Genomic DNA, 55,309 nt, shown 5'->3' on the forward strand with positions numbered 1-55,309 from the left:
GCCGGGTGGTTGAGAGCAAAGAGCACGGCAAAGGGCTGATTGCGCGGCTGGATGACTGTGTGGATCGCGATCAGGCAGCGCGGCTGGTTGGGCAGGAGATCGCCATCCATCGCGCGCAACTGCCACCCCCGCGCCCGGATGAATTCTACTGGCTCGACCTGGAAGGCCTCGCGGTCGTCACGACCGACGGGATCGAACTGGGTCGGGTGGATCATCTTTTTTCCACCGGCGTCAACGATGTGCTGGTGGTCAAAGGGGAGCGCGAACGTCTCCTGCCCTTTGCCTGGGGCGATGTCGTCAAGGACGTGGATTTCGAGCGCGGGCGGATTGAGGTCGATTGGGATCCTGAGTTCTGATGCGCTTCGATGTGGTGACCCTGTTTCCGGATCTGTTCCGCATTCTGTCGGATCAGGGTGTGACCGGGCGGGCCATGACACGCGGTCTGGCAGAGCTGCATCTCTGGAATCCGCGCGATTACACCCGTGACGTGCATCGCACCGTCGATGACCGGCCCTATGGCGGCGGTCCCGGCATGGTCATGAAGGTCGAGCCGTTGCGCGATGCCATTCTGGCTGCGCGTGCCGCCGCGCCGACCAGCCGGGTCGCTTATCTGTCCCCGCAGGGACGGCTGCTCGATCAGGCCGCGATCAGCGGGATCGCCGCGCAACCCGGTTGGATTCTGCTAGCCGGGCGTTATGAAGGCGTCGATGAGCGGTTGATCGAGGCCCAGGTGGACGAAGAGTGGTCGATCGGCGACTACGTCCTGAGCGGCGGCGAGCTGCCGGCGATGGTCGTCATGGATGCGGCTATCCGTCTCCTGCCAGGGGCGCTCGGGCATGCCGACTCCGCGCAGCAGGATTCGCATATGAACGGGCTGTTGGACTGCCCCCATTACACCCGCCCGGAACGGATCGACGGACGCTCGGTTCCCCCGGTGCTGATCGGCGGCGATCATGCCGCGATCAAACAGTGGCGGTTGCGTCAGGCGCTCGGGCGCACCTGGCAGCGCCGTCCGGATTTACTGACGCGGCGCGGCCTGAATGCAGCCGAGCAGGCGCTACTCGATGAATTTGTACTGGCTCACCCTGATGGTGACGCCGGGTGAGAACAGGAGCCTTAAGGAAACCATGAGCAACATTATTCAAGCGCTCGAACAAGAGCAAATGACCCGTGAAGTCCCTGATTTCGCCCCCGGCGATACCGTCGTCGTGCAGGTGAAGGTCAAGGAAAAGGACCGTGAGCGTCTCCAGGCGTTCGAGGGCGTCGTCATCGCCATCAGCAACCGTGGCCTGAACTCGTCCTTCACGGTGCGCAAGATTTCGCATGGCGAGGGCGTGGAGCGCGTCTTCCAGACCTACAGCCCGGCGATCGGCGATATCGAGGTCAAGCGCAAGGGTGATGTGCGTCGCGCCAAGCTCTACTATCTGCGCGGACTGACCGGCAAGGCTGCCCGCATCAAGGAAAAGATCTAAGACGCCCGCGCGGTCATCTCACGGGATGGCCGTGTGCGGGCGAGGACGGGCACCCGCTTGTCTCAGACCTTCTACTGGCACGATTACGAAACCTGGGGCGCCGATCCCCATCGTGATCGTGCCTGTCAGTTCGCCGGTCTGCGCACCGATGCCGATCTGAATGAAATCGACGCGCCGCTGGTGCTCTACTGCCGTCCGGCGACCGATCTGCTGCCCCATCCCGATGCCTGTCTCCTCACCGGTATCACGCCTCAACTCGCCGAGCGCGAGGGTGTGATCGAGGCCGAGTTCGCGGCCCGCATCCTCCGTGTTCTGAGTCAGCCCGGTACCTGTGGGGTCGGCTACAACAGCGTCCGCTTCGATGATGAAGTCACCCGCAACCTGCTGTATCGCAATCTGTACGATCCCTATGCCCGCGAGTGGCGCAACGGCAATTCGCGCTGGGATCTGATCGATACCCTGCGTCTGGCCCATGCACTGCGACCGGAGGGGATCGACTGGCCGACCCACGCCGATGGCACGACTTCGTTCAGGCTGGAACACCTGACCGCCGCCAATGGTATCGGCCATGCCCAGGCGCATGACGCCCTGGCTGACGTGCGGGCGACCATCGCCATGGCGCGTCGGTTGCGTCAGGCACAGCCCCGACTGTTCGACTATGCGCTGACCCTGCGCGACAAGCGCAAAGTCCGCGCGTTGCTTGAAAAAGGCGAGCCGCTGCTGCATGCCTCGTCACGCTTTGCGTCCGCGCTGGGCTGCATCGCGCCGGTGTATCCTGTCGCGTCGCATCCCACCAATACCAACGGCGTCATCTGTTTCGATCTGCGTGCCGATCCGGCGCAACTGCTCGATTTGCCGGTCGATGAGATCCGTTTCCGGCTTTTCACCCCCGCCGCGCAACTGTCGGACGGACAGGAGCGCATCCCGCTCAAGACGATCCATGTCAATCGCGCCCCCGTGCTGGCGCCGCTGAAGACCCTGACCGCTCAGGCCGCCGAACGCTGGCGCATCGATCCGCGTCAGGTTGCCGAACGGGCACAATGGATCGCGGCATCTGCTGCCGCGATCCAGCGCCGCGTGCAGGATGCGCATCAGATGTCCGAGACGTCAGCGGAAACCGATCCGGATCTGATGCTCTACAGCGGCGGCTTTTTCTCCGACGCGGATCGGCGCGCGATGGACGCCGTCCATCGTCTTGCGCCGCACGACCTGGCGGAGCATCCGCCAGCCTTCGAGGATCCGCGTCTGACCCGGATGCTGTTCCGTTATCGCGCCCGCAACTGGCCCGAAACGCTCACGCCCGATGAACGCGCCGACTGGGATGAGGACCGCTTCGCGCGACTCACCGATCCAGCCGCCGGTGGCGGCATCCAGATCGACCAGTACGAACAGCGTCTGGTGGAGCTGACCGAGGCCCATGCCGACGATCCGGCCAGATTGCAGATTCTGGACTCACTCTCGGACTGGGCCGAGCAGATTTTTGATGCAGGGCTTTTTCAGTCGTAATGGTAGCGACAGGCAATGATGACCAGCTCATTGCCATCCACCCGGTAGATGAGACGATTGGATTCATCGATGCGGCGCGACCAGAAGCCCGAGAGGTTTTCCTTCAGGGGTTCGGGCTTGCCAATGCCGTCGAATGGACGGTTTCCATCAGACTGTTGAACGTATCGAGCGACATCAAGACGGCATTGGGCGCGTCACGCCGGGCAATCACCGTGTAGTCGGCATCGTCGATCACCTGATCGATCACGTTTTTGAGGCTGTTGCGGGCTTCCGAGAAGTTCACGACGCGCATGACATCTTACCTGTGCTATTGATAGCACAAGTCTAGGGTATCCCGTTCCCGGGTACCAGAAGCCATGCCGACCAAAGAACGATCAGTCATCGCCCGCCCCGTCGCTGCAACAGGGCAGTGCATCGCTGTTCTCTGCATCATAGTAAAAACAGCGGTTGCGTCCCTCATCCTTGGCCCGGTACAGGGCGAGATCCGCCTGGCCGAGCAGGCTATAGGCAAGCTGCTCGTGAGTCGGGATCATGGCGGTGACGCCAATGCTGACCGTGACCACCTCGCCGCTGTGCGAGGTCGGATGCGGCAACTGGAGTTCCTCGATCCACCGTCGTAGACGTTCCGCAATCGTGCAGGCTGTCGCGCGTCCTGCATCTGCCAGCAGCAGCACGAATTCCTCGCCACCATAGCGTGAGATCCGATCCCCTGTATGGCGCAGCGTATCCTGCAGGGCGGTTGCCACCCTGATGAGACATTCGTCGCCCTTGAGGTGACCGAAATGATCGTTATAGGCTTTGAAATGATCCACATCGATCATGATCAGAGCCAGACTTTGCTGTTTTTTCTGAGCATCCCTGAAAGCATTGACCAAATCCTGATCGAAGCGGCGGCGGTTGCCGACCCCGGTGAGTGCGTCGCGGTAGGTCGTGGCCATCAGTTGTGAGGATTGATCGCGCAGCCGACGCTCCCGACGCACGGTGGCGGTCATGTCCTGAACCTGAATCAGGACGGCGCACTGCTCATGATGCAGCGGCGTCACATAGATGAGCTGCTGCATCCGCTGATCGAGCCTGCGATCCATCGCTTGTTGATAAAGCGGCAGGATGGCGCCGTTCAGGCCGGGGGCAAGCATGGATGACAGCTTGAAACGCACGGCCTGTTCGATGCCATCCTGGAGACGGGTCTGCGCCGTTTCGGGGAACACCTCTCCAAGATGCCGGGTGACGACATCGTTCAGGGTCAAGCCGCTGTATTTGACCATCCAGGCGTTCCAGGACAGGATCCGCCCCTGGCGGTCGAGCAGGATCACGCCGGTTTGCAACCGATCAATCAGTTGCGCGCTGAGCAGATCATCCATCCGGGGCACTCCTCACTGCATGCCGAGACGTGATAGATAACCATCGACGTAGGTCAGCAGGGCGTTCAGTGAACTGACACTGAGCAGAAAGAGCAGATGACCCTTGATGCGTTCCTGACGGATGGCAAGATGGATCTGCAACACCAGAATGACCTGATCGTCATCCTGGTCGAACAGAGGCAGGGCACCGGGGGTGTTGAAATGATGCATCGGCAGGTCGCCGTGGAATTCGACGCCGAATTCATCAGCGAGCGCACTGATGCAGGCATTGAGGATGATATTGCCGATTTCGCACATGGCCTCCTGCTCGAATTCGGACACCTCTTCCGGGAGCAGGTCGGGATCGAGCATGTGGCTGACGATGGCCAGGGCATTGCGTTCGGGAAAGAGCAGGATGGCCTGCGCATCGAATGGGCCGCTGAAGCGGATCGACACCATGCTCAGTTCCTTGAACTCCGAGCCGAGCAGATCGGTGGCGATCGTGCTGGACCGGACCAGCGACACCAGCGGGGCGGACAGATGCACCTCATCCCGCACGATCTGGCTCAGGCTGCGCGCCGCCCGCCCGACGCCCAGATTGAAGAGTTCGCCCAGCGCATCGCGCTGCAAATCGCTCAATTCAGCCATGTGTCGTCCTCGAACAGCGCCACCATGCCAGCCACCGATTCTGGCGTGATCGGCTTGGCAACAAATTTGATGCCGGCCTTTTCAGCCGCCTGTCGCACGGCGTCCTGAATATTGGCGGTGCAGAGCACGACCCGGATGCTCGGGTGATGCAGACGAATCCAGCCGGCGACCTCCAGTCCGTTCATACCCGGCATGTTCACATCCAGGCTGACCAGCGACGGCGGTTCCTGCTCGATCATGGCCTCCGCCTCGGCGCCGTTCGTCGCCTCGGCGAGCCGCCAGTCGGGGCGCAGCGCATTGACACAACGGCTGATCATCATGCGCGACATCTTGCTGTCATCGACAATCAGAAGGAGTGGGTGATTCATCATGGGTAGAGAGCCGTCAGTGAGTGGTTTGCGGTGGTCAGTCAAGCGGGGAACGCTGTGTCTGCAAATGTGCGGTGCGTCACATCTTACTCAGTCCGGGATGACGGCGTCTCCGCTGATTTGCGCCAGCGACAGGCGCTCATCATCGGGTTCAGGCGGGTTCGGCAAAGGGTTCGATGGCGATCACGCTCAGGCCGTCGGGATCGATCCGCCAGCGGATATTCTGATCGAAGAGCCGGATGCCGAAGTCGCGGCGTTGCGGATAACGATCCATATAGCCCGGTCGCGGATCCTGCGCCAGTACCTGTTCGATCAGGGCGCGTAGCTGGCGTTCGCCGTGCGGATCGGCCCGATCCAGATCCGTTTGCGCCTGATCCGAGAAGCGTACCGGCAGCGCCACCGTCGCCAGCGGCGGCGTCGCAAAGCCGCTCGACGCCTGCGGGAATGAATCGGCATAGGGCACATAAGGTTTGATGTCGAGCACCGGCGTGCCATCAAGCAGATCGATCCCGCGCAGTCGCAGCGCCAATCCGCGCGCATCTTTGACCAGCCCCAGATGCTCAACGGCTGAGAGTCCGATGGGATTGGGCCGATAGGGCGCGCGACTGGCAAAGACCCCGACCGTTTCGCGTCCGCCCAGTCGCGGCGGACGCACTGTGGGACGCCAGCCAGCGTCCAGACAGTCAGCATGAAACACAAACAGAATCCAGACATGCGAGAAGCCCTCAATTCCCTTGAAGGCTTCTTCGCGCGCGAACGTTGGCAGCAATTCCAGGCGTGCCTCGGCGGCTGTCACCAATCCGGGTTGGCGCGGAATACCGAATTTATCGGTATAGGGCGAGCGGATAAAACCAATAGGGTCGAAATGCATGGTCTTGGCTGAAGGGGGTGTCGCCCAGGAAAACACCCTATTTCTGTATCGCCCGCGCATTGAGCGGCTGGACCGGGCGATTGTTCGGATGTCCCATGACCTTGGCAAACTGCTGGATCTGCCCGGCGGAGGCCGTGATTGGCTCCCTCATGACCAGCCAGATCACGCCTTCCGTGCAAGGTGGCGTGGTCAGTGAGCCGGTGAAACGGTAATAGTCGCGATTGGCCGGCAGCAAGGATTCGGGCGACAGTTTGGTGGACAGATGCACCGTGCTATCCGGCTGTGTCGGCATGGCGTCCCAGGCCGCTTTCAGTGCGGCGTCTTCCGCACCTTCCTTGAACATGACGCCGATCACGGCAAGATGACCGTCCCGATCCGCGTGCACCAGGTGCATCTCCATCGGGAACTCCTGTCCGTCAATATGGTTCTCGCTCGGCGTGTGGAAATGGAATTGCTTGAGTTCGTAATCCTGTCCGTCGAGCGTGATCCAGTTGCCGGGCCTTTCATTGATCTGGATCGTATGTCCGTTGTTGACCTCGTCGGCCTCGTCGGCGTGGTAATGAAACTCGATGGGTGACAGTTGGGTATCCACGGCGCTGCTCAGATCGACCGGCGACTGGTTTTTGCCCTGCTGGCAGAGCGTGAAATCAGGGGCGAGTTCACCCCAGTGCTCCGGTCCCTCAGCGCCTTCATAACCCCAGTGCGGGCCATGTCCGGCCAGCGCCAGTCCGCTGCCGACGAGGAGTGTCATGGTCAGGACAGTGATGGATTTCATGCTCTTTGCTCTTTGCTCGTTGCTCGTTGCTTGAATGAGATTCCTGAGTTGCTTGCCGGCAGGGCGAACGGCGCCGCACGGGTGGACAGATTACGATAAAGCGCAACGAAAATCCGCTCATCGCCCGTCGTGCAGTCAATGTCATTGGCGCGCCTTGCCCAAGATGGCGGACAATGCGCGCCGGTTCGACAGATAACGACTCATCATGGGGCTGTCGGGGTTTGAATGCGCGGAAATGACGACTGGGAGAGAACATGCAAAGTAGAATGGATTGGACAGCGGCGGGGTGGTCGTGGGCGACCGCTCCGCTGCGTCTGGCGCTGGAGTGCCGTGTGGGGGTCGAGTGGGGGGCGATGGTCGCGGCGCAGCCGGTTTTGCGCCGGATGCCTCAGGGCGACGGACACGCGGTGCTGGTGCTTCCCTATCTGTTCGGCTCGGATCTGACGACCCAGCCGTTGCGGACATCGCTTGCGTGCCTCGGTTATCAGGCCGTCCCTGCCGGGCTGGGGCTGAATCTGGGGCCGCGTCAGGGGTTGATGGACGCCGCGCTGAAGCGTCTGCTGGATCTGCGCCGTCGCTCCGGTCGTCCGGTCAGTCTGATCGGCTGGAGCATTGGTGGCCTTTATGCGCGCGCGCTGGCCAAAGAGGCGCCGGACGCGGTGCGTCTGGTCATCACGCTCGGCACGCCGTTGAACGGCCAGCCATCGCCCGCCGAGATGTGGCGTCTGGCCGAGCAGGTCACCGGGCAGCCGTTCGGTCTGTCTGCGGCCCATGGTCCGCTGGACGAGCCGCCGCCGGTGCCGACCACGGCGATCTTCAGTCGCACCGACGGCATCGTGCCCTGGCGCGACAGTCTGCAACCGGAAGGTCCGCTCAGTGAAAATATCGAGGTCGAATCCAGTCACTTTGGACTTGGTTTGAATCCGCTGGTCGGTTATGTCATTGCGGATCGTCTTGCCCAGCCCGAAGGGGCGTGGCAGCCGTTCCGGCGCGAGGGTCTGCGTGCGCTCATCTATCCCGATCAGTCTCGTTGACGTCTGACCACAGTCTGATCTAGGCGCCTGCCGATGGCTTGCGTCGCCGGATGCCCCCGACGACGGCCTGTGCCTGAGTCGGATCCTCCGGCCAGTGATGCTTGGGATAGCGCCCCCGCAACTCCTTGCGCACCTCGGCATAACCGCGCGCCCAGAAGCCGGCCAGATCCTGCGTGACCTGCATCGGACGCCGCGCAGGGGAGAGCAGATACAGCAGCACCGGCACCCGTCCGCCGCAGAGACGCGGGGTGTCGGCCAGTCCGAAGAGTTCCTGGAGCGGTACCGCCAGGATGGGGATGTCGCCGCTGACATAGTCGAGCATCCGCTGATTGCCGGCGGGCGTGGTCAGCGTCCGGGGTGCCTCATGCTCCAGTCGCTGCTGCTGCTCCCAGGACAGACGCGCCGTCAGAATCGCCGTCAGATCGAGCCGCTGCACCTCACTGAAACGCGATTTGCCCGCCAGCCAGGGGCCGAGCCACTCCGCCAGCGTGTCGTGCAGCGCGGTATCCGAGAGATTCGGCCAGTCGCCTGCGGAATCGTGCGCCCGCAGCAGGGCGACCCGCGCCTGTAACTGACGCGCCCCATCGGTCCAGTTCAGCGCGCACTCGAACCGCTCGCGGATGCGGTCGAGCAGCAGGCCGGCGACATCCACATCGTCACCCAGCGGAATCGGTCGCGAATTGAGCACAATGGCATCCAGCCGGCTGATCTCACGCGCGGCGACGGCCTCGCGTTCGCTGTCCCAGGCGACCTGTCGGCTCGTCTCGATCCGCTCCGCGAACAATTCGCGCAGTTCGGTTTCGCTGATCGGCAGGGCCAGTTGAATACGTCCGTCCCGACCGCGCGCATCCATGGCCGCCACCACCAGATAGGGATGGATGGCGAGCGCATCGTCGCGCGGCAGCACCGCACCCGCACCGGAGGCCAGCAGATAACGGTCATCCGCGCCATCGCGACGCTGCGCCACCCGCTCGGGACAGGCCAGCGCCAGCAGCGCGCCGGGCGTGGTCGCGCCATCCGGCGACGATGTGCCAGCCAGTCGCCGCAACTGCTCCGCGACCCGTGCGATGGCAGCGAGACGGTGACGGTCCATGTCGCGCGGCTGGTGTTTTTCGCGACTTTCCTGCAACGCCTGGAGACGCAGGCCCAGATCGGCGGGACGACCCGCGCCCGGTTCATGGATGAAGGGATCGCGCTCCGAGATCAGCGCGCAGAGATCGGCGGCGGTCTGGCGCGCGCTGGCAGCGGCACCCAGCAGCATGGTCGCCAGCCGTGGATGGATGGGCAGCTCGGCCATCGTCCGCCCGAGTCGGGTGAGCCGCTGCCCCGAATCCAGCGCGCCCAGGGCGTGCAGCACGGAGACCGCCTGCTCCCAGGCTGGCGCAGGCGGTGGATCGAGCCAGCTCAGGTCATTGGGGTGCCTGACGCCCCAGAGCGCCAGTTCCAGCGCCAATGGGGTCAGGTCCGATTGCAGGATCTCGGGGGTTCGATGTTCCGGTCGGCCATGCTCCTGAGCGCGGGTCCAGAGACGGTAGCAGACGCCCGGCCCGAGCCGTCCGGCGCGTCCCGCGCGCTGCTCGGCGGAGGCGCGCGGGATGGACTCGGTGACCAGCCGGCTCAGGCCCGCACCGGGATCGAAGCGCGGCTTGCGCGTCAGTCCGCTGTCGATCACCACGCGGATACCCTGAATGGTGACGCTGGTTTCGGCGATGTCGGTCGCGACGATCACGCGCCGCTGGCCGGGTTCGCCGGGGAGCAGCGCCCGATCCTGCGCGGCGGTCGGGAGTGTCCCGTGCAGCGGCAGAACCAGGATGCCGTCGTCCGCGAGCCGGGCAAGCTGTTCCACACAGCGGTTGATCTCGCCGACGCCGGGCAGAAAGGCCAGGATGTCGCCCTCGTGCTCGCTCAAGGCCGCGCGCACGCCAGCGACCACGGCGCGGACCGGATCCGCATCGGGCGCGCGCTCGGCGTAACGGATCTCGACCGGATAGCTGCGTCCTTCGCCACGGATGATCGGCGCATCGCCCAGGATCTGTGCCACCGGCGCGGCGTCCAGAGTCGCGGACATCGCCAGCAGACGCAGATCCGGGCGCAGATTCGCGGCGACATCCAGCGCGAGCGCCAGACCCAGATCGGACTGGAGATTGCGTTCATGGAATTCGTCGAAAATAAGCAGCCCGATGCCGTCGAGTCCCGGATCGGACTGGAGCCGTCGGGTCAGAATGCCTTCGGTGATGACCTCAATCCGGGTGCGCGGGCCGACCCGCCGCTCGAAGCGGACCTGATAACCGACACGCTCGCCCACCGACTCATCAAGCATTGCCGCCATCCGCGCCGCCGTCAGACGCGCAGCGGGCCGGCGCGGTTCGAGCATGAGGATGCGCCGATCCGCCAGCCAGTCGGCGTCGAGCAGCGCCAGCGGTACCCTGGTCGATTTGCCCGAGCCGGTCGGCGCCTGCAAGAGTGCATGGCCCCGACGCAGCGCGGCGCGCAGTTCGTCCAGTACGGCGTCGATGGGGAGCGATTGGGCGATGGTCAGGGGCATAGGAACAGTCGTCAGATCGTAGGTGCGAATTCATTCGCACGGGCGTGGTCGGTCGTCAGTCTGCCAACTGCTGAAATGTCTATACTTGGCCGCATCCATCAACCGACCGGATCCGACCCCATGGCGCGCCTTCCCCGCTTCGTCCTGCCCGGCTATCCCCAGCATGTCATTCAACGTGGCAACAATCGACAGCAGATCCTGTTCGAGGAGGAGGATTACTGGTTCATCTGGGAAAAGCTCGGCCTTGCCGCTGAACAGTTTCAGTGCGAGATCCATGCTTACGTGCTGATGCCGAACCACTTCCATCTCCTGCTCACGCCGCATCTGGAGAACGGCATCGGCAGGCTGATGCAGTCTGTGGGCCGCTATTATGTGCAATATTTCAATGCCCGCTATGAGCGTACCGGAACCCTCTGGGAAGGGCGTTATCGCGCCACGCTGGTTGATCCCAAGACCTCGCTGCTCCCGGTCTGTCACTATATCGAAGCCAATCCGGTTCGCGCCGGTCTGGTTGCACAGCCGGCCGATTATGCCTGGTCGAGCTATGGGGCCAATGCGGAAGGCAATGATGACCCATTGGTCACGCCGCATCGCGAGTATGCGCGTCTGGGCCGCAGTCTGAAGGCACGTCACGCCAGCTACGCCAGAGCCGCCGCTGTGCCGCTCGCTGACAGCGAACTGGCGACGATTCGTGACGCCACCAACAAGGCTTGGGTCTTGGGGGGCGCGCCCTTCTGTCAGGAGATCGAGGGCCAGCTCAACCGTCGCGCCCTGCCACGACCGCGCGGCGGCGATCGTCGCTCGGCGGCCTATCGGCGCCGCGCGGGGCTTGCATGAGCGGCGAGCGGGGCCGGGTTCACCGACCGGATGAAGCGGACGAATTCTACATCGACGAGGGCTGTTTCATCCTGGAATCCTGGAACCGGTCGGATGACCCGGCGGTCTCCATCGCCCGCGCCCGAGTTGCGCCCGGCGTCACCACCCGGCTGCATCGTCTGGTCGGGATTGTCGAACGCTATCTGATCCTGAGCGGTGCGGGCGAGGTCGAGGTTGAAGGCATGGATCCCACCCCCGTGCAGCCCGGCGATCTGGTAGAGATCCCCGCTGGTCTGGGGCAGCGCATCGCCAACCGGGGCGATACCGATCTGGTCTTTCTCGCCATTTGCACCCCGCGTTTCGTGCCTGGGGCCTATCAGGACATCGATCCTGATCCCTTCGTTTCATAGCGTTGGCGGCGGAACGGCAGAGTCGGTTCTGGCATGCGCGCGAAAAATCGAATCAGCCGAAATGCGGCCTCAGTTTGCGGTTTTTTGCTTGACATCGCCGAACGACATTGATTAAATGCGCAGCTCAATTTGGACGTAAAGATTGCATCCAAAGATTTCCTCGGCCCAGGTAGCTCAGTTGGTAGAGCAGAGGACTGAAAATCCTCGTGTCGGTGGTTCGATTCCGCCCCTGGGCACCAATAAAATCAGCCGGTTACGTCGAAAGGCGAACCGGCTTTTTTCGTCGGGTTCTTTTTGGGTGCGAACAGCCGCAGAATTTGCCGCCCTAAACGAGAAAACCCGCCACTCGGTCGGATCAGGCTGATGGCACTCCCCTGGTCACGCAATCAACCCCTCGTCCTGCATCCATTCCTTCTGCCTGTCACTCGCCATGCCGGCCTGAACCGCCAGCGCCAGCAATTCCCGGTGCGCGGGATCGGTGCGGGCCTCCCGGCACCGCAAGCCCAAGACCATGCTGGCGCGGGTCACATCGTCCAGGCTCTGACCTGGGGCCGGTCGGTCGGAATCGTCGCGAGTTGCTGCCGCCAGTGGCCGACACTTTGTCCGGTCAGACCACGGATGTAGGCATTCAGCAGGATCCAGCGCCTTTCCGGGCAGTGCCCGCGCTGGTCGGCCAGACGCTCGCGCTCGGCTTCCAGGCGGGCGATGCGGCTTCTCAGATCGCGCATCGGTTGCCGTGGAAGTTCAGCACGACGCGGGTGTGGAAGGATTCAGCCGGACGCTTCCAGGCTGGGGCCGTGCGTTCCAGCGCCTGCTCGCTGGTCTCGCCGGGTCTGGCGATGGCGACCAAGACGTGCGAGGGCCGGATGCGGCCTTCCATCTTCTCGATGCGGGTCTTCAAGCTGCTCATGGTGTCGGGGTCTCCGGTGGGGTGTGGCCTCGCTCCAGGGCGTCGATGCGACGGGCCAGTTCATCGCTCTCGATCACCTTCCCGAGTTGGCTCAGACCGCTCATCAGCGTGCTGCCCTCGCTCGGCGTCAATCGGCCCTGCGCCACGGCCTGCATGACGGTGCGCCCGACATCGGCCAAGCTGTCGGCAACCGGGAAGACCACGGGCACATCGACCGGGCGGAGTGCCCGCAAGCGCCGCTTCCTGCACGGTGTCCAGAATCTCGCCGGTCTTGATCCGCTTGCGCAGCGTGGCGAAGTTGGTCGATCCGGGTTTGCGCCCAGCCGGATTACCGCTTTGCCCCTTCTGGAAGGTCATGTGTCCTGCTCCAACTTGCTGTCATCAACGGCGTCAATCTTGCCCGGCCCAACGGCGCAGCGCACGCGCCAGATGCGCCGCTGAGGGCGACTTGCCGCACACCTTCACCAGCGCGGCGCGGATCTCGGCAGGCGGGCATCCTCTCGCCCGCATCCCCAAAGCCATGTCCCGCGCCAGCGGCGGATAATCCTGCCCCTCGCTTTCCATCGCTGGCGCTTGACCCTCCAGCAGCGATACGCGCCGCTCCAGATCCGCCAGCCGCTCATCGGCCAGGGGTTGCCCCGGCTCGGCGTCGTGGGCCGCGCTCTGGCCTTCCAGCGCGGCGAGACCACGCAAGACGGTCGCCGTCATGCTCTCACCCTCGCGGGCCACAGTGCGGATGCGTTCGCGGGTACCGGCAGGGACGCGGAAGGCAAGTTGTTCGGCGGGCTCGCTCATGGTCTGGCCTCTGTATAGCAGGAATCTAGCGCCATTCTAGCATCTGTCTAGCCTGACGCTAGATTTTTGCTAGATCGCTCAATGTCGGGTCTCGGCGGGTCGCCCCAAGCGCCCGTCCAGCAGCAGCGCGAGGGCAAAGACCAGCAGCCCCATGAATGCGGCGCGGTCGTCAGCGTCCGTGATGACGATCCGCTCGGCGTCAAGCGCCAGCAGCACATCAGGCAGCGTTGCATCGATACCGTCCTTGACCTGCTCGCTGTCCGTGAGGTCCAACGGCATGCCTGAGGCCAGATCCTCCAAGATTGCCAAGGTCGGACTGGTCCGCAGTGCCTCGGTCAGCGACCAGTCGATGCCTGGGCAGGGCGTGGCTTTCGTGGTCATGTTGCCGCTTGCTCCCGGATCAGCGTGACGAACCCCAACAGCGACAGATCCGCCGTCCACTCATGGCCGGGCCATGGCTCCAGGCTTGGCACCAGCGCAGCCAGGGGCAGGACCACACGCCAATCCTGCCGATCTGCGCGGTAAGCGAGACAGGGCCGCAGCCCTGCCCGTTGCGCCTGGACCGTGGTCTGACTCCACCATTCCCGCAGCAAGCCCTGTGTCGCCTTGCTGTGGCGCTTCACCTCAATGCCGTACCGTGCCAGTTCACGGGCCACGGGTCCGCCCTCGGCGTTGTCAGCGAGGGTCAGGTCATGGCCTCCTGCCCGTGACTGCTCCAGATTGCGCAGCAGCTTCACGCCAAGGTGGGCGTGGATGGCCTGGATCAGTTCCCGTTCGCCTGAAGCGCCCTTACTCCGCTGCATCCGGCTCATGCCCTGCCTCCGCAACGTCCGGGTCGGTCTGTGGTCCCGCGCCAGCTTCGCGCATCGCCTGCAAGCGTGCCGCGAACGCCTCGCGCGCAAACTGTTTATCGAGAGGATCAGCGATTTTCCCGGCCAGATCGGCGACCGTTTTCAGGTCCGCTTCGGTTTCGGCCTCATCAATCCGCGCCAGCACATCGACGAGGTTCGCGGCCTCGGGCTGTTTGTCTGCCCCGTTTTTTCCTTGCCATCACTGCCAACGCCGCAAAGCCGTGGAGATGTGTTTCAGGGAGGGCGCCCGTCCGCAAGCCTCGTAAATCGCGGATCGGATCTCAGCATTGCTTTTCCGCTGACTCTTGAGCCACAGCGCCATCATTCGGACGGCAGGGGGATATTCGGCGGACTCATCTTTTTGCATGAATGCCGTCTTCTGCCCGATAGGCGAGGGCATTTTTTCCAGCACGGCCACGCGCCCCGTCAGAGCGGCGATTTGCTCCCGTAGATCCGGGTTGTTCGTCGCGGAAATGGGCGATTCCCCTGAATCGGCCAAGCCCCCAAGCGCCCTAAGAAGCGTTGCGGTCATCGTCTCGTCTGATTGGCTCAATGCTCGGATCTTGGCCTTCGTTCCGTCTGGAACTCTGATAGCAATCTGTTCAGTCATCGTCTCGCCCCTGTTTTCCATTGATCTAAAAGCATTTTATCAATTTCTAGCTACCTGTATAGCGGTCAGCTAGACACCCAGCTAGACCCACGGGGGAGGGAGCCGTGAACCTCGGCGCCGAACATTCAAGGCGCTGGGAGGATCGATCCAAGGGGGGCGACAAGCCTGGATCTCGACGCCTTGCCGGCGCTGGCCGTGGTCCTGGTGGCCGTGGTCCTGGTGGCCGTGGTCCTGGTGGCCGTGATCTCGGTGCCCGTGGTCCTGCCGTCGGGACCGCTCCGACAAGCCTGGATCTCGACGCCTTGCCGGCGCTGGCCGTGGTCCTGGTGGCCGTGATCTCGGTGCCCGTGGTCCTGCCGTCGGGACCGCTCCGACAAGCCTGGATCTCGACGCCTTGCCGGCGCTGGCCGTGGTCCTGGTGGCCGTGATCTCGGTGCCCGTGGCCGATCTCCAGCGGAGGGGAACCCTCCAGGGCGGGTCAGTCCTTCACGATCTCGTTTCATGGCTCAACCATCCTCAACCGATTTTTGGCAGTCGCTCAGGACGGCGTGTCAGCCCCGCCGCTCGATCAGTTAACCAAAGTCAACCAAAATCGCCATGCTTGGTATTTTCGCCACCTTTTCCCACTGCCTTTTTCCTCCCGCATCCCGCGCGCCCCGTCGTGTCCACTTGCTTGTGGGATTTTTTTGGACTCCGAATCCGCATCCCGCACGCGCCTATCGTGTCCCTGTAGAAACACCCAACCCCTGCGGCATTTGCGGCAGTTGCGGCACTTCGCGCAAGCCATTGATTTAATAGGCTGCAATATCGCCCCAAGTGCCGCAACCCACTTGCGGCACATTGCGGCACTTGCGCGCGCGATCCGACCGCTTACGCACGGAGCGCCCGCCAATCCCGGCACCGATGTTCGGCCGATGGCCACAGCGCCGGGGGAATCAGGCTGGCGGGCGCCTCGATCCGGCAGCGCCCAAGCCCCGCCGTGGGGCTTGTCGTGCTCGGCGTGAAGTGCTGACAGCGATCACAGGACACGGGAGGGGGATCGCTGGCACGGGCGGGTTGAGGTGGCGCGGGGCCATTCTCATCCAGGGAGGGAGAAGGAGGAGGAGCAACCGCGCCTGATACCGGGTCAGGCTCCGACTCGGCCCTGACCGCCTGACCGGGATACCAGCGCGCGAGGTCCGCCCGGCTGGCCGGGGGCGTGAAGGAATGCGACAGCCAGCCCTCGGGCTCCGGGTGCTGGATCCACCACAGCCGGGAGGTTTCGCCCGGCTCGGACGCGGCACACGTTTCGACGGATACCCCTTCATCTGCCGCAACTGCCGCAACTGCCGCAACGGTTCCGGGATTCTCAGGGAGGATAAAACGGTCTAGAACGCTCATTTTAGAAGAAAGAAAGAGTCTTAAATTTCACTTATCGGGAGGGCTGCGGCAGTTGCGGCAGTTGCGGCACTTCTTTCAAGTTGTTGACGGCAAAGGGACTGATCCTTTCCCAAGTGCCGCAACCCAGTTGCGGCACATTGCGGCACTTAGGAATCACTGTGGAGTCAGCAGCTTAGGATTCACCTGGATCCGTTTCTGCTTGCCAGCATCGCACCGCCGCAAGTGATTCGCCTCGGCCAGAATGTCCAGCGCGTCATCCCGCCGCACGGTTTCGCGCACCCGGTTGGGGCCGTACTTCGAGATGTCCCGGAGCGACACGCCCCCCTCGCGATCCATGATCGGCTCCCCGTGGCGGTCGGCCAGTTCGCGCGCCTTCCCCGACAGCCAGGCCGATAGCTCCCGCGCGTCCAGGGTCTCGGGTGGCGTGTCGATCTCCAGAAACAGCCGCCGCGCCTCGTTCAGATGCCAGCCCGCGACCGCAATACCCGCTTCCATGTAGCTGGACTCGATCAGCTTACCCACCCGCCCTTGATCGAACAGCTTGAACACCGCCGCGATCCGGCAGGCGTTTTCCGCCGTCTTGCTGGCCACGTCGCGCACGCTGGCAAACTCCCCGAAGTCGCACAGCTCCCGCTCGATGGCATCGTGAAAGCCGATCCAGGTTTGTTTCGCGGCCGGGTCGAGGTGCATCACGGACGGATCCAAACGCATCATCGCGCCGCGATCCTCCCCGCTGCAATCGATGGGCAGGGGGAGTTCCAGCAGGGACAAGATTTGCCGGTCGAATGCCTCCAGCGCCGTCCAAGACTCGGGAGGCTCGCGATAAAGCCGGGTGCCCATGGTCGAATCTGGGTGGCAGATCAGAAACCGCGCGAGGAATCCAATGTTGCGCGCGCCCTTGTCGATCAGCTTGGGCAACAGATCAGGTTGCAGCATCAGAAAGGCCGAGAACCGCCGCCCACGCAGCTCCGCGACGGTCGCCTGTTTGCGCGTCGGCGTGAAGTCCCGCCCATCCCACAAAATGTTCAGCAGCGACAGCAGTGAGGTCGCGTTCTCCTCCCCGAGCCCCGGGGAGCCGATGACCGCGCCCGCCTCATCCGAGAACAACCCCGAGCTTGGCCAGCCGCTCGCGACCGCAAAGGCCAGACTCGCCGGGTTCACATCCTCGTGGGTCGGAGAGGGCAGCGGCTTCGCGACGATGGGGTTTTGCTCCAGCTCGATCAGTCGCGCCTGCAACCGCTCCAACTCCTTGCCCGCCTCCTCATCGTCCACCTTGCCGGATAGCGTCTTGATCTTGGACTCGACACCCGACATCCGGGCCTTGTGGTCCTTGGCCATCGCGACCGAGCGGCGAAATTCATCCGCCCGGTCCTCCCGCTCGCGCCGCACCCACGCCCGGATAGCCCGGCTGAACTGCTTGTCCGCCGCGCTTTTCCGCTCCCCGGATTGCGCGACGGCTAGCAGGTAGAGACTGCACGGCGAGCGCAGATGCTCGTTACGCGCGACATCCGCGAGCCCTTGAGCGGCGAGGGCCATCTGACCTAGGGCCGATGACGCGACCAACGGGAGGGGTTGGCGCCCGAAGGCCGCGTACTCACGAATCGCCAGTTGCGCGACCGCTGGGAAGAGTGGCAAGGGATACGGCAGAGCATCGGCCGGTGAGGACACGTCCGACGGCTCCGGCCACGGTTCCTCGCGCGCAGTCGCCGTGCCCTCCCATCCGGGAGGCGGTTCCGCCCATCCTGGGAGATCCGCCGACGTCTCGGGGCGAGTCTTGCCGGCGCGTGGAGCCTCAGCGCCAGTCCCGCGATTCGGGCCGGAAGCCTCACCCTGGACGGGCGAAGGTCGCGCGCTCCGCTCGATCCAGCCTTGCGTTGCCGGATCGACGCCCATCTGACGACACAGCCACAAGGCCGCCTCGCGCGCGTTCGCCGCCTCGCTCCACTGAACCACAAGGTCAATCGGCGATTTGCCGCACTCCTCGCCAAAGTCGCGAATCCCAGCCGGAAGGATGCTGATAGCTTCCTCCAGGTCACGCCCCAGCGCGGCGGATTCGATCCGGAACCCGTCATGGTAGGGTCGCGCCTTCGGGAACAGTTGCGGCACCCAATCGCCCAGCCGCGACATGGCTAGGGTGTTGACCCGCGCAAAGAAGCTGTCACCCGCAAGCGGGGCGACAGCCCCGCTTGGCGAACGGGGCGATGACGCCTTAGCATGCAGCGGGGCCAGTGTGCCGGTGACGAACCCCGCGAGGTCTTCAAGCTCGCCCCGGATCGCCTCCCCCGTGACGGTGAAATACCTCCCCGCCGCGTATGCCTCGATGCCGCTCGCGTTTGAGCCAAGCGACGGGAAGGACGCGCCCCGCCCGATGGCGTGAACGCCCTTACCTGACGGCGAGACTTCGACATAGCCCGGCAGCTTCTCGGCCAGCGCCGCCAGTTCGGGGCGGACGTCGGTTCCATCCAGATCGACCCCTTGCCAAAAACTCCCGTGGCCGTCCGGTCCCAGCGCGAAGCCCAAGCCCGTGAAGTTGCCGCCGCGCAAGACCTTCTCGGCCTCCTCGAAGGTGACGAGGCGCGCCACATCTGCCGGCGTGTCGAGCGCGCCTTGACGCGGTTCGCCATCGGCATAGAAGGGAACTTTCCGGGGCTTTTTCGATTTGTCGCGATTGGCCAGGCTCCGCCAAAGCAGCCAGCGCGGAGCCGCGCGCATCGCGGCCGGGAGATGTTGAAACGAGCGGTCGGGCAGCGGGACCGCTGATTGAGTCGTCGTCATGTCCGCCCCCGACCGCAAAGGATCAAATCCTCGGGAAGCGGACACCGATAGGCACCGCGCGGGGTTCGGATGGCTCGGTACAGGCGGACGTGATCGGAGATCGTCAGCAATCCGCGCGCCCGCCGCCAGGCGTAGCCGCCGATCCCTGACCGTGCCGCATGGGACGCGATGAGTCGGAGCGGAGGGGGCAAAGCCCCCTTTCCAGGGGGGTGAATCATTACGCCGTACCCTCCTTGGCAACCCCCAGCCGCCCGCTGGTGCGCCTCCTGAATCGCCGCTTCAAGGGCATCGTTCAGGGTGGCGCCATCGGCAAGGTCGAAGAGTTGCTGGCGCTCGATCTCGGCGGCGTGGCGTTGCCGCTCGTCCAGTTCAGCCGGTGAGGGTGGAATGGGCGGCTGTTCTTCGGGTGTGGTGCAGGGTGCGGTGTCTTGGTAGGCGCTCATGCTGCACCTCCATTGCCGGTAGCGGCTACGTCCAGCGGCAAGCAGGAATTGACGAGGGCATGCGCCATTTCCAAGCTGTAGATGGCGCAGTAGATCGCAGTCGTTTCCGAGCCGGGGGGCAGATTGCCAGCCGCATCCACCAGGGATTGCAGCGCCGCACCCATGATCGTGTCGGCCAGTTCAAGAGCATGGCCGGATGGGTATCCGGCATTGACGCTGAACGCGAAGGCGTCAGGGCCGGCTGACAGATCGCGGTAGAAGGGGGTCTGTTTGGTTTTCACGGGTCGCCTTTTTTGGGGTGAGAGCCGACCAGCAGGCGTAAAAGTGCCCGTGACGACATGCGCAGCGGCATGTATCATTTACTGGTCGGTCGGGTCCGGTTCGGTATGCTCCGGGGTCCGGTCTGGCTTTAGCTCCTGATGCGGTTGTAACGCTCAGGCGGCATACAAAAACGTCTTGCTTGTCTGAACCCGACGCCTAAAACGTCGGGTTTCTCTTTTGGGCGATACCTCTCTGCGCTTTCTCGTTGCGAGTCGTGCGACTGTTGATCGGCGTCCGGTTCATTCCATTGATCTCCTACGCCGCTTCTTGCTGGCGCTGATACGTCGAATGCGTCTCTGCGAAGTCTCGAATAGCCTCATCCGAAACGCGATAGACGCGACCGAATTGAACTGCCCTCAATTCGCCGATTGCGATCATGCGCCGCACATGGCGCGGACTCAGGTCGAAAAGCTCGGCGACAGCTTCTGTTGAATGCCAGCGCGGTGCGGCTTGGATGGTGCTCATTGGTTCCTCACGGCTTGGGTTGCGGTGTGAGGACTTTAGCAACCAAAGCGGCGAGCAACGCCTTAATTCCCTTAATTCCGCTAATTGCCGGTTAATTGCTTCTTAACGTATTGAAATCGCCTGCCGAATGTTTGGCGGTCGCGTGGCTCGCCATTAACGAGCATTTTCCCCTCGCTTCTCGACCATTTAATGCCACATGGCGTTTGCCAGTGATTACCGAGCCGATCCAAGCACTGATGAGCCGTTTGGGGATATTCGCCCTTCTCCCGACGGTAGGCATCGAAGCATTCGCGGACGACAGTGGTTAAAGGATCCCTTTCGCGCGTTTTTATGGCTGTCGCTTCCATAGTCGAATGATGCCCGGATGCCTCGTCTGCCCTTGGTGCGGCTTGTGGTTCCCACCACAGATGCAGATCCGCATCCATCGGCAGCGGCCATTCGCCTTCCTTCTGAAGGTAGATCCGCAAGTCGTCGCGGTGGATGAGATAGAAATGCCCGTTGTACGGGTTGCTGTCCGGCGGGTCGATCTCATGCAGATTCGGGTGCTCGCGCATTCGGCGCATCTGCGTTTCTGCATCCACCTCGTCAAAGCGCAACCCTTCACCAGCCTCGGGCGGCGGCGGCGAGAAACCGGCCTCAACATCATCAATCGGCAGGCCGTTGCCTTGGCGGTGCATGTAGATCGTGCATTCCTCCAGCAGGGTCTTGGCGAAGTCATCCCCCAATGGGTGAAGCTGGGCGATCTCGGCAATCGACAGGCGTTCGGGCAGTAAGCCACGCTTTGCCTGCTCAATGATGGGCCAATGTTTCGCTGACCATCGAAGCGACATAGCGACATCCTTCTGTGTCACCTTCAGGAAAGGAGCCAAGCCAGAGCGGTGAAGGATCCGCCTTTTCGGGAGCTACCCTAGACTTGGCTGGAACTCACGCCAGCGCCCTCGCGCCAATTTCCACAACCTCCCCAGCCGTGCCGTTCGCCATTCCCTCCAGTGCATCGGCAATACGCTGCACATGCGGCGCTAGATCATCTGCGTCGAAGTCGATATAGCCGTCATGCGCGTCACGCTGATTGACGACATGCCCGGTCAGTCGCCGCACAGCCGCGCTCGGCACACCAATAGCCTCGCCAACACTGATGAATCCGCGCCGCAGATCATGCGCGGACCACTCCACGCCGGATTGTTCACGATGACGGATGATCGCCTTGCTTGGCAGAACCATCGGGCCGATACCGCCGTCTCGAAGCGGGGCAGGGAAGACCCAAGCGGTATCACGGGCCAGGGCTGAGAGCGCGGCCACAGCTTGGCGCGCGAGGGGTAGATGATGGTCGCCGCCAGTCTTGACGCTGCGCAGCCAGACGCGCCCGCGATCAAGATCAACGTCTTCCCATCGTAGATTCATGGCTTCGCTGATGCGCCAGCCAGTGAAATAGAGAAGGGTGAACAGCGCCCGGTCGCGCGCGTTGACCCATGATTGAGTGACCGCCATCCAGGCAGGCGCGGACTCACGATTCAAGCGGCGTTTCCGACGATTGGACGGACTCCATTCTTTCTGTTTGCTCCACCTTGCCGTGGGCCATTCCGGCAGTTCGAGCGCGGGCAGTTCCTCCCTGGTCCAGTTCCACACAGCACGCAGATAGCGCGCTTCGCAGTCGGCGCGGACCGGCGCTTTCTCCTTCCGTTCGCGGTGCCAGCGGATCGCGGTATCGGCGTCCAGCGTGATCAGCGGCTTATCCATGAATTCCGCTAGACCGTAAGCCATCTGCGCCCGCATGTCTTTGGCCGTGCTCGGTTTCATCGGTTTCGTCCCGCGCGACCGAGCAGCCAAATACAGATCCAGCGCCTCCCGTAGCGTCGTGTTGCGGGCCTTGGCCGCCTGCCGGGTTGCTTTCACATCCTCGCCGCCCTTGTACCGCTGGCGCAGTTCCAGCGCCTTATTCCGCGCTGCGTCTGGCGTGGCGAAGTCGGCAACATTGCCGATGGTCTCCAATCGCTGAACCGCCTTCCCGCTGGAATTGGTGAACGTGATTCGCAGGACGTATGACTTCACGCCAGACGGATAGACGCGAAGACCGAAATTCGGCGTTGACTCATCCCAGACGATAAACCGCTCAGTGCGGGGCTTGATGCGGGTGACGGCTTCTTTCGTCAGGGACCGGCGCTGGTCGGCAATGCGTGGCATGTCTCTACCTCTGTCGCTTTGAGCCGGGTTCTTATCGGGTTCATTTCGGACCCAAGGAACCTGTTAAGGACAGGATAGGACAAGAAAGACAGAAAGGCTAGAGAGCCTTGTAGATAATGGGCTTAAAAAATGGATTCAAGACCGATAGGGTTCTTTGTGGCTCGCGGACAAGAAGACTGAAAATCCTCGTGTCGGTGGTTCGATTCCGCCCCTGGGCACCAACAAGACCATAAAAAACCTCACGTTTTGCTGATCGTGAGGTTTTTTTTCGCCTGCTGATTTCTACTCCTGGTCAATTTCTGGTCCGCTGCGGTGTCTTGTAGTGTGTTTCTACGCGGGTTTGATCCCTGTTTTCCTGACCTCAGTGGTTCCGTCCAGGTGTCAATGTTAGGATGCTTGACACAAATCGAATGAGTGCTCAGCGCTGGTGCCCAACCCGGATTCGGATGCCATGGATAACCCCTTTTTCGATCGCCCCATCCTCAACTCCCCCTATGCCTATCCGGTCTGCCATTGGGAGCTGGATGCTCAGGGCCAGCCGACCCAGAAGATCATCGAGACGCGCCGTCGCGCCGAATTCATCACCCCGATCCCCAAACCCAAGAAGCAGAAAGGAGCCGGTCAGCAGAAATCGCTGCTCTTCGATGAGGGACTGGGTCTCAGCAGCGAGCAACAGCGTTACGACCACACCGCCATCATCAACGCTGTGCGTGCGGAGGTTGATCGGTGGCGACAACTCCCGGCGGATAGCTGGTGGGTCACGCCCGAAACCGCCCGCCTGCTCGACCACTGGCGTCATCATCCCTTTGCCGGTCTCCGCCCTTTCTTCTGTCAGATCGAAGCCGTCGAGACGGCGATCTGGTTGACCGAGGTTGCCCCTCAGATGGGTAAAGCGGGGCAGCGTTTCATCGAACATCTGGAACAGGCCAACCAGGAGGCCAACCCTGGTTTGCTGCGCCTGGCGTTGAAGCTCGCCACTGGCGCGGGTAAAACCACCGTCATGGCGATGCTGATTGCGTGGCAGACCGTCAACGCGGTACGCCGACCGAACAGCCGGAAATTCACTCGTGGCTTCCTGATTGTCGCCCCCGGTCTGACGATCCGGGACCGGTTGCGTGTCCTGCAACCGCATGACCCGGACAGTTATTACGCCAGCCGCGAACTGGTGCCGGGCGACATGCTCGGCGACCTGGAACGGGCCAGGATCGTTATCACCAACTATCACGCCTTCAAACGTCGCGAGCGTTTGGATCTCTCCAAGGGTAATCGCCGTTTACTTCAAGGTCGTCATGGGTCGCTCCTTGAGACGGTCGAAACCGAAGGCCAGATGCTCCAGCGGGTCATGCCGGAATTGATGGGGATGAAGCAGATCCTTGCCATCAACGACGAGGCGCATCATTGCTATCGTGAAAAGCCTCACAATCGCGAGGACGACGGACTCAAGGGCGACGAGAAAAAAGAAGCCGAGCACAACAACGAGGCCGCCCGGCTCTGGATCTCCGGGCTCGAAGTGGTCAATCGTCAGCTTGGCCTCGCCCGTGTCCTTGACCTTTCCGCCACGCCCTTTTTTCTGCGCGGCTCTGGATACGCCGAAGGCACCCTGTTCCCCTGGACCCTCAGCGACTTCTCGCTCATGGACGCCATTGAGTGCGGCATCGTCAAGCTGCCGCGCGTCCCGGTCGCGGATAACATCCCCGGCGGCGAGATGCCGATGTTCCGCAATCTCTGGGAGCATATCCGCACCAAAATGCCGAAGAAGGGCCGGGGCAAGACCGATGCGCTCAACCCGCTCGATCTCCCGCCCCAGCTTCAGACGGCGCTTGATGCGCTCTATGGTCACTATCGGCAAACCTATGACCTCTGGGCGCAAGCAGGCATCCCCGTGCCGCCCTGCTTTATCGTCGTCTGCAACAACACCTCGACCTCCAAGCTGGTTTACGACTACATCTCCGGTTTCACCCGTGAGAACAAGGATGGCACCAGCCAACTGGAGTTCGGTCGATTGCCGCTCTTCCGCAATCATGACGAACACGGTAATCCGCTGGCCCGCCCGCGCACCCTGCTGATTGACAGTGAGCAACTGGAATCCGGCGAGGCATTGGACGACCAGTTCCGCGCCATCGCCGGCCCCGAGATCGAGCAGTTCCGCCGCGAAATTTTCGAGCGCGGGGGTCGGCTCGCCGATGAGCTGCGCGCCGGCAAGACCCTGGACGATGCCGCCCTGCTGCGCGAGGTCATGAACACCGTCGGCAAACCCGGACGTCTGGGCGACTCCATCCGCTGCGTGGTCTCCGTGTCGATGCTCACCGAGGGCTGGGACGCCAACACCGTGACCCATGTGCTCGGCGTGCGCGCCTTCGGCACCCAACTCCTGTGCGAGCAGGTCATCGGTCGCGCGCTACGTCGTCAATCCTACGATCTCAATGAAGCGAATCTCTTCAACGTCGAATATGCCGACGTGCTCGGCATTCCCTTCGATTTCACCGCCAAGCCTGTGGTGGCGACGCCTCAACCGCCGCGTCAGACCATTCAGGTCAAGGCCGTCCGGCCTGAACGCGATCATCTGGAGATTCGTTTCCCGCGCGTTCAGGGTTATCGCACCGAATTGCCCGCAGACCGGCTGACCGCCGTGTTCAATGACGATTCCGTCCTGGAGCTGACCCCGGATCTGATCGGTGCGACCAGGACGCTCAACGCTGGCATCATCGGCGCGCCGGTCGATCTCAACCTGATTCACACCGGCGAGGTGCGTCCGTCCCAGGTGGTCTATGAGCTGACTTCGCACCTGCTGACGAAGCACTGGCGCGATGCCGACGGCGAGCCCCAGCTTCATCTCTTCGGCCAGCTCAAGCGGATTGCCCGGCAGTGGCTCGATACCTGCCTCGTCTGCAAGGGCGGAACCTATCCGGTCCAACTCAAGTACCAGATGCTCGCCGACATGGCCTGTGAGCGCATCACCGCTGGCATCACGCGCGCACTGGTCGGCACGCGCCCCATCAAGGCCGTGCTCGATCCCTACAACCCCACGGGCTCCACCCTCCACGTCAATTTCAACACCTCCAGGACCGACCGCTGGGAGACCGCCGCCGACCACTGTCACCTTAACTGGGTCATCCTCGACAGTGACTGGGAGGCCGAATTCTGCCGCGTCGCCGAACAACATCCCCGCGTCATCGCCTACGTGAAGAACCATAATCTGGGTTTCACCGTGCCCTATCGCTACGGTTCCGAGACTCGGATCTATGTCCCGGACTTCATCGTCGTCATCGACGACGGGCATGGACCTGACGATTCGCTGTACCTCATTGTCGAGATCAAGGGCTATCGCCGTGAGGACGCCAAAGAGAAAAAGAACACGATGGAGATTTACTGGGTACCCGGCGTGAACAATCTCGGCACCCATGGCAGCTGGGCCTTTGCCGAGTTCACCGATGTCTTTCAGATGCAGGACGACTTTGCGGCGAAGGTGGATGAGGCATTCGAGCAGATGATCGGCGCGTTTTTTTCTGGTCACGAAGCTCCCGCTTCGTGACCCCAGCGATGAAGCTCCGCTTCACGAACGGAGGCGCTCAACATGACCCGCACCCGCTACCGCTTTCTCGGCAACGATGCCCCGTATTTCCTGACGATGACGATCAATCACTGGCTGCCCGTCTTCACCCGTCCGGCAACCGTCGACGTCATCCTGGAGAGCTGGCGCTATCTGCAAGCGCATCGCGCCTTTCGGCTGCATGGTTATGTGATCCTCGAAAACCATCTGCATCTCGTCGCCCGCGCCCCCGAGCTGGACCAGGACGTGCAACGGTTCAAGTCCTTTACGGCGAAAGGGCTGATCGCAACCCTGGAGCAGAGCGGTGCGCAGCGTTTGCTGAAGATGCTCCGGCTCTTCAAGGGCGAGGGGAAAATGGAATCGATCTATCAGGTTTGGGAAGAAGGCAGCCATCCGCAGCGGATCGAGCATGAAGACGTGATGCGTCAGAAGCTCGACTACATCCATTACAATCCCGTCAAACGCGGCTATGTCGATGTCCCCGAGCACTGGCGCTACTCCAGCGCGCGTGACTATCTGGGCCAGCCGGGGCTGATCGAGATCGATAAAGGATGGTCGGGGTCGTGAAGCTGGAGCTTCGTCACCAGGGGATGGGGAGTTCTGGTCACGAAGCTCCAGCTTCGTGACCCCAGAGATGAAGCTCTGCTTCATGAATATCGACGCCACTGAGCATGGGTTTCGTGAAGCTGGAGCTTCATCGCACGGGTGACGAAGCGGAGCTTCGTCACCAGAATCACCGCTCTGGATATAACATGGCTAAGTCGAAATCACCCACGCCCCATGCACTGACCGTCGCAGCCTTCAAGCACGACGAGGCCAAGCGCACCAACATCCCCACCGCCGAGTATCAGTCGGTGATGCGTGAGGCCGATCAGAAGCCGATCCCTGTCTCGTACCCGCGTCACCCGGACGCCGATCCGCTGACCGAAGAGAAGGCGCGCCGCAACCGCGATCTGGATCCGCAACTGGTGTGGCGCGGCAAGGATCAGCAGGATTGGTCGGATCTGGTGGTGCACGCGCCGCCGCTCTACATCCAGGAGAAGGTGCATCCCAAGGCGCTCATCGACGATCTGCTGCATCAGTCCGCTCCCGCCTCTCCGAGCGGGGGCGAGCAGCTCGACTTCTTCGCCGATTTCAACGGTCTGCCCGAGGACGCCGAACGCACGGATTTCTATCAGCACGCCGGGCACTGGTCGAACCGGATGATCCTGGGCGACAGTCTCCAGGTGATGGCCTCGCTGGCCGAGCGCGAGGGGTTGCGCGGCAAGGTGCAGTGCATCTATCTCGATCCGCCCTATGGGATCAAATTCAACTCGAACTTCCAGTGGTCCACCACCAGCCGCGATGTCAAGGACGGCAACCCCGACCACATCACCCGCGAGCCGGAGCAGGTCAAGGCGTTTCGCGATACCTGGCGCGATGGCATCCATTCCTATCTGACCTATCTGCGCGACCGGCTCACCGTGGCGCGCGATCTGCTGACCGAATCAGGGTCGATCTTCGTGCAGATCGGGGATGAGAATGTGCATCGGGTGAGGGCGGTGATGGATGAGGTGTTTGGCCAAGACAATTTCATGAGCCTGATCGCCTTTCTGAAGACATCGAGTTCAACCACAAACGCGCTAGCGAGCACTTCTGATTATCTCGTCTGGTACACGCGCGACAAAACCCGGACAAAGTTTCGTGCTCCAACTATTACGAAAGTACTCAGCGGGGTTGGTGGTGGCGAGTATCGTTCGGTCATGCTGCCATCTGGTGAGACTCGCCGACTAATTGATGATGAAGTTGCCGCGCCTCATACGCTTCCAGAAAACTCGCGTGTGTTCCGACTCGATACTGTGACAAGCCAAAGCCCAGGGTCGAAATACACCGTGGAAATTGCAGGACGGCGATTCTTTCCATCTGGCTATTGGAAGACCGAAGAACCCAGCATGAAACGGCTGATTCGAGCCGGGCGAATCGTGCCTCGCTCGAATTCTTTAGGTTACCTGCGGTTCTTTGACGACTATGGAGCATTGGTTTTATCCAACACCTGGACTGACACCCAAATAGCCGGTCGCCCAGGCGACAAAATCTATGTGGTCCAGACTTTGCCCAAGGTGATTCAACGCTGCCTCCTCATGTCCACCGACCCCGGCGACCTCGTCCTCGACCCCACCTGCGGCTCCGGCACCACCGCTTATGTCGCCGAGCAATGGGGCCGGCGCTGGATCACCATCGACACCTCGCGCGTCGCTCTGGCACTGGCCCGCGCCCGGCTCATGGGCGCCCGTTATCCCTATTATCTGCTCGCCGACAGCCGCGCCGGACAGCTCAAGGAGGCGGAGATCACGCAGAGCGCCCCTTCGACCCGGCCCACCGACGGCCACATCGGCCACGGCTTCGTCTATGAGCGCGTGCCGCATATCACGCTCAAATCCATCGCCAACAATGCCGAGATCGATGTCATCTGGGACAAATGGCAGGAGACGCTGGAGCCGTTGCGCGCCCGGCTCAACCAGTTGCTCGCCCAGACCTGGGAGGAATGGGAGATTCCGCGCGAGGCCGGCCCCGACTGGCCGGATCCCGCCACGCAAGCGCATGCGCAGTGGTGGCAGGCCCGCATCGCCCGCCAGCGCGAGATCGACGCCTCCATCGCCGCCAAGGCCGATTTCGAGTCCCTTTACGACAAGCCTTATGAGGACAAAAAGACCGTCCGCGTTGCCGGTCCCTTTACCGTCGAAAGTCTCTCGCCGCATCGGGTGCTGGGACTCGACGAGAACGACGACCTGATCGATCCGGTCGCCGAGCCCAAGGACGGCTATGGCGAGAAACGCGATTTCGTCGCCATCATTCTGGAGAATCTCAAGACCGCCGGGGTGCAGCAGGCCCACAAAACCGACCGCATCGCCTTCACCAGCCTGACGCCCTGGCCGGGCCGGATCGTCTGCGCCGAAGGGCGTTTCAGTGGCGATCAATGGCCTCTCGCCGAGGACGCGACGACGGAGAAACGCGCAGCCATCTTCATCGGCCCCGAGTTCGGCACGGTGTCACGTCCCGATCTGGTAGAGGCGGCCTGCGAGGCCGGCGATGCGGGGTTCGATCTGCTCATCGCCTGCGCCTTCAACTACGACGCCCACTCGTCCGAGTTCGACAAGCTGGGACGCATCCCCGTGCTCAAGGCACGCATGAACGCCGACCTCCACATGGCCGAGGATCTCAAGAACACCGGCAAGGGCAATCTCTTCGTGGTCTTCGGCGAACCGGACATCGAGATCCAGCCGGTGGACGGCGAGCTGATCCGCGTCAAGGTCAACGGCGTGGATGTCTTCCATCCCAGCACTGGCGAGGTCCGCAGCGATGGCGCGGAAGGTATCGCCTGCTGGTTCATCGATACGGATTACAACCAGGAAGCCTTCTTTGTCCGCCATGCCTATTTCCTCGGCACCAACGATCCCTACAAGTCGCTCAAGACCACGCTCAAGGCCGAGATCGACCTCGACGCCTGGGCCAGTCTCCACAGCGACACCTCGCGCCCCTTCCCCAAGCCGGCATCCGGGCGAATCGCGGTCAAGGTCATCAATCACCTGGGGGACGAGGTGATGAAGGTGTTTCGGATCGGCTAACCGCGCATGGATTTCCTCATCGCCGACACCTTCACTGCCAGTCTGGCCGAACCTGCCGGAACAACTACAACACTGGCAGCCGCAGATGCGGTATCTGCTGCTCGACGAACACCGCTATGCCGAGGCCGAGCTGGCCGGACAGCGGAATCTGGCCGCCGCCCTGTTTCGTCTGGAGAACAGTCGCCAGCCCGAAGACATCGAACGGGTGTTAGCCAGTCTGATCGACTGGTTGACCGCCGCTGAACAGGATGAACTGCGCCGCGCCTTCGTGGTTTGGCTCAAGCGGGTGTTGTTACCGGCGCGCGTGCCCGGCGCAGACCTTCCCCATGTCAACGACTTGCAGGAAATGCACGCCATGTTAGCCGAACGGGTGAAGACCTGGACTGAAGAGTGGAAGCAACAGGGGCTTGATCAAGGCCGGTTAGAAGGTCGGCTCGAAGGTCGGCTCGAAGGTCGGCTTGAAGGTGAGGCGAAGGTGGTACGCCGACAATTGATGCGTCGCTTTGGTCCCTTGCCAGCCTGGGTCGATCAACGTCTGGAGCAGGCCACTGAAGCGGAGTTGGACGCTTGGGCTGAACGGCTGCTGGACGGTCAGACGCTCGAAGCCGTCTTCAACGATCTGAACTGAAGCCGTCAAGATGGAACCCTCGACAGACCGTCGTCATGCTGACGACGGTTTTTCCGATCCTGCTCCGGTCTGGTGGATGGTATCTGGTCCAGTTCTGGTCCTGATTTGGCAGCTCAAACGCCGATGCACTTTACTCATCATTCCGGCTGTCAGCGAACAGTCAGCCGTGACCGCGCATCATGCACCCCATGTACAGCAAACCAATCCATGACCGGTTGTCCGTCGTTATTCTGGGGCTCCTGCTCTGCGCTCCCGTGCAGGCGGATCACGTCATCGACGATGATTCCCGCAAGCATGACCATGAGCATGCCCATCAGGCGCTGGCGCGTGGTGAGGTGCGTCCGCTCGCCGAGATCCTGGCGCAGGTCGCGGTCGAGGTTCCGGGCGAGGTCGTCGATGTCGAGTTCGAGCGCGAGACATGGCGCGGGGCGAAGATTTGGGTCTACGAACTCAAGATCATCAGCCCGGATGGCCGATTGTTGGAGGCGCTGGTCGATGCGGCGACCGGCCATCTGCTTGAGATTGAGGAAGACTGATGCGTATCCTGCTGGTGGAAGACGATGAGCGGGTCGCCGGGGGCGTGAGCGCGGCGCTGAATGCGGCGGGCTTTGTTGTGGATCGCTCAGGCGATGGCGAAGACGCCTGGTTTCGGGGCGAGACCGAACATTACGCCGCCGCGATCCTTGATCTCGGGCTGCCCGGTCTGGACGGTCTGTCGGTGCTGCGCAAATGGCGTGCGGCCGGCCAGCGTCTGCCGGTGCTGATCCTGACCGCACGCGGCGACTGGAGCGAGCGGGTCGAGGGTATCGATGCCGGCGCCGACGACTATCTGCCCAAGCCCTTCCGCATGGAAGAACTGATTGCGCGACTGCGGGCGCTGATTCGCCGCGCCGCCGGGCAGGCGACCGCCCTGCTCGTCAATGGCCGGATGACGCTCGACACCCGCCGCATGGCGGTCAGTCTGGATGGCGTCCCGGTGCATCTCTCGCCGCAGGAATACCGGCTCGTCAGCTATCTCATGCAGCACGCCGGGCGGGTCGTCTCCCAGCTCGAACTGACCGAACAGCTCTATGCCCAGGATTTCGAGCGTGATTCCAATGCCGTGGAGGTGCTGGTCGGGCGGGTGCGGCGCAAACTGGGGACGGATCTGATCGAGACCCGGCGCGGTTTCGGCTATCTGATCGAGCCGGATCAGTCATGAACATCCCGCTGTCTCTTCGTCCGGCGCGCGTGGCGTCTTGAGCCTGGAGATGACACGCCGTTCGCTGCGAGTCAGGCTCTGGATCGGTGCAGCGGTTTCGATCACGCTGGCCCTGCTGGTCGCCGGTCTGGGTCTCGTGACCCTGTTCGAGCGTCATGTCGAGCGCCGGATTGGCGACGAGCTGACGATCCAGCTCAACCAGCTCGCCGCCGCCATTGCAATCGAGGCCGACGGGACCATCAGCCTGAGCCGTGAGCCGCTCGATCCGCGTTTTGGAAAACCCCTGAGCGGTTTTTACTGGCAGATCGATAGCGCCGGTCAGCCCGGACGCCTGCGCTCGCGCTCGCTCTGGGACGACATCATCGAGCTGCCGGACGATGCGCTCGAACCCGCCGCCGTCCATGCCCACACCCTGTCCGGTCCTGCCGGGCAATGGCTTCTGGTGCGCGAGCGTCGGATCCAACTGCAAGCCTTCGGACAGACGCTCGTGCTGCGGCTGGCCGTCGGCCAGGATCGCGCCGCGCTGGCTGCCGCACGCACGGCCTTCGCCGCCGATATGCTGCCGTATCTGGGATTGATCGCGCTGGTCCTCGCGCTGGCGACCCTGGCGCAGATTCAGACCGGGCTGGCGCCACTGGAAGCGGTGCGGCGCGGCGTGGGGGCCATCCGTTCCGGTCAGGATCGGCGGCTCGCCGATGACTATCCCGATGAGGTCATGCCGCTGGTCAGCGAGGTCAACGCCCTGCTCGACGCCCGCGCCCAGGCGGTCGAGCGCGCCCGCGCCTGGACCGCCGATCTGGCCCACGGACTCAAGACCCCGCTCAGCGCCCTGACCGCCGATGCCCACCGCTTGCGCGACAGCGGCAACGCGCAACTCGCCGATGACCTGGAGCAACTGGCGCAAGCGATGCGCCGTCGAGTTGATCGTGAACTGGTTCGCGCCCGTCTGCGCTCCGGCACCGCCGAACATGGGGCGCGGGTCGATGTCGTGGAGACGCTGCAACGGTTGCTGCGCACCTTGCAGCGCACGCCCGATGGCGAACGCCTCGACTGGCGGATCGAAGCGCCGCTCCCGGCTCTGGCCGCCGTCACCCCGGATGATCTGCTGGAATTGCTCGGCAACCTGCTGGAGAACGCGGCCAAATGGGCGCGCACGACTGTCTGGCTGCAAGTCTCCACGGTGCCGCGCATGGGGCAGGCCGCAAACGCCTGGATCGAGATCCGTGTCAGCGATGATGGTCCGGGCGTCCCGGCACAACAACAGCCACGTCTTGGCGAGCGCGGGCTGCGCCTGGATCAGCGTAAGGATGGCACCGGGCTGGGGCTGGCGATCGTGCGGGATGTCGTCGATGCCTATGAGGGGACACTGGTCTTCGGCTCTGCGCGCGAGGGTGGTCTGATGGTCAGCGTGCGACTGCCAGCGGCCCATTGAGCGACGGCTCGGAAGGGGAGGGGCATTTCAGTGAATAACAAAAGGGGACGCCTGCGCGTCCCCCCGATCAAGCACCGATCAGCGGATCGGGCTTAGTTGATCTTCGGATCCAGCTCGCCCTTGGCATAGCGATTGGTCATGGTCTCCAGCGAGAGCACCTTGATCTTGCTGGCGTTGCCGGCGGTGCCGAAGGCCTCGTAGCGCGCCAGACAGATACCCTTCATCGCCTTGGTGGCGGCGGCCAGATACTTGCGCGGGTCGAACTCTTTGGGATTGTCGGCGAAGAACTTGCGGATGGCGCCGGTGGAGGCCATGCGCAGATCGGTGTCGATGTTGACCTTGCGCACGCCGTGCTTGATGCCTTCGGCGATCTCTTCGACCGGCACGCCGTAGGTCTCGCCCATGTCGCCGCCGAACTGATTGATGATCGCCAGCCATTCCTGCGGCACCGAAGAGGAGCCGTGCATCACCAGATGGGTGTTGGGGATGCGGGCGTTGATCTCCTTGATGCGCTGGATCGCCAGGATGTCGCCGGTGGGCGGACGGGTGAACTTGTAGGCGCCGTGCGAGGTGCCGATGGCGATGGCGAGTGCATCGACGCCGGTCTTCTTGACGAAATCGGCGGCCTCTTCGGGGTCGGTCAGGAGCTGGCTGTGATCCAGCGTGCCCTCGGCGCCAACACCGTCTTCCTCGCCGGCCTGTCCGGTTTCGAGCGAACCCAGACAGCCCAGCTCGCCCTCGACCGAGACGCCGCAGTCGTGCGACATCTCGACCACGCGGCGCGTGACCTCGACGTTGTATTCATAGGAGGTCGGGGTCTTGCCATCGGTGCCGAGTGAGCCGTCCATCATCACCGACGAGAAGCCGAGCTGAATCGATCGCTGGCAGATGGCGGGCGAGGTGCCGTGGTCCTGATGCATGCAGACCGGAATGTGCGGCCATTCCTCAATGGCGGAGAGGATGAGGTGACGCAGGAAGGGCGCACCGGCATATTTGCGCGCACCGGCGGACGCCTGGACAATGACCGGGGAATCGGTCTCGTCAGCCGCTTCCATGATGGCGCGCATCTGCTCCAGGTTGTTGACATTGAAGGCGGGCACGCCGTAACCGTGTTCGGCGGCGTGGTCCAGCATTTGACGCATTGAGATCAGGGCCATTGTGTACTCCTCGTGTCGGAACGACAGTTGATCAAAAATGAATGATGGCGCGAGAAGGAATAAGAAGACAACGCTGACAGGTCAACCGAAAAACCGGCTTAACGTCTTCTGAATCCAGCCCTTTTTTGTCATTTTGTTTACGCACAACGCATAATCTCTATCGTCTTTTTTGATATGGTTGGTCAGCCATATCTGCAATTCGGATAAGAGTTTTGGCGTGACGTCTTTCCCGCTTTCATGCTGCCTGATGTATTCATTGATATGCAGGATGAAGGCGTCATGAACCTTCTTGTGCGACTCGGCAAGCGGGTACCTGGACTGCTTCATGATGTCTTCCTCAAAGACAAAATGAGTGCGCGTGTAATCGACGAGCGCAGTCAGGATGGTTGAGACTTTATCTCGGTTCTGCTCCTGTTTTGCCAGATGTAAATCATTGATGTAATCAACAATTCGCTGATGTTGACCGTCAATGACATCAACTCCGACGGAAAGTGATTGATCCCATGACCAATAGCTCATCGCTCCTCAATCCTCGTTCAAGACCCTGTGCTCACCGACCCGCATGATCTTCATGATGTTGGTCTGGCCTTCGACTCCCGAGCGGTCGCCCTTGGTGACGATGACCAGATCGCCGTCCCGCACGGTTCCGCGCCGCAGCAGTTCCTCAATGACCTCGTAGTTGACCTCATGGATGTCGGTGCTGGAGACATCGAAGGCGATCGGATAGGCGCCGCGAAAGAGTCTCACCTTACGGCGGGTCGGTGCAAACCGGGTGATGGCGTAGATGGGAATGCCCGAGCTGATGCGCGACATCCATTTGACCGTCGAACCCGTTTCGGTCAGGGCCGCGATGGCCTTCACCCCCAGATGATTGGCGGTGTACATGGCGGCCATGGCGATGGCCTCATCGACGCGCCCGAACACCGAATCCAAGCGGTGCCCGGAGCGGGTGACGTTTTTTTCGGCTTCCAGACAGATGCGGTCCAGCGCCTCGACCACCTTGGCCGGATACTGGCCGATGGAACTCTCCGCCGACAGCATGACCGCGTCGGTGCCGTCGAGCACGGCATTGGCGACATCGAAGACCTCGGCGCGGGTCGGGATCGGGTGCTCGATCATCGACTGCATCATCTGCGTGGCCGTGATGACCACGCTGTTGAGTGCGCGGGCACGGCTGATGAGGTGTTTCTGTACCGCAGGCAGTTCGGCGTCCCCGATCTCCACACCCAGATCGCCGCGCGCAACCATGATGGCGTCGGAGGCGTTGATGATGTCGTCGATGACGTTCAGCGCCTCGGCGCGCTCGATCTTGGCAACGATCCCGCCGTGTCCGCCAGCCGCACGGAAGAGCTCGCGCGCCAGCCGCACATCCTCGGCATTGCGCACGAAAGAGACCGCCAGATAGTCGGCATCGATCTCGGCGGCGAAGCGGATGTCTTCCTTATCTTTCTCGGTCAGCGCGGGCGCCGAGAGTCCGCCGCCTTTCTTGTTGATGCCCTTGTTGTTGGAGAGCGGGCCGCCAACGATGACCTGGCAGTCGATGCGACTGTTGGCAACCGATTCGACCAGCAGTTCGATGGCGCCGTCGTCCAGCAGCAGGGTGTCGCCAGGCTGCACGTCCTCGGCGAGCCGGGTGTAGGTGGTGCCGACCTGCGTCTGGTCGCCCTCATTGATGCCGCAGGCGAGATCGATGGCGAAGCGGTCGCCGGGGCTGAGTTCGATCCTGCCCCCGGCGAACTGGCCGATCCGGATCTTGGGGCCCTGCAGGTCCATCAGCAGCGCGACTTCGCGTCCGATGGCCAGTGCCCGTTCGCGGATCCGGTTGGCGCGCTCACGGTGCCGGTCGTGGCTGTCGTGCGACAGGTTGAGCCGGACGACATCGACGCCAGCGTTGATGATGTCGTCCATGATGGCGGACGGGTCCGTCGCCGGACCCAGGGTGGCAACGATCTTGGTGCGTCTTGGCATGTTTTTGAGCCTCCAGCTTTCAGCCGCCAGCCTCCAGCCCCCGAGCTGATCGCTGGGGGCAGGAGGCTGATCGCTGGCGGCTGATTAATCCTTCGCCCGTGATTCGAGCATGGCGACCGCCGGCAGTGTCTTGCCTTCCAGATATTCGAGGAAGGCGCCGCCAGCGGTCGAGATGTAAGACACCTGATCGTAGATGTCATATTTCTGGATGGCGGCGATGGTGTCGCCGCCACCGGCCAGACTGAAGCCGTCCGCATTGGCAATCGCCATCGAGATGGTTCTGGTGCCCGCGCCGAACTGATCGAACTCGAAGACGCCGACCGGGCCGTTCCAGACGATGGTGCCGGCGCTGGCGATGATGTCCGCCAGTTCCTGCGCCGACTTCGGGCCGATGTCGAAGATCATGTCATCATCGGCAACCTCGGCTGCCGGCTTGACGACTGCCGGTTCGTTTTCGTCGAATTTCTTGCCGCAGACGACGTCGGTCGCAATCGGGATGGTGGCGCCGCGCGCGGTCATCTTCGCCATCAATGCCTGGGCGGTCGGGATCAGATCATGCTCGCACAGCGATTGGCCGACCGGGAAACCGGCGGCGGCGAGGAAGGTGTTGGCGATGCCGCCGCCGACCACGAGCTGATCGACCTTTTCGGACAGGGCTTCGAGCACGGTCAGCTTGGTCGAGACCTTGGAACCGCCGACGATGGCGACCATGGGCCGGGCCGGATTGGCGAGCGCCTTTTTCAAGGCATCCAGTTCCTCGGCCAGCAGCAGACCGGCGCAGGCGACCGGGGCGAATTTGCCCGCGCCATGCGTCGATGCCTGGGCACGGTGGGCGGTGCCGAAGGCGTCCATCACGAAGACATCGCAGAGCGCGGCGTATTGCTTCGACAGCGCCTCGTTGTCCTTGCCCTCACCCGTGTTGAAACGGACGTTTTCCAGCAGCACCAGTTCGCCGTCGGCGATCTCGGGGGGCTGGTCCAGATAATCGCGAATCAGCCGGATCTCATGCCCCAGCTTGGCGCCAAGTGCTGCCGCGACCGGCTGCAACGAATCCGCTTCCGAAAAGATGCCTTCCTCGGGACGGCCCAGGTGGGACATGACCATGACCCTGGCGCCAGCCTTGATGCAGTGCTCGAAGGTCGGCATCGAGGCCGTGATGCGCGCGTCGGACGTGACCTGGCCATTCTTGACCGGCACATTGAGGTCGGACCGGATCAGCACCCGCTTGCCGGCGAGGTCGAGATCGGTGAGCTTGATGAAAGACATCGTGGCAGTTCCTCGCAGAGCAAATAATGTGAATTGGTTTGGTGTGACGGATTTGGAGTCTGCTTGTATGGCAAAGCCGGTCAATCGTCAAGGATGAGCTGACATCCAGCGTGATTTGTCTCAGCGCGTCGCGGGATACTGGTCATCATCCAGGATTTGCGACTCGGTATAGGGACAGGTTGCGGGAAAGGTCTCGCGCGGCAGTCGGCTTTCCTTGCAGGCGAGATCGACGGCATCCGCATGTGCATCCTGGAAAATCCTGTTAATCCTGTCCATTTTAGGCGGGCACGGGTATGCGTTTTTCAGCAGATCGCTTTAGCGGCGCATCCCCAGCCGCTGGCCGAGCCGAACCTTCTGGCCGGGGGCGAGGCCGGGATCCCACTGCACCCGGTCGCGCGGGAAGAGCAGGATCACGGTCGAGCCCAGATTGAAACGACCCATCTCGGCGCCCCGTTCCAAGTGGATCGATTGTCCTCCATTTTCATGAGCAACATGTTGCAGCGAACGTCCGCTGTGCGGCGGGGTGATCGCGCCGGCCCAGACGGTCTCGATGCCGCCGACGAAGATGGCGCCGATCATCGCCAGCGCCATGTCGCCGGCCTCGGTCGCAAAACGGCAGACGACCCGTTCGTTGCGGGCGAACAGACCGGGAACGAGCTTGGCCGTGGTGTGGTTCACGCTGAAGAGCCGGCCCGGCACATAGGTCATCCCCGTGAGATCGCCGGTCAGCGGCATGTGGATGCGATGATAATCGCTTGGCGCCAGATAGATGGTCGTGAAGCGTCCGCCATCGAATGGATGGTCGGCGCCGGGCGCCAGCCCCAGCAGATCGCGCACGCTGTAATCATGCCCCTTGGCCTGGATCAGTCTGCCGTCAGTCGTAATGGGGCCGATCTGACTGATGCGACCATCGACCGGGCAGAGAACCACCAGCGGATCGGGATCCAGCGGGCGCGCGTCGGGTCGCAGCGGGCGGGTAAAGAAGGCGTTGAAATGCGGATAGGCGGACAGATCCGGCTCCACCGCCTGCGTCATGTCGATCTGATAGATCCGCGCGAACTGTGCGATCAGCAGCGATTTGAGCGGACGCCATTGAATCCGTGCCAGACGGTGCATCAGGGTGGACAGCCCGTGCTGCGGCAGAAGATGCTGGAGCGCGACGAAGAGGCGCTCGGACAGGCGCGGGGCAGGGTGATCGGTCATGGATTCTCCGCACAGAGGGTCATGGAAGGTCGGGTGGACATCGGCCGGATGCGTCCCCATTAGGGTCGGTTCCGGTCGATCCGGACGGGAAGCGGGCAGGGGCACAGTATAAGTGCCGGTTTCAGGCGGCTCAAGGCACTGCCGGCGGCGGTCAGACGACATCATCAGCGAGGTCGAGATGTGCAGCAAGATTGACAAGACAGATGCCGAGTGGCAGGCGGAACTCACCCCGGAGCAATATCGTGTGTGCCGCCAGAAAGGCACCGAACCGGCCTTTACCGGCCAGTATTACGCCTTCAAGGAGCAGGGCGTTTACCGTTGCGGCTGTTGCGGCGAGCCGCTGTTCCGCTCGGACGAGAAATACGATTCGGGTTCGGGCTGGCCGAGCTTCTGGCAGCCGATCGCACCCGATGCGCTGGCGACGCACGAAGACGCCAGTCACGGCATGCAGCGCACCGAAGTAGTGTGCAGGGCGTGCGGCGCCCATCTGGGGCATGTCTTCCCCGACGGTCCACGCCCGACCGGTCTGCGTTACTGCATCAACTCGGTGTCGCTGGCGTTTGAGCCCGGCGGGTCTGGAGCGCCCGAACCGGAACGGACACCGCTTTAAGCCGGGAGTGTCGTGTCCTCCCTCCAGCGCGGAATCGACCTCAATTTGCTAAACCGCGTCCAGCGCGATATGCGTAATTTTCATTTTGTGTTTAGCTTTGGAGATGTCATCGACATCAGTGGAGACGCGGTTTAAAATTTTATATTTTTTAATATCTTAAACCGCGCCAGCTCTAACGGTCGTCGATGCTGCCAAGGCCGCCCCAATCCCCAAACATCACATACCGCACCGGGCGCGGTTTATAAGGTCGGAACCTGACCCAACAGGAGACAAAGGAGATGACGAATCTGTATGCCACGATCCGGCAGGCGGTCGTTGATGCGGCTGGCATCAGTGTGAATGCAACCCTCTCGGCACTGGATGGGACGCGGCACGTTCTGCCGCCGACCTACGCCGACGCCCCGCACAAACACAACATGACCGCCCCGGACAGGCAGGGCATCGCGGCCTGGGTCAGTCTCGACAGCCCCGCCTCCTTCGCGAATCGCATCGAAGATCAACTGGTGCGGGCGAAATTGAATCTGGATCCGTTGCGCGTCGCCGTTGCTGGACAGACGCTTTCGACCATGCAGATGCCGCATCGCGCCTTCGATGCCATTCTGCGCGATTGCCTGCTCGATGGGGTGCCCTTTCGCAAGACCGAGATCGGTCAGGCGATCATCAAGGCGTCGCCAGCGGATGCGTTAGCTCTGCTCCGGTATGACCCGGCGATGCTCCTCCTGGGTGGCTGGGACTCCACCGGAATGGGCGACAACAAAGGTCACGAACGGAAATGGCCCGCAGTGGCGAGCATCGAAATCTTTGGTATCAACGCCATGCCGATTGGCCGCGCTGGAGGGCGCCTTGATCCGCTCGGCATCACGCTGGATGCGGGGCGCGTCATCCGCGAGGGCGATTCCTACCAACTGGTTCCTGAAGGTGAAAAACCGCCAGCGGGGGCGGAGCGCCCATCGGAGATCAATCACGGCAACATTGCCCCGACCATCAGTCCGAAGGGGGTTCTGGTCGAGGACATCAAACTCGCCGGGGCCTTGAGTCTGAGCCGTCTGCGTCGTTATCGCTTCGGCGGCACCGCAGAGCAGGACATCGACGCGCGCACGGCGCTCGCGCTCATGGGTGTCTACGGGATCGCGGCGGTAATCGAGGATGGATTGGATCTGCGTCGCGACTGCGAACTGGTGGCGGATGACGTGGCCTGGACGATTCGCCGCACTGGATGCAGCGAATCCATCAAGGTCACGGCGCAGGAGGCGCTGAACGCCTTGCAGCAGGCGCTTGCCAGGATCAACCTCGCCGAGCCGGTGCTCTTCACCGCCGGCCCCAATCTGGAGCAACTGGTCGCGCGGAGTCACTGATGCTGGTGCTGCGCATCGATTTTTTGAACGGCATTTACCATGCCGCAGACCCGACGGCGCCCAGCGATCCAGAATGGCCGCCTCATCCGGATCGGATCTTTCAGGCGCTCGTGGCGGCGGCTTATGGGGCCGGTCTCAATCCATCGCCGCTGAGAGAACTGGAGGGGATCTGTCCTGAACTGATCTTCGGCCACACCCGTGCCGTCCTGCCGGCGACGGTTTATGTGCCGGCGGCCTACAAGGCACCCCAGACGCGGGTCGGCAAGTTCGACCCCATGATCGTCGGCATTCATGACCCCGTCTATGTGGTCTGGCCCCACATCCCGGATGAGCTGCATGCGCCGATCTCGCGGATCGCCGACTCTGTCACCTACCTGGGACGTGCCAAAACACCCGTTGACCTCACCCTCGTCACAGAAGTGCCGCCGTTGCCGCATCATCTGGTCCACTCCGCAGCCGGAGACCGGCTTCTCAGGGTGCCGCAACCGGGTCGTCTGGCGGAATTGGACTCAGCCTTTGCGGCTGGTCGGCGCGCAGCGGTCGCGAGCATGCTTGGCTACACCGACATGCGCGAGGACATTCCACGCTCACCCTGGGGCGAGTTATTGGCGCTCCGTCCCGATCAGATGATCGACATTCGCCGCGCGGCACAACTCGCCACGAGCTTGCGCGCCGCTGTCCTCAGTCGGGCAGGCGATGGCGCTTCGCCCTTGCTCCACGGTCATGCGGGCGAGCATGCGGCCTGGGCGATTCTCCCCGATGTGGGCCATCCCTATGCACGGGGGCATGTCCTCGGATTGGGCCTGTGGCTGCCGGGCGGGATCGACGATGCGGCGCGCACGGCCTGCGCGCTGCCCTTGATGCAGGTCGATCATCTCAAGCTCGGTGATCGCCACATCCGTATCGGCATGCAGCCGGCGCATCAGCCGACACCAAAGGGGCTTTGGCTGCGCACCTGGTCTCGCTCCTCGCGTGCCTGGGCCTCGGTCACGCCCGTTGTGTTTGACCGCCACCCCAAGCGTCTTCAATCCCTTGAAAGCGCGATGGCCGATTCCGCCGAAATGGCGGGCTATCCCCGGCCAGTCGCCATCGAGCTGAGTCAATCATCGCCTTTCAAGGGGGTTCCACTCGCGCACGAGTTCCGACCGCGCAGTAGCGGGCGGTGGACCCATGTCGTGCTGAACTTCGCGCAACCCGTCGCGGGGCCGGTCCTGCTCGGCAAAGACAGACATTTCGGCATGGGACTGATGCGTCCTCTGGAAGGCGACGATGCAGCCATTTGATGCCTGGTATGCGGATCGTCATGGTTATTCACCCTTTCCCTGGCAGGTCCGTCTCGCCGAGCGTATCGCCAGAAACGACTGGCCGGACGCCCTGACCCCACCGACCAGCAGCGGCAAGACCGCCATCATCGACGTGTGGTTGTGGGCGCGCTTGCAGGGCGTTGCCGTTCCCCGGCGCTTGGTCTATGTCATCGACCGGCGCCTGGTGGTGGACGGCGTCACGGCCTATGCCAGCGCACTGACCGCGACCCTGCCCGCACACGAGCAGCCTGTCGTGGTGACGATGCGCGGCGGGATCGCCATCGAGGCAGACTGGCTCGCTGATCCGCTGCGGCCCGCCATCATCGTTTCGACGGTGGATCAGGCAGGCTCCAGACTGCTGTTCAGCGGCTATGGCATCAGCCCCAGGGTTGCCCCCATCCATGCCGCGCTGCTGGGCAACGACGCCCTGTTTGTGGTGGATGAAGTGCACCTTGCGCGCCCCTTTTTGCAGACCCTGAGCAGTGTTGCCAGACAGCGGGGCGGCGCGCTGCCGCTGCCCTGGCGCGTCCTGCCGATGTCCGCGACCTGGGACGGCGACAACCTGCACGGGCTGGACGACGCCGACTGGGCGCATCCGCTCCTGTCGCGGCGGCTGCGATCCAGCAAGCCGGCACGTCTGATCAAATTGAAAAAGGGCGCGGATCTGCCACAGGCGCTCGCCGCCGAAGCGCTCAAACAGCGCGAGGAAGGGGCGGCTGTCATTGGCGTGGTCTGCAATCGGGTGGCCCACGCCCGTGCCGTCTTCGCGCATCTGCAAGCCGCAGGAGACGCCGTGCTGCTGACCGGACGGATACGCCCTGCCGACAAGGCCGCACTCACTGCCGAGTATCTCCCGCGCATGGCCGTTCACACCCGAGGCGGACGCGATCCCTTGTTCGTGGTCGCGACCCAGACGATTGAGGTCGGAGCCGATCTGGATTTTGACGCGATGGTCACGGAATGCGCGCCGCTCTCCGCCCTGCGCCAGCGGGTCGGTCGCCTGAACCGTCTGGGTGAACTCACCAGCGCGTCGCTGACGATCCTCTACATGCCTGCTGAGACCAAAACCGATCCGGTCTATGGCGAGGACATCGAGCAGGCCTGGATCTGGCTCAATGCCGTGGCGACGGGCCATCCCAAAGCGGTCGATTTCGGCATCCAGGCCATGCAGCAGCTCATCGCGAACGCGCCGCCGCCACCGGAGGCCGAGCCGGAAACCCCGGCGCTGTTGCCCGCACATCTCGACCTGCTGTCGCAGACATCCGTGCATCACGGCATCCGGATCGCGCCCTGGCTGCATGGCTGGGAGTCCGGTGCGCCGGATGTCTATCTGTGCTGGCGGGCGGACTGGAGTGAGGGATCGGTCAAGGCCGCACCACCCGTGCGGCAGGAATTGCTTGCCGTCCCGCATCATGCCGTGCGCCGCTGGAGCGCAGACATCGCCGATCTGGAAGGGGCCGGCCAGTCTGGGCGTGACGCGGACGTTGCGCACGTCTTTATCCGCTGGGACGGAGAAGATACGCAGGAAATCAGCACCGAAGCCGTCCGCCCCGGCGATACCCTGGTTCTGCCGACCACCATCGGCGGCTGCGACCGCTACGGTTGGAATCCGGCCTCCCGCGAGCCGGTCAGCGATCTCGGCGACACCGAGCGACGGGTCCGACTCCATCCGGCCCTGTATCCCGATCTCGCGACGGAGATCCGGGCGCTGTTCGACAGCGAAGACACCACGGATCTGGACTGGCGCAATCTGGCGCACCGCACCGGGGTACTGAGCGGCGACCCAGGGCGCGTTGCGATCTACGGCAACGGCCCCGATGGATGCGTGGTCATGCGCGCCACCGAGTGGACCAGCCAGAGCGCCTGCCGCACGGTGCCGCTCGCCAGGCATCAGCAGGCCGTCGCCGAACGCGCCGAATGGTTCGCGCGCGGTAGCGGGCTCGATGCGGAACTGGTCAGCGCCGTTCGTCGCGCCGGTGCGGGACATGACACGGGCAAACAGGATCCGCGCTGGCAGGTCATGGTGGGGGGTGATGGCAGCCAACTGCTGGCGAAAGGGCCGGGAGGCGATACCCGCTGGATCGCGCTGCCGCATGGCTGGCGACACGAGATGGCCTCAGCGGTGCTCCAGAAAGATCCGCTCGTGCGTTATCTGGTCGGCGCACATCACGGTCATGGACGCCCCCTGCTCCCCGTCGCGCCGGATCCCGCCCTGTGGCAGCAGTTGAGCGGTTGGGCGGAGTCCTGCAAAGCGCTTCAGGGGCTCTATGGCGCCTGGGGACTGGCGTATCTGGAAACCCTGGTGCGACTGGCGGACTGGAGCGTGAGCGAGGCGGAACAGGCATGAAACTCACCGCATTGCGACCCAACAACCCGGTGGCGGTCATGGCTGCCTATGGCGCCCTGCGACTCCTGCCGGGCGCGACACTGCGCTGGGACGGCCCGCACCCCGAACTGGCCTGGGATGGCGACATCGTCGCGGCGCTGGCCGCGCGTCTGCCCGAACGGCTCGCGGCCCCTGAACTGAATCTGATCGATGATCCCAGACAGATTGACGGGGCGGCAGGCTATCGGGCGTTGGCGGAGCGGATGCCGACCGAGTGGCTGGTCGCTTATGCCGCCGAGACGGCTGACGGCCTGCGTCCGAGCGGTCTGCGTCTGCTGGGCGGACGACATCAGTTGATTGCCAATGCGCGGGCGATCATGGACGCCCTCGCCCGGAAACCGATCCACGAGAAGATCGACGAGGCGCTGACCGGTCCCTGGCGTTACCAGGACCAGGGCTTGCAGGCATGGGGCTGGGATGCTGCGGCGCGCATCGATGCCAGCGCGTCCGACAAGGCCGTCACCTCGGCGACGAAGTTCGGGGTCTTGGGCGCCTATTGGCTCGCCTGGGAATCGCTGCCGTTCTGGCCGATGGTCAACGGCCAGACGCTCGGCATGACCCGTCAGCACTGGACGTATCCCACCTGCACCAACTGGCTCGGCGCAGAGGGTCTGCGCGCCTTGATCCTGGGCGCAGCGGCGCTGGACGAACGGGAAACGGCGGCCCTCGGTCTGACGCGCTGGCGCTCGGCACGGATCAGAAGCAGCGACTACGGGGTGGTGTTGGGATGGTCTGTCCCACTGTCCGCGCGAACCGCAAGTGACCGCGAAAAGTCCGGGGGATTCGCGCGAACAAAAAAATCTTTTAAGTCAAATGCTTGAGGTCGATCATCGCGGCCATCGATCAAAGCTGGTATCCGGTTTGCGCGGGTTCGCGCAACGAGATGGATTTTGGCTATCGAATCAGATCGCTATGGATGGGCGGTTTCATCCCACTCTGCGGAGTGGGCTTCGTTGAAGGAGACTAAACAGCTTTCACTCGATAAATCAAAGATTGTTTCATCCCACTCTGCGGAGTGGGCTTCGTTGAAGGGAGCGTGATGGTTTGCCACACCGCCAGCTCATCACGTTTCATCCCACTCTGCGGAGTGGGCTTCGTTGAAGGCTGCTGCGTTGATGGCCGCCGCTGCGGCGTCGGCGGCGTTTCATCCCACTCTGCGGAGTGGGCTTCGTTGAAGGCCCAAGCTGTCGATCAAGGGCAAGTCCTGGACCGTTTCATCCCACTCTGCGGAGTGGGCTTCGTTGAAGGAACCGAATCGCGCAGCCCCGTCGGCTGCGACGGCGTTTCATCCCACTCTGCGGAGTGGGCTTCGTTGAAGGTTGTCGGCGACCTTGATCTTTACGCCATGCGCGGTGTTTCATCCCACTCTGCGGAGTGGGCTTCGTTGAAGAGACACTGCCGGGGCGCTCAGGCCATCAAGCAGATGGTTTCATCCCACTCTTCGGAACGGGCTTGCACTGAACGAACAGGCACGACCCTGCAATCCACCGCGAGACGCAAAATCGTCATCAGACGTTCATGTCTCAGCAAGACTTTTTCCCTACATTAAGCCGCGTTCAGAGCGAGAGGCCGAGTGTCGAGTGAATTCGATGTTTGGCGGATCCACGGCCCTTGGCTGGGTGCGGTTTAGCCGCGACGAATCCTGGTCTGCGCTCTGCCCTCAATCCTGGTCTGCCTGACCCGCTCATCCCGTGTGAGACGGCAGGATGACAGATCCTTTTCCGCACTGAGAGTCCGGTTGCAGGTCCAACCCTCTCTCTGCCGTCACACAGTGAAACGGTATGACAGCCACCAACCTTCAGAATTCGCGCGCCCAACAGATGTCCCTCCTGTGGCGCCTGAAGATGGAGATCGAAAAAGCGCCCGCAGGAAGCACGCCGGGGATCCAATACATCCATTTCAACGCGCTTCGCACCGATAAGACCTATCGCGCCGAGATCATCGAACAGGCGCTCCAGTCCCAGGTCGAGGAGATTCGCGCCCTGGCGAAGGAGGTTCTGTCCATCGAACATCTGGTTGAAGCGCCGTCCGCCGCCGATCCGTCAGGGTCACATCCGGCTGGATCCGCAGGCGACAATCGGGCATCGGGCCAGATCCCGCCGGGGAACCTGCATCGGCGGGAGACATCGCGGCGTCTGTCCGGGTTGACCACGGTGAGCTTTGCGCTCCTGGTCATGGTCTTACTGGTCGGCGGCTATTTCTTCGCGACCGATCCCCGGCTGACGCGGCAGATCACGAACATCGAAGTGCAGGGGAGCATCCTGCAGGATACGGTGTGGCGTGCGGGCAGCACCTACCGCCTGAACGGACTGGTGTTTGTGGAAGGCAATGCCACCCTGTCGATCGAGCCTGGAACCCGTATCCTCGGCGAACCGGGATCGGCGCTGATCGTCACCCGGGATGCGCGTCTCAATGCGCGCGGCACCGTCGAGCAGCCGATCATCTTTACCAGCGCCAAACCCGTGGGTCAGCGCGCCCGTGGCGACTGGGGCGGCGTGGTGCTGCTGGGCAATGCCCCGGTCAATACCTCGGTCGGTTATATAGAAGGGATCGACCGTGCCGACCCGCGCGGCGCTTACGGCGGCACCAACGACACCGACAGTTGCGGTGTCCTCACCTATGTCCGCATTGAATTTGCCGGCAACGAAATCTCCAAGGACAACGAGCTGAACGGTCTTACCCTCGGCGGCTGTGGCGACGGGACCATCCTGCGTTTCGTTCAGATCCACATGGGACTTGACGATGGCATCGAATTCTTCGGCGGCAGCGCGAACCTGAGCCATATCGTCATTACCCGTGCCGGTGACGACGGTCTGGACTGGGATCGCGGCTGGACCGGCTCCGGTCAGTTCATCGTGATCCAGCAGGATGACCAGGCGGGCGACAGTTGCATCGAGGCGGACAATCAGAAGAAGGATCCCAACGCAACGCCCCGTTCGGCACCCAGTCTCTCCAACGTGACCCTGGTTGGCGGCGGCGATCCCATGAAGGCACAGCGCGGCATGGTCCTGAGGCTTGGTACGGGTGCGGATCTGCGCAATCTGCTGATCGCCGGTTTCTCGCTCGACGCGATTGATGTGCGCGACGAGGCAACCGTGGCACAAACCAGAACGGGCGCGCTGCAAGCCCGTGCGCTGGTCTTTACAGAAGCCGTCAGTGGCCGGGTCTTCGAGCAGGAGTCCGGGGAGGAGGACGACGATGGCGGTTTCGACGAAGAAAAGTTTTTCCTGAGCAGGGAATCCGGATCGGCTTTCATCCCCGATCAGGTGCTCTCAGGCGACGTCCACGATCTCACCAAACCTGATTTTGTGCCGGTCTACACTGAATCCTTGATGAAGATTCATGCCCCCATCATTCAGGGCGAATTCTGGGACGAGTCGGCGAATTATGTCGGCGCCATCCGTCCTGGAAGCCGCAACACCTGGCTCGATGGCTGGACGGCATTCGCCAGCAACTGAAAGCGGCGCCAACTGACGCGCCAGCCATCCGGTTCGGGTGGCCCCCGATGCCTCCGCCCAGCTTCAGCCGGGCGGAGGCAACATCGCTTATCGCACCGAACGCTGTTTAACGGGACTGCGTGGCATCGCCGGGTGGCAGTGCGTCGTTCGGGGTCTTTTGCTCCGCGCCGCCGTCCGGCCCGTTCGGTCCGGTGCCCAGCATCCCGGATTGGGCGCTCTTGCCGGGGACATCGAAGCGCATCTCCGGCCAGATCGCCAGTCCCTTGGCGGCGGAGACGGTGCCGCCATTCTCCTGATTCATGCTCGTCCCGCTGAGTGCGGTGCGCACGATCATGTCGCTCTCGCCGGTGATGCCGGTCAGTTTGCCGGTGCCGCCGGTGAGCGTGAATTTGCCTTTGCAGGATCCGGGCTCGCCGTTACAGTTGAACTCGGCATAGACATAATCGCCCGTGGGACTTTCGATGGTGCAGTAGCCATGACCTTCGAGCTGATTGCTCAGGACATGGATGATCTGGGTCGAAGGGCAGGTGAAGAGCGCGGCGTCAAGCAGACCCTCGCCATGCTCGATATACATGATGCCCTCAAAGGTGCCGATGAACTGGAGTTTGTCCACGGCGACCTGGAACAGTTGCCCGTTGGCCTCCCAGGGGGCGAGAATCTTGGCGGTGCCGACTTCGGCAGCCAGGGGTTGAGCGAGGAGCAAGAGTGTGAACGGCAGCGAATGTGCCAGCCTGCGCGTGGGCATGCGGATCTCCGGATTGGTTGGCGGTCGGGCGATGGCGACGATTCTAGGCAGTCGGTGGGGCGGCGTCGATGCTTCTCTCGGCTGACCGGATGCGGGGATCTGGTATGAGCGATGCGGAAGCGAGACTGGAGCCGCTGCTGCTGGGCTGGCGCGAATGGGTGTCGCTGCCGGATCTGGGGCTCGTGCTCATCAAGGCCAAGGTCGATACCGGCGCCCGCACCTCGACCCTGCATGCCTTTTATGTCGAGACCTTTCATCGCCAGGGCGTGCTCCATGCGCGTTTTGGCGTGCATCCGTTACAGAATCGCGCCGATGTGGTCATTCGGGGCGAAGCGCCGATCATCGATCAGCGTCAGGTGACGGATTCCGGCGGTCATCGCGAGGAGCGTTACATCATTCTGACCCGGCTGGTGCTGGCCAGTCGCGAATGGCCGATCGAGCTGACCCTGACCAACCGCGAGACCATGCGTTTTCGCATGCTGCTGGGCCGGACCGCGCTGGCCGGGCGGGCGCAGGTGGATCCGGCATGCTCCTTTGTGACGGGCCGGGCGAGGCGGCCAGGGGATCGTTATGCCGTTCCGGCCTGAACCGGCTTCACATGGCGGACTGACATCCGGCGCGCTGCCAGTTCAGGGTCTGACCGCACCGGGTTGGCCTGCCGTCGCTGCCGGCGCCATCGATCTGGCGAGATCACGCAGCGTCAGTCCGTTCAGCGTCTCCGTCATCGCCCTCTCAATGTCCCGCTCGATCCGCTCGACCTCGCTGTCAGGCCTGTGCTCGCGACAGCCGCTGGCGTCTTCCCCGAAATGGCGTGTGGCGGCCAGCAGATCCCCGATCAGAATCGTTTCGGGCGCACGCGCCGGGACATAGCGCGGATCTTCGCCTGGATCGGGTTGCGCGATGCGGAGCAGGAAACCCGTTCGCTCCAGCAGGTTCAGAATGTGCTGCACATTGGCGCCGGGAACGCCCAGCGTTCGGGCCAGATCCCGACTGTTCCAGGCCGGTTTGCCGGTGTCATAGCGACTGGCGATCCGCCCGGCGACCGTCAGCGTCAGACGCTCGCGCAGCCGGTTGCTGAGCGACAGATCGCTGGCGCGGGTGCTCAGATATTCCGGGTGCTGATGATAGAAGGCGATGCTTGCGCCGATCAGCAGGATCGACCAGCCGATATGGATCCAGATCATGAACAGCATCAGGATCGCCAGACTGGAATAGATCGCCATGAAACGGGTGGAGCCGGTCATGAAGGCCGAAAACATCCCGCCCGCCACCTCCCAGAGCAGACCCGCCACCAGCGCGCCGATCAGCGCCGAGCGCCACTGCACCCGGGTGTTGGGGATGAACAGATAGCAAAAGGCGAAGGTCAGCGAGATCATCAGAAACGGCCCGAGCTGGCCCGCCATCTCGGTGAGGAAGCCGATGGACTCGGGCGCAAGCAGGGTCTGCGCATCGATGTAGCGGCTGAATGAGGTGGACAGCCCAACTGTCGAGAAAAAGAGGACCGGCCCGATCAGCAGTACGCTCAGATACTGGCTGGCGCGCTGCGCGAAGGGGCGCGGCGCGGTGACCCGCCAGGTGTCGTTGAAGACCTGTTCGACCTTCTGGATCAATGACACCACGGTGAAGATCAGGGTGGCGAGTCCCACCGAACCCAGCACGCCGACCTGCATGTTATCGACGAAGCCGATGATCCGGGTGACGATCTCCACACCCGGCTCGCCAAGCGGCTCCAGCGCGTTCAGGAGGAGCGGTTCCACCTGATTGTGGACGCCAAAGCCCTTGAGCACCGAAAAGCTGACCGCCAGCAGCGGGACCAGCGACAGCAGGGTGGTATAGACCAGACTCGTGGCATGCAGTGACAGATTGCCCTGGGCCAGATCGCGCAGCAGGGCGTAGACGAGCCGCCCCAGCCAGACGAAGCGGGACTGCCAGCGCGGCAGGGCATCAAGCGGACGACCCCACAGCAGGGCGTCGAGACGTGCGGAGAGTGATTGATCTGACTGCATCGGGCGCGCCTGTCAATGACCGGATCGGGCATCATATACCGGATACCTGACCGGATTTTTATTGCCATCCACACCCGGAGTGACCCGCCAGATGATTTTTCCAACCTGCGTCAACCTCATGCGCCTGATGCACAGGCCGCGTCTGTTTACGCGCTTGCTGCTCATGCTCTGGTTCGGTCTGTCGGCTGGCACGCACGCCGCCGCTGCGGATGAGTCAGTCCTGACGCCTGTCCCAGAGCGTCCACTGGCGCCTGACTTCAGCCTGCCTGGACCGGATGGTCGGATCTATCGGCTGGCGGATGATCGCGGCAGGCCGGTGATTCTGAATTTCTGGGCCACCTGGTGTCCGCCCTGTCGCGCCGAGATGCCGTCGATGCAGCGTGCCCATGACATCCTGGCCGGCGAGGTTGCGGTCATCGCGATCAATGTCGGTGACGATGCCGCATCGATCGCCGATTTCCTGGTCGAGACGCCGGTGAATTTTCCCCTGCCGATGGATCTGGAAACCCAGATTGCCCCGCGTTATCCCATGTTCGGTCTGCCGACCACCTTCATCATCGACCCCGAGGGACGGCTGGTCTACAGCGTCATCGGCGAACAGGAATGGGACGATCCTGTGCTGCTGGATCAGGTGCGTGCGCTCAGGTCGCCATCCGCTGTGCGCTCGGCGGCAGGGGATTGACGGGAGGACGCGGGCTGCGCAGGCAAGACGGCCCCTTGAAGGGGCCGTCCTCGCTCAATGTTCCTGTGGTTTGTCGCCGTGGTTGCGATGGGAGGCGAACGACATCCGGTCGAGCACGCCCATCAGCAGTGCGGAGAAAACGAACGTCAGATGGATGATGACATACCACATCAGCTTGTCGTTCGGGATCTGCGGGATATTGACGAAGGCCTGTAGCAGATGGATCGACGAGATGGCGACGATGGAGGCCGCGACCTTGAGCTTGAGCGTGCCGGCGTCCAGCTTGCCCAGCCAGTCCAGTTTCTCGTCTTCTTCGCGCAAGTCGATGCGGGAGACGAAGTTCTCATAGCCCGAGAACATCACCATCACCACCAGACTGGCGACCAGCGACAGATCGATCAGCGCCAGAGTCGTCAGGACCACGCTCGACTCGGCCATCCCGAAGATATGGCCGAGCAGATGGTAGGCCTCCTGAAAGAATTTGATCGCGACCGCGATCAGGGTCAGCGACAGCCCGAGATAAATGGGCGCCAGCAGCCAGCGACTGGCATAGAGTAAACGTTCGATGATGCGCTCCAGCACGCAAGGTCTCCTGATGTGGTCTGAACGGGATTTCGCGCCAGCGGATGGCGGCGCGGATTGAGCGATGAGGGGCGCAAGTGTCGAGACCTCAGGCCGTCGCGTCAAGTCGGGTTGTCGGCCCGACCGTTGCGCCCTCGGTATGGATTGGCACATCATCCCGAAGGTTCAAATGTTCGGGTGGAAAACATCCATGCCAATCGATCGTCCGGGCGCTTTCGCCCTGGTTCACGATGTCTAGGGTTCTGCTGATCGACGACGACATTGGCCTGAGCGCGCTGCTGAAGGAATATCTGGAGGGCGAGGGTTTTCAGGTCGATGCGGTCCACGATGGCGAGACCGGCGTCCGGCGCGCGCTGGATGGCGGCTATGCCATTGTGGTGCTGGATGTGATGCTGCCGCTCGTGAACGGGATCGAGGTGCTGCGCCGCATCCGTGAGACGAGTCAGATCCCCGTGCTCATGCTGACCGGGCGGGGCGACGATCTGGACTGCGTCGTGGGGCTTGAGCTGGGGGCCGACGACTATGTGCCCAAACCCTGTACGCCCCGTGAGCTCGTCGCGCGGTTGCGGGCGATCCTGCGGCGCGCCGCCCAGACCGGCACGCCTGAAGAAGGGCTGGAGACGCTGCGCGCCGGACCCCTGACCCTGTGGCCGGAAAGACGCCGTGCACACTGGCAGGATCGTCCGCTCGAACTCACCAGTACCGAATTCAATCTGCTGGAGGTGCTGGCCCGCCACGCCGGCCATATCGTCAGCAAGGAAACCCTGTCGGTGCAGGGATTGGGGCGTCCGCTGGCGCGCTATGACCGCAGTATCGACGTGCATCTCAGCAGTATTCGCCATAAGCTCGGCCTGCTGTCGGATGGTCGCTCCTGGATCCAGAGTGTCCGTAGCATGGGCTATCAACTGATCAGGGAATAGTCCGGCATGGGGCGTCTGTTCTGGAAATTCTTTCTGGCCTTCCTGCTGGCGCAGTTGCTTGCCGGTATCGCCCTCTTTCTGGCGGTCGCCTGGCTCGTCGAGCCCCGGCAGCCGCCGCCCATGCCGGACACCTGGTCGATGGAGGCGCCTCCGGCCTTTCCGGTGCGGCGACCGGAGCCGCCACATGGACCACCGCCAGAGGCGTCAGGCTTTGGACCGCCGCCTCACCGTGGGCCACCACCACCCTATCTGCCCATGATCGCCATCCTGCTCGGCTGTCTGGCTGCCAGCGGCTTGTTGGCCTGGTATTTCGCGAAACCGGTGCGCAGTCTGCAATGGGCGCTGGGTGCCGTGGCGGAAGGCAGGCTGGAAACACGGATCCAGTCGCGCATGGGCCGTCGGCGCGACGAGATTGCCGATCTGGGTCGCCACTTCGATCGGATGGCGCGCGAGTTGCAGCGATTGGTCGAGTCGCAGCGCCAATTGCTCTACGACGTTTCGCACGAATTACGCTCGCCTCTGGCCCGTCTCCAGGCCGCAATCGGACTGGCGCGCCAGGATCCGGCGCGGATCGAGATCACCTTTGACCGCATCGAGCGGGAGTCGGCGCGTCTGGCGACCCTGGTGGATGAGCTGCTCACCCTGGCGCGACTGGAGGCCGCCGGGCGCGATGAGACACCCAGGATCCGGCTTGATCTGGTGGAATTGATTGCCGGCATTGCCGAGGATGCCTGCTTCGAGGCGCGGTCCACTGGACGGGATCTGGTTTTTCGGGGGAGCGGTGAGTTTCTCGTCATGGGTCGGGCCGAGCAGTTGCATCGAGCCTTCGAGAACGTCCTGCGCAATGCCGTGAAATATACCCATCCCGGTTCCGTGGTGGACATCACACTGGAGCAGGTCGGCTCCGGCGAATTGTGCGTCAGGGTCCGCGATCATGGCCCAGGCGTGCCGGCAGACGAATTGGAGGCGATTTTTCAGCCTTTTCATCGAGGTCATCAGGGGATGATGGCTGACGGCTTCGGGTTGGGACTCGCCATCGCGCAGCGCGCGATTCAGGCGCATCAGGGGACGATCCGCGCCCTGCTGCCCGAGCGGGGTGGGCTCTGCGTGGAGATCCGTCTGCCACTGTGCAGGATTTCTTAACCGATTTTTACCCAGCTTTACCTTGGCAGGCCACCGGTGCCGTCGCAATGGGCCGATAATTTTCACAGAGTCCGAAGGCCGCTCAGGCGTGCGGTCGATGTTGGTCCTTCACTGTGCGAGGAACTTGCCATGAGTAATGCGATCAGCGGTATCGGCGCCGGGTCGTCGATGATGTACGGGATGACTGGCGGAGGGCGCATGCAACGCTCCGACCCCACGGAGATGGTTGAGACGCTGTTTGCCAATATTGACACTGAAAACAAGGGCTATATCGAAGCGGCGGATCTCCAGGCCGCGTTCGATCAACTGTCCACGGACGGGGATTCCGATACTGCCAGTGTCGATGAGATTTTCACGACGCTCGATAGCGACGGTGATGGCAAGCTCACCTCGACCGAGATGTCGGAGAGTATGCAGACCCTGTCCGATACGCTTGGTTTCCTGCAGGGCATGGGAGCCATGGGTGGGCCGGGTGGGCCGGGCGGCATGCCGCCACCGCCGCCGCCCGCAGCGGAAGAAGAGACAGGGTTCACGGAAGAGGAATTGACGAGCCAGCTTGCCGAATTGCAGGAGTCGGGAACCCTGAGCGATGCCGACACCGCGCGCGCCGAGCTGCTGACCAGCGTGTTGAGTCAATTCGATACGGCGGACACCAACAGTGATGGCCGCGTCGATTTCAAGGAGGCCATGGCCATTGAGCAGTCCGGCCAGGAGTCGGATGCCACCGCCTCAACAACCGGCAGTACGGCGACATCCGACACGACAGTGGCGACCGCAGGCAGCGACGATACCAAAGCCCTGGTGATGCGGACGATCATGCAGTTGATGCAGACCTATGGCGCGCCGCAAGAGGCTCAGAACGCGTCCTCGCTGCTGTCGCTGTCAGCCTGACCGGGCAGGGGCCGCGAGCCGCCGGACAGGCGTGGCAATGAACCACATGGCGAGCAGTTGAGCATCGGCCAGAAAACCAGTGCAGAGACGGGTTGCTGGCGGCTCACTGCTCTATCCATGAGCATCAGCGACCCGGAAAACGCAGGTCCGCCATCCGTTCCAGCGCCCGCACCAGGGGCGCCCAGCGTGCGGGCGGCTCGAAGGCATCGAGAAAGTTCTTCAGATAAAGACCCAGCTCGGTATCGCCTGACATCCGCAGCCGGCGCTGGAAGAAGAGCGTATCCGCATCCTCGCGGCGCGCCGCCAGCAGCATGAACTCATGCAGTCCGCCAGCGATGCTGGCATCCGCCGGGATGTCTTCGTTATAGCCGCGCAGACGGCCCTCGCTCAGTCCCAGCCGATAGCGCACCCCGATATCCTCGATTTCGATCGCCATCCGGCGTCCTTCCAGAAAGTCCAGCTCACCCTCCGCCAGCGCCTCTTTCATGACCTGATTGAGCAGGGTCGCCAGCGCGCGACTGTGCATGACCGTAGGCATCAGACGCAGTGGAAAGGTCAGGGGTGACAGCAAAGAGTGTGGCAGGGACATGTGAGTCGTCTCGATGGGATCGGTGCGGAAAATGACCGCGAATTTTCCCCCCTCTCATCGCTCGACACAAGCGGATGGCGCGATGTCAAATGCGCCTTTTGAATCTGCCCAC

57 protein-coding genes, 1 tRNA gene, 3 pseudogenes and 1 CRISPR repeat array (1 of these 62 only partly in view) are annotated in these 55,309 nt (G+C 62.9%); of the genes and pseudogenes, 28 read left to right on the plus strand and 33 right to left on the minus strand.

Annotated features, from left to right (window positions below; all coding sequences use genetic code 11):
• The 4 genes in view from rimM to sbcB are tightly spaced (at most 57 nt apart) and all read left to right on the plus strand, a layout consistent with a single transcriptional unit that may run on beyond the window.
• Window positions 1–356: the 3' portion of a ribosome maturation factor RimM gene (gene rimM, locus EDC35_RS10620; RefSeq protein ID WP_132977243.1), read on the plus strand. 154 nt of this gene lie to the left of the window's left edge; the window shows 356 of its 510 coding nt (coding positions 155–510); its start codon lies beyond the left edge, outside the window; it ends in the stop codon at window positions 354–356.
• On the plus strand, window positions 356–1,105 hold the full coding sequence (trmD, locus tag EDC35_RS10625; protein WP_132977244.1) for a tRNA (guanosine(37)-N1)-methyltransferase TrmD: 750 nt from the start codon (window positions 356–358) through the stop codon (window positions 1,103–1,105). The genes rimM and trmD overlap by 1 nt, the downstream gene beginning before the upstream one ends.
• Before the next feature lie 22 nt (window positions 1,106–1,127).
• Window positions 1,128–1,472, plus strand: a complete 345-nt coding sequence (rplS, locus tag EDC35_RS10630; RefSeq protein WP_132977245.1) for a 50S ribosomal protein L19 — start codon at window positions 1,128–1,130, stop codon at window positions 1,470–1,472.
• Window positions 1,473–1,529: 57 nt separating this feature from the next.
• Window positions 1,530–2,978 (plus strand): exodeoxyribonuclease I, encoded by a 1,449-nt coding sequence (gene sbcB, locus EDC35_RS10635; protein ID WP_132977246.1) that lies wholly within the window; start codon window positions 1,530–1,532, stop codon window positions 2,976–2,978.
• Here the strand turns inward: sbcB and EDC35_RS10640 are convergent.
• The 7 genes and pseudogenes from EDC35_RS10640 to EDC35_RS10670 form a co-directional block, all read right to left on the minus strand.
• A pseudogene (locus EDC35_RS10640) lies at window positions 2,969–3,115 on the minus strand (Txe/YoeB family addiction module toxin); the annotation flags it as partial. The gene sbcB and the pseudogene EDC35_RS10640 overlap by 10 nt on opposite strands.
• Window positions 3,112–3,270, minus strand: a pseudogene (locus EDC35_RS10645) (type II toxin-antitoxin system Phd/YefM family antitoxin); the annotation flags it as partial. The pseudogenes EDC35_RS10640 and EDC35_RS10645, both read right to left, overlap by 4 nt.
• A gap of 82 nt (window positions 3,271–3,352) precedes the next feature.
• Window positions 3,353–4,339 carry a GGDEF domain-containing protein gene (locus EDC35_RS10650; RefSeq protein WP_132977247.1) on the minus strand — a complete coding sequence of 329 codons (987 nt, stop codon included), beginning with the start codon at window positions 4,337–4,339 and terminating at the stop codon, window positions 3,353–3,355.
• Window positions 4,340–4,351: 12 nt separating this feature from the next.
• Complete coding sequence (locus EDC35_RS10655; RefSeq protein WP_132977248.1) at window positions 4,352–4,966, minus strand: chemotaxis protein CheX; 615 nt, start codon at window positions 4,964–4,966, stop codon at window positions 4,352–4,354.
• Window positions 4,954–5,337: a response regulator transcription factor gene (locus EDC35_RS10660; RefSeq protein ID WP_279387992.1), complete on the minus strand. Its 384-nt coding sequence runs from the start codon at window positions 5,335–5,337 to the stop codon at window positions 4,954–4,956. The genes EDC35_RS10655 and EDC35_RS10660 overlap by 13 nt, the downstream gene beginning before the upstream one ends.
• A 148-nt stretch (window positions 5,338–5,485) precedes the next feature.
• Window positions 5,486–6,205 (minus strand): tRNA (N6-threonylcarbamoyladenosine(37)-N6)-methyltransferase TrmO, encoded by a 720-nt coding sequence (gene tsaA / locus EDC35_RS10665; protein ID WP_132977249.1) that lies wholly within the window; start codon window positions 6,203–6,205, stop codon window positions 5,486–5,488.
• Between the two features lie 37 nt (window positions 6,206–6,242).
• Entirely contained in the window at window positions 6,243–6,980 is a 738-nt protein-coding gene (locus tag EDC35_RS10670) for a carbonic anhydrase (RefSeq protein ID WP_132977250.1), read from the minus strand.
• 254 nt (window positions 6,981–7,234) lie between these two features.
• Here EDC35_RS10670 and EDC35_RS10675 point away from each other — a divergent pair, with 254 nt between their 5' ends.
• Window positions 7,235–8,014 carry a PGAP1-like alpha/beta domain-containing protein gene (locus EDC35_RS10675; RefSeq protein ID WP_243651614.1) on the plus strand — a complete coding sequence of 260 codons (780 nt, stop codon included), beginning with the start codon at window positions 7,235–7,237 and terminating at the stop codon, window positions 8,012–8,014.
• A 19-nt stretch (window positions 8,015–8,033) separates the two neighbouring features.
• On the opposite strand, the gene hrpB is transcribed toward EDC35_RS10675, so the two are convergent.
• Window positions 8,034–10,559 (minus strand): ATP-dependent helicase HrpB, encoded by a 2,526-nt coding sequence (gene hrpB, locus EDC35_RS10680; RefSeq protein WP_132977251.1) that lies wholly within the window; start codon window positions 10,557–10,559, stop codon window positions 8,034–8,036.
• 120 nt (window positions 10,560–10,679) lie between these two features.
• Here hrpB and EDC35_RS10685 point away from each other — a divergent pair, with 120 nt between their 5' ends.
• From EDC35_RS10685 to EDC35_RS10695, 3 genes are all read left to right on the plus strand, one after another.
• On the plus strand, window positions 10,680–11,396 hold the full coding sequence (locus EDC35_RS10685; RefSeq protein WP_132977252.1) for a transposase: 717 nt from the start codon (window positions 10,680–10,682) through the stop codon (window positions 11,394–11,396).
• Entirely contained in the window at window positions 11,393–11,785 is a 393-nt protein-coding gene (locus EDC35_RS10690; RefSeq protein ID WP_132977253.1) for a cupin domain-containing protein, read from the plus strand. Before EDC35_RS10685 ends, EDC35_RS10690 begins: the two co-directional genes overlap by 4 nt.
• 163 nt (window positions 11,786–11,948) lie before the next feature.
• Window positions 11,949–12,024, plus strand: a tRNA-Phe gene (locus tag EDC35_RS10695).
• 139 nt (window positions 12,025–12,163) lie between these two features.
• Here EDC35_RS10695 and EDC35_RS19000 read toward each other — a convergent pair.
• From EDC35_RS19000 to EDC35_RS18545, 10 genes and pseudogenes are all read right to left on the minus strand, one after another.
• Window positions 12,164–12,298, minus strand: coding sequence for a hypothetical protein (locus EDC35_RS19000; protein WP_279387993.1), 135 nt, complete (start codon window positions 12,296–12,298; stop codon window positions 12,164–12,166).
• A gap of 11 nt (window positions 12,299–12,309) precedes the next feature.
• Window positions 12,310–12,513, minus strand: coding sequence for a hypothetical protein (locus EDC35_RS10700; protein WP_132977254.1), 204 nt, complete (start codon window positions 12,511–12,513; stop codon window positions 12,310–12,312).
• Window positions 12,501–12,695, minus strand: a complete 195-nt coding sequence (locus EDC35_RS10705) for a hypothetical protein (RefSeq protein WP_132977255.1) — start codon at window positions 12,693–12,695, stop codon at window positions 12,501–12,503. The genes EDC35_RS10700 and EDC35_RS10705 overlap by 13 nt, the downstream gene beginning before the upstream one ends.
• Window positions 12,692–12,928: a hypothetical protein gene (locus EDC35_RS10710; RefSeq protein WP_132977256.1), complete on the minus strand. Its 237-nt coding sequence runs from the start codon at window positions 12,926–12,928 to the stop codon at window positions 12,692–12,694. The genes EDC35_RS10705 and EDC35_RS10710 overlap by 4 nt, the downstream gene beginning before the upstream one ends.
• A 49-nt stretch (window positions 12,929–12,977) precedes the next feature.
• Window positions 12,978–13,052: pseudogene (locus EDC35_RS19120) on the minus strand (DUF5681 domain-containing protein); the annotation flags it as partial.
• 33 nt (window positions 13,053–13,085) lie between these two features.
• Complete coding sequence (locus EDC35_RS10715; RefSeq protein ID WP_132977257.1) at window positions 13,086–13,490, minus strand: hypothetical protein; 405 nt, start codon at window positions 13,488–13,490, stop codon at window positions 13,086–13,088.
• Between the two features lie 78 nt (window positions 13,491–13,568).
• The gene (locus EDC35_RS10720) at window positions 13,569–13,871 is read right to left on the minus strand and encodes a hypothetical protein (protein WP_132977258.1); all 303 of its coding nucleotides are present in this window, start codon (window positions 13,869–13,871) and stop codon (window positions 13,569–13,571) included.
• A complete protein-coding gene (locus EDC35_RS10725; RefSeq protein ID WP_132977259.1) occupies window positions 13,868–14,302 on the minus strand; it encodes a putative PDDEXK endonuclease in 435 nt (144 codons plus the stop codon). Before EDC35_RS10725 ends, EDC35_RS10720 begins: the two co-directional genes overlap by 4 nt.
• Window positions 14,280–14,486: a hypothetical protein gene (locus EDC35_RS18540; RefSeq protein ID WP_165903409.1), complete on the minus strand. Its 207-nt coding sequence runs from the start codon at window positions 14,484–14,486 to the stop codon at window positions 14,280–14,282. Before EDC35_RS18540 ends, EDC35_RS10725 begins: the two co-directional genes overlap by 23 nt.
• A 54-nt stretch (window positions 14,487–14,540) precedes the next feature.
• Window positions 14,541–14,951: a hypothetical protein gene (locus EDC35_RS18545; protein ID WP_165903410.1), complete on the minus strand. Its 411-nt coding sequence runs from the start codon at window positions 14,949–14,951 to the stop codon at window positions 14,541–14,543.
• 1,206 nt (window positions 14,952–16,157) lie between these two features.
• On the opposite strand from EDC35_RS18545, the gene EDC35_RS18550 reads away from it, so the two are divergent.
• Window positions 16,158–16,322: a hypothetical protein gene (locus tag EDC35_RS18550; protein ID WP_165903411.1), complete on the plus strand. Its 165-nt coding sequence runs from the start codon at window positions 16,158–16,160 to the stop codon at window positions 16,320–16,322.
• A 162-nt stretch (window positions 16,323–16,484) separates the two neighbouring features.
• Here the strand turns inward: EDC35_RS18550 and EDC35_RS10735 are convergent, their stop codons facing one another.
• Window positions 16,485–19,106 (minus strand): DUF3987 domain-containing protein, encoded by a 2,622-nt coding sequence (locus tag EDC35_RS10735; protein ID WP_132977261.1) that lies wholly within the window; start codon window positions 19,104–19,106, stop codon window positions 16,485–16,487.
• A gap of 233 nt (window positions 19,107–19,339) precedes the next feature.
• Here EDC35_RS10735 and EDC35_RS18555 point away from each other — a divergent pair, with 233 nt between their 5' ends.
• Window positions 19,340–19,486, plus strand: coding sequence for a hypothetical protein (locus EDC35_RS18555; RefSeq protein ID WP_165903412.1), 147 nt, complete (start codon window positions 19,340–19,342; stop codon window positions 19,484–19,486).
• 59 nt (window positions 19,487–19,545) lie between these two features.
• Here EDC35_RS18555 and EDC35_RS10740 read toward each other — a convergent pair whose 3' ends face one another.
• The 4 genes from EDC35_RS10740 to EDC35_RS10755 all read right to left on the minus strand — a co-directional run bounded on the left by EDC35_RS10740 (window position 19,546) and on the right by EDC35_RS10755 (window position 22,516).
• Window positions 19,546–19,830: a DUF3077 domain-containing protein gene (locus EDC35_RS10740; protein ID WP_132977262.1), complete on the minus strand. Its 285-nt coding sequence runs from the start codon at window positions 19,828–19,830 to the stop codon at window positions 19,546–19,548.
• Window positions 19,831–20,125: 295 nt separating this feature from the next.
• Window positions 20,126–20,335, minus strand: a complete 210-nt coding sequence (locus EDC35_RS10745; RefSeq protein ID WP_132977263.1) for a helix-turn-helix domain-containing protein — start codon at window positions 20,333–20,335, stop codon at window positions 20,126–20,128.
• Window positions 20,336–20,415: 80 nt separating this feature from the next.
• Window positions 20,416–21,165, minus strand: coding sequence for a hypothetical protein (locus EDC35_RS10750; RefSeq protein ID WP_132977264.1), 750 nt, complete (start codon window positions 21,163–21,165; stop codon window positions 20,416–20,418).
• A gap of 94 nt (window positions 21,166–21,259) precedes the next feature.
• Complete coding sequence (locus EDC35_RS10755; protein WP_132977265.1) at window positions 21,260–22,516, minus strand: integrase family protein; 1,257 nt, start codon at window positions 22,514–22,516, stop codon at window positions 21,260–21,262.
• 451 nt (window positions 22,517–22,967) lie between these two features.
• Between EDC35_RS10755 and EDC35_RS10760 the strand changes: the two genes are divergently transcribed.
• From EDC35_RS10760 to EDC35_RS10790, 7 genes are all read left to right on the plus strand, one after another.
• Entirely contained in the window at window positions 22,968–26,048 is a 3,081-nt protein-coding gene (locus EDC35_RS10760) for a BPTD_3080 family restriction endonuclease (RefSeq protein ID WP_132977266.1), read from the plus strand.
• Between the two features lie 42 nt (window positions 26,049–26,090).
• Complete coding sequence (locus EDC35_RS10765; RefSeq protein WP_132977267.1) at window positions 26,091–26,633, plus strand: REP-associated tyrosine transposase; 543 nt, start codon at window positions 26,091–26,093, stop codon at window positions 26,631–26,633.
• A 185-nt stretch (window positions 26,634–26,818) separates the two neighbouring features.
• On the plus strand, window positions 26,819–29,671 hold the full coding sequence (locus EDC35_RS10770; RefSeq protein ID WP_132977268.1) for a site-specific DNA-methyltransferase: 2,853 nt from the start codon (window positions 26,819–26,821) through the stop codon (window positions 29,669–29,671).
• 85 nt (window positions 29,672–29,756) lie between these two features.
• Window positions 29,757–30,299 (plus strand): DUF4351 domain-containing protein, encoded by a 543-nt coding sequence (locus EDC35_RS10775; RefSeq protein WP_243651616.1) that lies wholly within the window; start codon window positions 29,757–29,759, stop codon window positions 30,297–30,299.
• A 188-nt stretch (window positions 30,300–30,487) separates the two neighbouring features.
• Window positions 30,488–30,835: a PepSY domain-containing protein gene (locus tag EDC35_RS10780; RefSeq protein ID WP_132977269.1), complete on the plus strand. Its 348-nt coding sequence runs from the start codon at window positions 30,488–30,490 to the stop codon at window positions 30,833–30,835.
• Window positions 30,835–31,500 (plus strand): response regulator transcription factor, encoded by a 666-nt coding sequence (locus EDC35_RS10785; RefSeq protein WP_132977270.1) that lies wholly within the window; start codon window positions 30,835–30,837, stop codon window positions 31,498–31,500. Before EDC35_RS10780 ends, EDC35_RS10785 begins: the two co-directional genes overlap by 1 nt.
• 49 nt (window positions 31,501–31,549) lie before the next feature.
• A complete protein-coding gene (locus EDC35_RS10790) occupies window positions 31,550–32,932 on the plus strand; it encodes a sensor histidine kinase (RefSeq protein WP_132977271.1) in 1,383 nt (460 codons plus the stop codon).
• A 92-nt stretch (window positions 32,933–33,024) separates the two neighbouring features.
• Here EDC35_RS10790 and fba read toward each other — a convergent pair whose 3' ends face one another.
• The 6 genes from fba to asd all read right to left on the minus strand — a co-directional run bounded on the left by fba (window position 33,025) and on the right by asd (window position 38,526).
• Window positions 33,025–34,089: a class II fructose-bisphosphate aldolase gene (gene fba, locus EDC35_RS10795; RefSeq protein WP_132977272.1), complete on the minus strand. Its 1,065-nt coding sequence runs from the start codon at window positions 34,087–34,089 to the stop codon at window positions 33,025–33,027.
• A gap of 81 nt (window positions 34,090–34,170) precedes the next feature.
• Window positions 34,171–34,608, minus strand: a complete 438-nt coding sequence (locus tag EDC35_RS10800; protein ID WP_132977273.1) for a bacteriohemerythrin — start codon at window positions 34,606–34,608, stop codon at window positions 34,171–34,173.
• Between the two features lie 6 nt (window positions 34,609–34,614).
• Complete coding sequence (gene pyk / locus EDC35_RS10805; protein ID WP_132977274.1) at window positions 34,615–36,057, minus strand: pyruvate kinase; 1,443 nt, start codon at window positions 36,055–36,057, stop codon at window positions 34,615–34,617.
• Between the two features lie 84 nt (window positions 36,058–36,141).
• Window positions 36,142–37,323, minus strand: coding sequence for a phosphoglycerate kinase (locus EDC35_RS10810; RefSeq protein WP_132977275.1), 1,182 nt, complete (start codon window positions 37,321–37,323; stop codon window positions 36,142–36,144).
• A gap of 120 nt (window positions 37,324–37,443) precedes the next feature.
• Entirely contained in the window at window positions 37,444–37,599 is a 156-nt protein-coding gene (locus EDC35_RS10815; protein WP_132977276.1) for a DUF29 family protein, read from the minus strand.
• A gap of 39 nt (window positions 37,600–37,638) precedes the next feature.
• Window positions 37,639–38,526, minus strand: coding sequence for an archaetidylserine decarboxylase (gene asd / locus EDC35_RS10820; protein WP_132977277.1), 888 nt, complete (start codon window positions 38,524–38,526; stop codon window positions 37,639–37,641).
• Window positions 38,527–38,704: 178 nt separating this feature from the next.
• Between asd and msrB the strand changes: the two genes are divergently transcribed.
• The 6 genes from msrB (at window position 38,705) to EDC35_RS10850 (ending at window position 47,639) form a co-directional block, all read left to right on the plus strand.
• Window positions 38,705–39,136, plus strand: coding sequence for a peptide-methionine (R)-S-oxide reductase MsrB (gene msrB / locus EDC35_RS10825; protein ID WP_132977278.1), 432 nt, complete (start codon window positions 38,705–38,707; stop codon window positions 39,134–39,136).
• A 278-nt stretch (window positions 39,137–39,414) separates the two neighbouring features.
• Window positions 39,415–40,491, plus strand: a complete 1,077-nt coding sequence (gene cas7g, locus EDC35_RS10830) for a type I-G CRISPR-associated RAMP protein Csb1/Cas7g (RefSeq protein ID WP_132977279.1) — start codon at window positions 39,415–39,417, stop codon at window positions 40,489–40,491.
• A complete protein-coding gene (gene csb2 / locus EDC35_RS10835; protein WP_165903413.1) occupies window positions 40,491–41,774 on the plus strand; it encodes a type I-G CRISPR-associated protein Csb2 in 1,284 nt (427 codons plus the stop codon). The genes cas7g and csb2 overlap by 1 nt, the downstream gene beginning before the upstream one ends.
• Complete coding sequence (gene cas3g, locus EDC35_RS10840) at window positions 41,761–44,142, plus strand: type I-G CRISPR-associated helicase/endonuclease Cas3g (protein ID WP_132977281.1); 2,382 nt, start codon at window positions 41,761–41,763, stop codon at window positions 44,140–44,142. Before csb2 ends, cas3g begins: the two co-directional genes overlap by 14 nt.
• Entirely contained in the window at window positions 44,139–45,002 is an 864-nt protein-coding gene (locus tag EDC35_RS10845; RefSeq protein ID WP_132977282.1) for a type I-G CRISPR-associated protein, Cas3-extension family, read from the plus strand. The genes cas3g and EDC35_RS10845 overlap by 4 nt, the downstream gene beginning before the upstream one ends.
• Window positions 45,003–45,104: 102 nt before the next feature.
• Window positions 45,105–45,572: direct repeats of the CRISPR family, unit length 37 nt; unit sequence GTTTCATCCCACTCTGCGGAGTGGGCTTCGTTGAAGG.
• A 453-nt stretch (window positions 45,573–46,025) separates the two neighbouring features.
• Window positions 46,026–47,639, plus strand: coding sequence for a hypothetical protein (locus tag EDC35_RS10850; RefSeq protein WP_132977283.1), 1,614 nt, complete (start codon window positions 46,026–46,028; stop codon window positions 47,637–47,639).
• Between the two features lie 106 nt (window positions 47,640–47,745).
• Here the strand turns inward: EDC35_RS10850 and EDC35_RS10855 are convergent, their stop codons facing one another.
• The gene (locus EDC35_RS10855; RefSeq protein ID WP_243651618.1) at window positions 47,746–48,384 is read right to left on the minus strand and encodes a hypothetical protein; all 639 of its coding nucleotides are present in this window, start codon (window positions 48,382–48,384) and stop codon (window positions 47,746–47,748) included.
• Between the two features lie 104 nt (window positions 48,385–48,488).
• Here EDC35_RS10855 and EDC35_RS10860 point away from each other — a divergent pair, with 104 nt between their 5' ends.
• The gene (locus EDC35_RS10860; protein ID WP_132977284.1) at window positions 48,489–48,971 is read left to right on the plus strand and encodes an ATP-dependent zinc protease family protein; all 483 of its coding nucleotides are present in this window, start codon (window positions 48,489–48,491) and stop codon (window positions 48,969–48,971) included.
• 42 nt (window positions 48,972–49,013) lie between these two features.
• On the opposite strand, the gene EDC35_RS10865 is transcribed toward EDC35_RS10860, so the two are convergent.
• Window positions 49,014–50,390: a YhjD/YihY/BrkB family envelope integrity protein gene (locus tag EDC35_RS10865; protein WP_132977285.1), complete on the minus strand. Its 1,377-nt coding sequence runs from the start codon at window positions 50,388–50,390 to the stop codon at window positions 49,014–49,016.
• A 91-nt stretch (window positions 50,391–50,481) separates the two neighbouring features.
• Between EDC35_RS10865 and EDC35_RS10870 the strand changes: the two genes are divergently transcribed.
• On the plus strand, window positions 50,482–51,072 hold the full coding sequence (locus tag EDC35_RS10870) for a TlpA family protein disulfide reductase (protein WP_243651620.1): 591 nt from the start codon (window positions 50,482–50,484) through the stop codon (window positions 51,070–51,072).
• A 54-nt stretch (window positions 51,073–51,126) separates the two neighbouring features.
• On the opposite strand, the gene EDC35_RS10875 is transcribed toward EDC35_RS10870, so the two are convergent.
• The gene (locus EDC35_RS10875; protein WP_243651623.1) at window positions 51,127–51,654 is read right to left on the minus strand and encodes a TIGR00645 family protein; all 528 of its coding nucleotides are present in this window, start codon (window positions 51,652–51,654) and stop codon (window positions 51,127–51,129) included.
• A gap of 230 nt (window positions 51,655–51,884) precedes the next feature.
• On the opposite strand from EDC35_RS10875, the gene EDC35_RS10880 reads away from it, so the two are divergent.
• The 3 genes from EDC35_RS10880 (at window position 51,885) to EDC35_RS10890 (ending at window position 54,608) form a co-directional block, all read left to right on the plus strand.
• Window positions 51,885–52,574 (plus strand): response regulator transcription factor, encoded by a 690-nt coding sequence (locus tag EDC35_RS10880; RefSeq protein ID WP_132977286.1) that lies wholly within the window; start codon window positions 51,885–51,887, stop codon window positions 52,572–52,574.
• Between the two features lie 6 nt (window positions 52,575–52,580).
• A complete protein-coding gene (locus EDC35_RS10885; RefSeq protein ID WP_132977287.1) occupies window positions 52,581–53,717 on the plus strand; it encodes an ATP-binding protein in 1,137 nt (378 codons plus the stop codon).
• Between the two features lie 129 nt (window positions 53,718–53,846).
• Window positions 53,847–54,608 carry an EF-hand domain-containing protein gene (locus tag EDC35_RS10890; RefSeq protein ID WP_132977288.1) on the plus strand — a complete coding sequence of 254 codons (762 nt, stop codon included), beginning with the start codon at window positions 53,847–53,849 and terminating at the stop codon, window positions 54,606–54,608.
• A gap of 124 nt (window positions 54,609–54,732) precedes the next feature.
• Here EDC35_RS10890 and ubiT read toward each other — a convergent pair whose 3' ends face one another.
• The gene (ubiT, locus tag EDC35_RS10895; RefSeq protein ID WP_132977289.1) at window positions 54,733–55,197 is read right to left on the minus strand and encodes a ubiquinone anaerobic biosynthesis accessory factor UbiT; all 465 of its coding nucleotides are present in this window, start codon (window positions 55,195–55,197) and stop codon (window positions 54,733–54,735) included.
• Between the last annotated feature and the right edge of the window lie 112 nt (window positions 55,198–55,309).

The organism is Thiobaca trueperi, assembly GCF_004342175.1.
Lineage (GTDB): Bacteria > Pseudomonadota > Gammaproteobacteria > Chromatiales > Chromatiaceae > Thiobaca > Thiobaca trueperi.

Bases quoted from the DNA above. Each gene is read 5' to 3' on its own strand.
- EDC35_RS10775 (WP_243651616.1), top strand. From the start codon at position 29,757: ATGCGGTATCTGCTGCTCGACGAACACCGCTATGCCGAGGCCGAGCTG.
- EDC35_RS10770 (WP_132977268.1), top strand. From the start codon at position 26,819: ATGGCTAAGTCGAAATCACCCACGCCCCATGCACTGACCGTCGCAGCC.
- EDC35_RS10735 (WP_132977261.1), bottom strand. From the start codon at position 19,106: ATGACGACGACTCAATCAGCGGTCCCGCTGCCCGACCGCTCGTTTCAA.
- EDC35_RS10855 (WP_243651618.1), bottom strand. From the start codon at position 48,384: ATGCCCACGCGCAGGCTGGCACATTCGCTGCCGTTCACACTCTTGCTC.
- EDC35_RS10785 (WP_132977270.1), top strand. From the start codon at position 30,835: ATGCGTATCCTGCTGGTGGAAGACGATGAGCGGGTCGCCGGGGGCGTG.
- EDC35_RS10760 (WP_132977266.1), top strand. From the start codon at position 22,968: ATGGATAACCCCTTTTTCGATCGCCCCATCCTCAACTCCCCCTATGCC.
- EDC35_RS10650 (WP_132977247.1), bottom strand. From the start codon at position 4,339: ATGGATGATCTGCTCAGCGCGCAACTGATTGATCGGTTGCAAACCGGC.
- EDC35_RS10745 (WP_132977263.1), bottom strand. From the start codon at position 20,335: ATGAGCACCATCCAAGCCGCACCGCGCTGGCATTCAACAGAAGCTGTC.
- EDC35_RS18550 (WP_165903411.1), top strand. From the start codon at position 16,158: ATGCGACAGCCAGCCCTCGGGCTCCGGGTGCTGGATCCACCACAGCCG.
- asd (WP_132977277.1), bottom strand. From the start codon at position 38,526: ATGACCGATCACCCTGCCCCGCGCCTGTCCGAGCGCCTCTTCGTCGCG.
- msrB (WP_132977278.1), top strand. From the start codon at position 38,705: ATGTGCAGCAAGATTGACAAGACAGATGCCGAGTGGCAGGCGGAACTC.
- ubiT (WP_132977289.1), bottom strand. From the start codon at position 55,197: ATGTCCCTGCCACACTCTTTGCTGTCACCCCTGACCTTTCCACTGCGT.
- EDC35_RS10780 (WP_132977269.1), top strand. From the start codon at position 30,488: ATGTACAGCAAACCAATCCATGACCGGTTGTCCGTCGTTATTCTGGGG.
- EDC35_RS10890 (WP_132977288.1), top strand. From the start codon at position 53,847: ATGAGTAATGCGATCAGCGGTATCGGCGCCGGGTCGTCGATGATGTAC.
- EDC35_RS19000 (WP_279387993.1), bottom strand. From the start codon at position 12,298: ATGGTCTTGGGCTTGCGGTGCCGGGAGGCCCGCACCGATCCCGCGCAC.
- trmD (WP_132977244.1), top strand. From the start codon at position 356: ATGCGCTTCGATGTGGTGACCCTGTTTCCGGATCTGTTCCGCATTCTG.
- EDC35_RS10880 (WP_132977286.1), top strand. From the start codon at position 51,885: ATGTCTAGGGTTCTGCTGATCGACGACGACATTGGCCTGAGCGCGCTG.
- EDC35_RS10790 (WP_132977271.1), top strand. From the start codon at position 31,550: ATGACACGCCGTTCGCTGCGAGTCAGGCTCTGGATCGGTGCAGCGGTT.
- EDC35_RS10870 (WP_243651620.1), top strand. From the start codon at position 50,482: ATGATTTTTCCAACCTGCGTCAACCTCATGCGCCTGATGCACAGGCCG.
- hrpB (WP_132977251.1), bottom strand. From the start codon at position 10,559: ATGCCCCTGACCATCGCCCAATCGCTCCCCATCGACGCCGTACTGGAC.
- rplS (WP_132977245.1), top strand. From the start codon at position 1,128: ATGAGCAACATTATTCAAGCGCTCGAACAAGAGCAAATGACCCGTGAA.
- EDC35_RS10700 (WP_132977254.1), bottom strand. From the start codon at position 12,513: ATGCGCGATCTGAGAAGCCGCATCGCCCGCCTGGAAGCCGAGCGCGAG.
- EDC35_RS10685 (WP_132977252.1), top strand. From the start codon at position 10,680: ATGGCGCGCCTTCCCCGCTTCGTCCTGCCCGGCTATCCCCAGCATGTC.
- EDC35_RS10810 (WP_132977275.1), bottom strand. From the start codon at position 37,323: ATGTCTTTCATCAAGCTCACCGATCTCGACCTCGCCGGCAAGCGGGTG.
- EDC35_RS10750 (WP_132977264.1), bottom strand. From the start codon at position 21,165: ATGTCGCTTCGATGGTCAGCGAAACATTGGCCCATCATTGAGCAGGCA.
- EDC35_RS10885 (WP_132977287.1), top strand. From the start codon at position 52,581: ATGGGGCGTCTGTTCTGGAAATTCTTTCTGGCCTTCCTGCTGGCGCAG.
- EDC35_RS10670 (WP_132977250.1), bottom strand. From the start codon at position 6,980: ATGAAATCCATCACTGTCCTGACCATGACACTCCTCGTCGGCAGCGGA.
- cas7g (WP_132977279.1), top strand. From the start codon at position 39,415: ATGACGAATCTGTATGCCACGATCCGGCAGGCGGTCGTTGATGCGGCT.
- EDC35_RS10860 (WP_132977284.1), top strand. From the start codon at position 48,489: ATGAGCGATGCGGAAGCGAGACTGGAGCCGCTGCTGCTGGGCTGGCGC.
- EDC35_RS10715 (WP_132977257.1), bottom strand. From the start codon at position 13,490: ATGAGCGAGCCCGCCGAACAACTTGCCTTCCGCGTCCCTGCCGGTACC.
- pyk (WP_132977274.1), bottom strand. From the start codon at position 36,057: ATGCCAAGACGCACCAAGATCGTTGCCACCCTGGGTCCGGCGACGGAC.
- cas3g (WP_132977281.1), top strand. From the start codon at position 41,761: ATGCAGCCATTTGATGCCTGGTATGCGGATCGTCATGGTTATTCACCC.
- EDC35_RS10865 (WP_132977285.1), bottom strand. From the start codon at position 50,390: ATGCAGTCAGATCAATCACTCTCCGCACGTCTCGACGCCCTGCTGTGG.
- fba (WP_132977272.1), bottom strand. From the start codon at position 34,089: ATGGCCCTGATCTCAATGCGTCAAATGCTGGACCACGCCGCCGAACAC.
- EDC35_RS10725 (WP_132977259.1), bottom strand. From the start codon at position 14,302: ATGAGCCGGATGCAGCGGAGTAAGGGCGCTTCAGGCGAACGGGAACTG.
- EDC35_RS10720 (WP_132977258.1), bottom strand. From the start codon at position 13,871: ATGACCACGAAAGCCACGCCCTGCCCAGGCATCGACTGGTCGCTGACC.
- EDC35_RS10800 (WP_132977273.1), bottom strand. From the start codon at position 34,608: ATGAGCTATTGGTCATGGGATCAATCACTTTCCGTCGGAGTTGATGTC.
- EDC35_RS10765 (WP_132977267.1), top strand. From the start codon at position 26,091: ATGACCCGCACCCGCTACCGCTTTCTCGGCAACGATGCCCCGTATTTC.
- EDC35_RS10845 (WP_132977282.1), top strand. From the start codon at position 44,139: ATGAAACTCACCGCATTGCGACCCAACAACCCGGTGGCGGTCATGGCT.
- EDC35_RS10705 (WP_132977255.1), bottom strand. From the start codon at position 12,695: ATGAGCAGCTTGAAGACCCGCATCGAGAAGATGGAAGGCCGCATCCGG.
- EDC35_RS18545 (WP_165903410.1), bottom strand. From the start codon at position 14,951: ATGACTGAACAGATTGCTATCAGAGTTCCAGACGGAACGAAGGCCAAG.
- EDC35_RS10660 (WP_279387992.1), bottom strand. From the start codon at position 5,337: ATGATGAATCACCCACTCCTTCTGATTGTCGATGACAGCAAGATGTCG.
- EDC35_RS10690 (WP_132977253.1), top strand. From the start codon at position 11,393: ATGAGCGGCGAGCGGGGCCGGGTTCACCGACCGGATGAAGCGGACGAA.
- EDC35_RS10675 (WP_243651614.1), top strand. From the start codon at position 7,235: ATGCAAAGTAGAATGGATTGGACAGCGGCGGGGTGGTCGTGGGCGACC.
- EDC35_RS10815 (WP_132977276.1), bottom strand. From the start codon at position 37,599: ATGGACAGGATTAACAGGATTTTCCAGGATGCACATGCGGATGCCGTC.
- csb2 (WP_165903413.1), top strand. From the start codon at position 40,491: ATGCTGGTGCTGCGCATCGATTTTTTGAACGGCATTTACCATGCCGCA.
- EDC35_RS10850 (WP_132977283.1), top strand. From the start codon at position 46,026: ATGGAGATCGAAAAAGCGCCCGCAGGAAGCACGCCGGGGATCCAATAC.
- EDC35_RS10655 (WP_132977248.1), bottom strand. From the start codon at position 4,966: ATGGCTGAATTGAGCGATTTGCAGCGCGATGCGCTGGGCGAACTCTTC.
- EDC35_RS10755 (WP_132977265.1), bottom strand. From the start codon at position 22,516: ATGCCACGCATTGCCGACCAGCGCCGGTCCCTGACGAAAGAAGCCGTC.
- tsaA (WP_132977249.1), bottom strand. From the start codon at position 6,205: ATGCATTTCGACCCTATTGGTTTTATCCGCTCGCCCTATACCGATAAA.